The organism is Tumebacillus permanentifrigoris, from assembly GCF_003148565.1.
Taxonomy (GTDB): domain Bacteria; phylum Bacillota; class Bacilli; order Tumebacillales; family Tumebacillaceae; genus Tumebacillus; species Tumebacillus permanentifrigoris.
The window spans coordinates 1-57,671 of sequence record NZ_QGGL01000015.1; the positions used below are offsets into that span (position 1 = coordinate 1).

Here is a 57,671-nt window from a genome sequence, read left to right on the forward strand (position 1 = left end):
CGCGAAGCCCCCCTCAAGATAAGACTTCCCACACGGTCAACGTGGTAAGACCCCCAGTAGAAGACTGGGTTGATAGGCTGGGTGTGTACGTGCCGCGAGGCATTGAGCTGACCAGTACTAATAGGTCGAGGGCTTATCCTACGCAATACAACGTTTTGAACTCACAAAGTTGCTTTCCAGTACATAAAAAAGCCCCTCATTCTTAAGAATGAGGGGCTTTTTTTATCCGATGCTGTCGACCATGTTCTGGAAGTGCTGCCGGCTGAGCACGACGGAGTTCTGGATGACGTTCTCCGGGTCGTGGCGGAAGACCACCAATTCGACAACGCTGAAAAATTCTTGGTTGAGTTTCTTGATTCCTTGCCAAGAGTTCTGGCTGTCGTTGATTTCCTTTTCCATTTCCAAGTACCCCATGGTGAGGAACAGGTCGGTCACTTGGTTGAAGTTTTTGCTCTGCATCGAGCTCTCCACCTTTTTGACTGCCTTATGCGTTGAGGGATTGCGACTGCGTTTTGGACTGCAGCGCCCGGAAGCGGTAGTACAGCCACAGACGCCAGACAAAGGTGTAGACGATCAGCACTGCGATGTAGTACGAGAGCATGAGTTCGATGTCCGGGAAGTGGTTCGGGAACAAGATCGGATGGTGTTGGAACACATAGGTCCGAACTTCATACCGAATATACGGGAAGCCAAGCAAGAAGATGTAGAACAGAATGTTCGGTTTGAATTGAATCTTGCCTTCACTGTTGAGCATATAGTTGGAGGTCAAAATGTACGGTATCGCAAGCAAGGCACCGTACAAGAATACGTAGCCGATCTGGTCCATTTCGCCACGGCGAATCCACAGCGAGATGATCCACGGCAGCGGCAAAGCCATCAGGATATCCCCGAACAGCAGGCGCAGGCCGTTGCCTTTTACCGGGCGTCTGGTTTCCAAGAATTGCTTTAATGTCATCCAGATGATGATGGCCCAAACACCATAACCAATCAGATCCCAATCATGTTGTGTCATATCGACATCATTCTCCATCCGTAATTTTGTGTTTACGGTTTCATTGTATCGAGCGGTGTTGGATTGTTCATCTGTCTTCTCTCATGTTTTTACATCTCCGCTCGGGTGTAAAAAGTCATGGCTGTGCCTCGTTTTTGTTTGTTACAATAGAAAGAAAAAGCGAAAAAGGAGGTGTCGGTATGCGTATATTGATCGTAGAAGATGATCGACCACTGCTCGGGGCGATCGAGCAAGTGTTCGCAGAGGAGTCCTATGCGGTGGATACGGCGGAGCACGGGGATGATGGTCTGTTGCTGGCCGAACAGGGCATTCATGACTTGATCGTGCTCGACATCATGTTGCCGGGCACTTCCGGGCTCACCATCGTCCAACATCTTCGCAAACGCGGAATCGTCATCCCAATCCTGCTGCTGACCGCCCGTGACAGCGTGGAGGATCGTGTGCGCGGACTCGATGCCGGAGCGGACGATTATCTGGTCAAGCCGTTTGCCGTCGCTGAATTGCTCGCCCGCGCCCGGGCGCTGTTGCGACGCAAGGGTGCGGTCAACCCGGATGGCGAGATCTCCTACGGAACGCTCTCGATCCGCCCGAAACTCCGCGATGGCTTTGTGGACAATCAAGCGTTGAAACTGACGGCCAAGGAATACAAGTTGCTCGAATATCTGCTCGTGAACCGGGAACAGATCCTGACGCGCGAGCAGATTTTCGACCGCGTATGGGGATTTGACGTGGAGACGAACACCTCTGTCGTCGACGTCTACCTGCATTACCTGCGCAAAAAACTCGCCGCCCACGGCTGCGACCATTTGATTCAAACGGTGCGCGGTGTCGGCTGCATGCTAAAGGGGCCGAGCTGATGTTTCAAAAAATTCGTGTGCAACTGGTGACGTTGAACGCAGCTGTGTTGCTCATCCTGCTCCTCGTCAGCGGCATGGCGCTGTACCTGTTCCTCGAACACCGCTTGCTGGAGCGGGTCGACGACGGGCTTCGTGACATGCAACTCGTGGCGGTGCAACAGATGCCCGACCGGCTGGTGGTCCGTCCAAACGGCCGCACCCTCGACATGCCGATGGTGACGATCGTCTATGACAACCAAGGCGGTGTGGTCCAGCAAGCCCCCGACTCCCAATTCGTGAACGGAGATCTAGAGGCCTTGCGCGATCTGAAAATTTCTGATGTGCCGCAATCGATCAAGCTCGACGGGCACAGCTACCGCGTGCTGACCGCGCTGGCACCGTCAGTACAAGTGACGCAGGCGAATCCGTTTTTTCCAGCGGGATTGGATGTGACAAATGTACAGCGGACTCTGCAGGTGGTCCGCAACATCGATGCGGAGGAGGATGTGCTCAGCACGTTGCTCGTCGTGATCGTGACTGGAACGCTGCTCGGGGCGGCGCTGACTGTCGGGGCTGGATTTTTTCTCGCAGGGCGGGCATTGGTGCCGATCCGCCAGGCGTGGGAGCGCCAGCAGCAGTTCGTGGCAGATGCCTCCCATGAGTTGCGCACCCCGCTCGCCGTGGTGCAGTCGCACTCCGAATTGATGCTGCGCCACCCGACAGAGACGGTACAAGAGCAGAGCCGCAATGTCGCGGTGGTGTTAAAGGAAACCAAGCGGATGACCAAGTTGGTCTCCGATCTGTTGACGTTGGCCCGCACCGATTCGAACCAACTGTTGATCGAGGGCAGAGCCCTGCGCTTGGACGAGGTGGTGCGCGACGTGACGGAGGATTACCGGCTGATGGCTGAATTGCAGGAGATGGAGTTGCACACGCAGATTCACGGCCACTTGGAGCTGATCGGCGACGAGAACCGGATTCGGCAGTTGCTGGTGATTCTGCTCGACAACGCACTGAAGTACACGATGGAGGGCGGTTCGATCGAGGTCATCTGCCGCCAGATCGGTCCTGCTCTCGAACTGAAAGTCAGCGACACAGGCATCGGCATCGCGCCTGATGACCTCCCGCGGATTTTTGACCGTTTTTACCGCGGGGACAAAGCCCGCACGCGTGCAGAGGGCGGCTCTGGATTGGGCCTCTCGATTGCGCAATGGATCGTGGAAGCCCACCACGGCAAGATCCGCGCCGAGAGCACGTTACACCGTGGCACAACCGTCACCGTCAGTCTGCCTACCAAGTCGTGACCTTGAAAAAAGGAGCCGACCCACGTGGAGTCGACTCCTCTTTTCCTATAAAATAGTACCTACTGGTAGAATAGTACCTACTGGACTTTCGCTCCGAAGGACTTCGCAAACTGGACGGCTTGCTCCAGATCGATCTTGGTCCCGCGCAAATCAAGTGTGCGCATGTCCACACCGTCCAAGGTAGCACCGCGCAGGTCGGCCCCAGCCAGTTTGACGTTGGTCAGTGTGGCGCGGCTCAGATCGGCCCCGCGCAGATCGGTTTTTTCCAGATTGCATTGAAAAAGGTCTGCTTCCGTCAGTCGCAGCCCGTTTAACTTCTGGCCGCGCAAGTCTTGCAGGCGCAGATTGGTGAACGACCAATCGCCGCCGTTGATCGACAGCCCGCCGATGTTGCTTTTGATAAAGGTTGAACCGGTCATCTTGCACGCGGTAAACCTCGTGACAAATAAATTGGCTTCATCAAACTTGCAGTTCAAAAACGCGCTGTTCGTATGTTCCGACGCGTTCAGTTGCGCATCCACGAAGTCACACTCGGAAAAGACACAGCCCTGTGTGACGAGTTCCTTCAGGTCTGCACCACGAAACGAACATGCGACAAAGCGACAGTCCCGCCACTCTTGGTGTGCGAAACCCTCATGGTTGAAACTCTCTCCTGTAAATTCCTGTCCACTCCACATCAGAAACGAACGCTCCTCTCCACATCCTTATCCAGTGTAACCGACTTCATATGTACAAGGCTACTTCCCTGACAAGTTGAAGGCATGGAAGTAACCATGTTATGATCAGGGTAAATCGTCATAAATTAGACTTATGAAACGGAGGATTCCCGTTGACTTTTATACCGGAAATGTCACAGATGCCGGAGCTGATCTCGCAAGCCGCGACAATTTTATTGGTGCGCCAACATACCTCGCGCGATCGGCTCGAAGTATATATGACAAAACGTCCGACGACGATGCGTTTTTTGGCGCGCCATTATGTGTTTCCCGGCGGGAAGATGGATGCGGAGGATGAAGATCCCCGCTATTTGACACGCTCGATGCCGTTGACCACCGCATGCAACCCGGACAGCCTACCGCTCTCCTACTGGGTGTGCGCCTTGCGCGAAGCCTTTGAAGAAGTGGGGATCTTGCTCGCTCGCAATGCAGCAGGCGAATTGATCGACTCGCAGCACTACCGTTCGCAGCGCGCCGAATTGCTCGCCGGTCGACTTCGCCTGATCGACCTCTTGGAAGCGGAACAACTGGTGCTCGCCACCGACTTGATGCGCTACTTCGGGCATCGCCTGACCCCGCGCCACGTCTCGAAAAAGCGCTTTGATACGCGCTATTTCCTGACGATCCTGCCCGCAGGCCAGACGCCAGAGCCGCATCCTGGCGAAGTGGAGGAGGATGGTTGGTACGATGTGACGACCGCTCTAGAAGGTGTCGCTCGTGGTGATATGGAGATGGTGCCGCCTACGCTCGATTCCTTGCGCGTGATCGGCCGCTTCCAGAGCGCGGAGGAATTGTGGCATTCGGTGGAAGGCGTGGGGACGCCGACACCGGAGGAACTAGCTTAAACAAAGGGGGGAAGAGGGATGGATCTGATTGACGGCACCTACCAGTCACCGCTCGTCGTCCTGTCGATCCTCATCGCGATCATCGCCTCCTACACCGCGTTGGATCTCGGCAGCCGAGTGGCTGCCACCACTGGCAGGACAAGGCGGATCTGGCTGACGGGCGGTGCGATTGCGATGGGCACGGGCGTTTGGTCGATGCACTTCGTCGCGATGCTCGCGTTTGAGATGCCGATGACGGTGCGCTATAGCTTGTGGTATGTTCTGCTCTCCATACTTCCGGCGATCCTTGCGTTTGGGATCGCGCTGTATCTGATCGGCCGCGATACGTTGAGCCCCGGTTCGCTGATTACAGGGGGCTTGTTCATGGGAGCGGGCATCGTCGCCATGCACTACACGGGCATGGATGCGATGCAGATGCAGGCGATGATCTCCTATGATCCGCTGCGGGTTACGCTCTCGGTCATGATCGCTGTGGGGGCGTCATGGGCCGCGTTATTGCTGCTGTTTCGTCTGCGTCGTGACACGACAGATGGGCGGCTGTGGAGTCGCAAGATCGGCAGCGCCGTGGTGATGGGTTTTGCGATCTCTGGCATGCACTTTACCGGCATGTCTGCTGCGAACTTTACGCCGATGGAGATGCACCAGACCTATGGACAGACTTCGCTGAATACGAGTTTTCTCGCCTACGGAATCGGTCTGGGAACGCTGATCATCCTCGGCTGTGTCATCGTCAGCGCCATCGTCGACAGGAGGCTAACGTTCCAATCCTCCAAGTTGGAACTCAGCGAATCGCGCTACAAGTCGTTATTTGAGCACAACCCGGACGCGATTTTCACCATCGATTTGCAAGGCTACTTCGTCGAGGTCAATCCGGCGGCGGAGAAACTGCTCGGGTATCGCGCCGAAGAGCTGATGCAGATGATGTACTTCCCTTTTCTCGACGATGGAGAGCGGGAGAGCACGAAGTTGCATGCTCAGCAAGTGCGCTTGGGCAAGTCGTTGATGTTTGAAATCACGCTGCTCTGTCGCACGCGGCGCGTGTTAGCTGAGGTCACGTCGGTGCCGATCTACGTCGATTCCAAAGTCTCTGGCGTCTACATCATCGCTCAGGATATCACGGAACGCCGTGAACATGAACAGGCGATCAACTACATGGCCTACCACGATGACTTGACCGGACTGCCGAACCGCCGTCTCTATATGAAGACTTTGCAAGACGCAGTCGAGGCCGCCCGCCTGCAGAATCGAAGGATCGCGACGATGCTGTTGGACATGGATCGTTTCAAAAACTACAACGATTCGCTCGGCCACTCATTTGGAGACAACTTGCTGCGCGCCGTCGGGGATCGTCTGCTGGAAGCAGTGCCAGAGGGGGCGCTGGTGTCGCGCATGAGCGGGGATGAGTTCACGGTGCTGTACCCGGACATCGAAGGGGTGAAACAGGCGGAGGCAGCCGCACAGACCCTGTTGCAGGCGGTCGCCACACCGATCCACATCGATGGGTATGACATTCGGATGGCAACCTCGATCGGGATCGCGATCTACCCGGACAACGGGCGGAGCGTCACCGATCTGATGCGCAATGCTGACATTGCCATGTATCGGGCGAAGGAGAGCGGCAACAGCTACCGACTGTTCGATCCGCAGATGGACAGCGAGGCCTTTGACAAGATGGCGATGGAACACGACCTGCGCAAAGCGTTGGAGCGCGGTGAATTCATCGTCTACTACCAGCCCTACGTCGACTTCCGCACGCGCCGAATCGTCGGGGCAGAGGCGTTGATTCGCTGGCAACATCCAGAGCGCGGCTTGGTGCCGCCGTTGCAGTTCATCCCCTTTGCCGAAGAGACGGGCTTGATCGTGCCGATCGGGGATTGGGTGTTGCGGACGGCGTGCGCGCAAGGCAAGCAGTGGCAGGAGCAAGGCTTTCCCCTGCGCATCGGCGTCAACCTCTCCAGCCGCCAATTCCAGCAGGAGGATCTCGTCGAGATGGTGCAAGCAGCGTTGCAAGAGACGGGCTTGGAGCCTGAACATCTGGAATTGGAGATCACAGAGAGCATGACGATGGACGTCGAACGTTCCAACGAGATGCTGACCAAGCTGAAGCAACTCGGCGTGCGGATCGGGATGGATGACTTCGGCACGGGGTACAGTTCGCTGAGCTATCTGCAGAAGTTCCCGCTCGATCGGCTGAAAATCGACCAATCCTTCGTCCGTGACACGCATATGTTGACACACGAATCGGCGATCGTCCCGACGATCATCTCGATGGCGCACAACCTCAAGCTACACGTCACCGCAGAGGGCGTCGAGACCCCGGAGCAGTTCGCGTTCCTCGACGCGCAACTGTGCGACGAAGCCCAAGGCTACCTGTTTAGCCAACCGGTCCCCGCCGAGCAATTTTCGAAATTGCTGGAGGAACGGATGACGCATGGAGAGCCACAGCGGTAAGCCAACGAGAGAAGCCCGACATGCGCAGGAGCATGTCGGGCTTTTTTGACCGGAAAAAAGGACGGTTCCGCGCAAGTGCGGAACCGTCCTCTTTTCGCTAGACGGCGCGGTAGGTGCCCTGTTCGTCGCGGACCCGTCGATCCTCGATCAGCTTGATCACGATGCCTTGGATCGTGCGCTCCGCCACCCACATCACGCTCGGGTGGACGCTGCCTCGGTAGACGGCTTCGACCAGCTCCGCTTCTGTGCGCGGGCGATCCTGCAGGAGCGCGTAGACTTGCTCCTCGCGCTCCAGACGGCGAGAGATGAAAAAGTCGATTTTCGCCTCGACATCGGCGATCATCTCCCCATGTCCAGGTGCGATCCATTGCGCTCGGAAGGTCTTCAGGCGGCGCAGGGTGTCGAGGTAGACGCGCAGGTCGCCATCGGGTGGGCCGATCCAAGTTGTGCCCACACCGACCACGTTGTCGGCGGTGAACAGCACGCTGTCCTCAGGCAACCAGAAATTCAAGCATCCATGCGTGTGACCTGGCGCGTGCAACACGTGCAACGCCAAGTTCCCGACGTGTACGATATCTCCCTCGGACAGCGTCCCCGTCACTTTGACTGGGGCGATTTCCTGCTCCACGAGCTGAACTTCCAGCGGGTGCGCATAGACCGGGCAGTCGAAGTGCTTGGCGAAAAACGTCGCGCCCGGCGAGTGGTCATGGTGGTAGTGCGTCATCAAAATCGCTTCCACTTGCGGCGACCCAATGCTTTCGAGATACTCGACCACCAGCAGGTGGGTTTGTTCGTGTTGAAAACCTGCGTCGATCAAAACGGCCTTGCCCGCGTGGACAACCAGATACACGTTGGTGGTCGTAGCGGGGAATAGCGTCGGCGTGGTGACCGGGAGCTGATGAACGTGCGGGGTGACCTGCATGAGTCGTGTCCTCCATTCTAACTTTTGTACATTTTTAGTATAACCGTTGTTTACAAAGCTGGAAAAATATCTTATAATTCTGACATAGGCATTCGTGGGGAATGCAGATAAGGGAAAAAGCTGTGAGCTGTGCGGTTTGGGGAAATCGTACAGGCACCAAATTTCAAACGCAAACGTCAGGGGGCCTCTCGAAGAGTGAGCCTCTTTCGTTTATGATAAGATCAGACTGGAAAGGAGATGGTAAGCGTGAAAATCTACACCAAATCGGGCGACAAGGGTGAAACTTCCCTGATCTACGGCCATCGCATCCCGAAGGACGCGGTGCGCGTGGAGACATATGGTACGATCGACGAAGCGAACTCGATGATCGGGCTCGGCGTTGCCTATCTGCGTGATGTGCCTTTCCGCACGGAGGATCTGCAAAAGCAACTGCTGGTCATCCAGCGCGACCTGTTCGACCTCGGGCGCGACCTCGCGACTCCGGTGGAGAAAGTGCAGGAGAAGGGCTACTATGTCGGAGCCAAGCATGTCGAGCAAGTGGAGCAATTCATCGACGGATTCGACGCGGAAGTGCCGCAGTTGACCCGCTTCATCCTGCCCGGCGGGCACAAAGCTGCCGCAGCCTTGCAGACGGCCCGCACGATCACGCGTCGAGCTGAGCGCATCGCGGTCTCGCTGTCAAAGGCCGAACCGGTCAACCCGGAGGTCCAACGCTACCTGAACCGCCTCTCCGACTATCTGTTCGTCGTCGCCCGTGCGATCAACCACCGTGCTGGGACGCATGAACCGGAAGTCGATTTCACCTTCTAGGAGTGATCGTCTGTTGAACAACGCTTGGTTACGAGAGATCGATGCCTACCTGATCGACCTCGATGGCACGCTGTACCGAGGCAATGAAGTGATCGAGGACGCTCCGGCGTTTGTCGAATGGTTACAGGCGTCGGGCAAATCCTACTTATACGTCACCAACAACTCCTCGCGCACCCCGGAGCAAGTGGCGGAACATCTGCAGCACTTGGGCATCAAGGCAGAGGCGGAACATGTCTTCACGTCGAGCCAAGTGGCGGCGGAATACATCAAGACGGACGGTCGCACAGGCAAGCGCGTGTTTCCTGTCGGTGAGATCGGTCTGTATACGGCCTTGCGCGATGCAGGCTGTCAAGTGGTCGAGGAAGGCCCTGCTGATTATGTCGTGCAGGGCATCGACCGGGAGTTTTCGTATGAGAAGTTGAAAAAAGCTTCGTTGTTGATACAAGGCGGCGCCGTGTTTATCTCGACCAACGTGGACAAAGCCCTGCCGACCGAAGAGGGCTTGCTGCCCGGCTCTGGCTCGCTTGCAGCGGCGATTCGCACCGCTTCGGGCACGGAACCGCTGGTGATGGGCAAGCCGGCGGCTCGGATGATCGATTTTGCTGTCGAGCGGCTCGGCGTTAGCAAGGAGCGCTCCGTGGTCGTCGGTGACAATTTGGAAACCGACATCCTCGCTGGCGTACAGGCGGACGTGCGCACCGTTCTGGTGCTGACCGGCTTTAGCAAGCGCGAACACATCGAGGGCGCGGAGGGTCAACCGACCATCGTGTTGGAGTCCTTGACCGACCTCATGAAATACGCGAAGTAGAACAAGATCCGTTGCGCCTGTGGGCGTGGACGGATCTTTTTTTATAGGACTTCTGAACCAACTTGTGGGCATCCGCCACGGTCGAATCGAGGCTCGCACCCGTCAAATGAGTTCAAGACCGTTTCTTGCCCGCTATTACGATTCTAGGCGAATCTCGTAGAACTAGCTCGGGTCTAGCGTTGTGCTGGTACATATTTCATAGACATCTAGAGTCTTGACCCTATCCAAATCTAGTGGTTATAATACGTCGGTAGCACAAGCCAACACTACATATGGTGTTTGGGACGGGAAGTAGAAAGGGGAGACCCCAGAGTATGAAATGTCCGTATTGTTCACATATGAGTTCTCGCGTGATCGAGTCGCGTTCGACCGATGAAGCGGTGCGCCGTCGTCGGGAGTGTGAGAACCCAGAATGCCAGCGTCGATTTACGACCTATGAAAAAGTCGAGATGGCCCCACTGATGGTGATCAAAAAAGACAAGAAACGCGAGGAGTTCTCCCGTGAGAAACTGCTCCGGGGTCTCCTGCGCGCCTGTGAAAAACGCCCGATCACCGTCGATGAGATCGAGACGTTGGTCGATCTCGTCGAGAAAAAGTTGCGCAGTGATTATGACAAGGAAGTACCGGTCGAGGCGATCGGCGAGCAAGTGATGGACAAGCTGCGCGATCTCGACGGTGTGGCTTATGTGCGATTCGCCAGCGTCTACCGTCAATTCAAAGACGTGGAGACGTTCGCGAAGGAAGTATTGGGATTGCTTACAATCAAGGGGGAACAGTGATGACTCAAGAACTGCAAGCTGGCATACTGCCATTCACATCAGAGGATTATCTCGCGCCGACAGGGGAGCGGATCGTCTCAGACCGCTACCTGCTCAAGGACACCAAAAAGGAAACGCTCGGGGTCGGCAGTATCGTGGTCGCCGTGATTGACAAAAAGCGCGCGTTCCATGAACTGGCGCGCGTCATCGCGCTCGACGATGCGAAACAGCAGGTGCAAGTGGAATTGCGGGATGGGTATCGACTGGATCTCCCTTATGATCAAATAGATGTACTGCAAGAAACCTCGCCGCGTGAGATGTGGGCACGCATCGCTCGTGGAGCGGCAGCGGCGACCCGCGACCCGCAAGTCTGGGAACAGCGTTTCTACGATCTGCAAGCGGGTTGGAAGTACGTGCCGGGCGGTCGAATCAACGCGTCGATGGGCACGGGCATTCAGACGACGTCCTACAATTGCTTCGTGATCCCGAACGTCGGGTCAATGCCGCGCGACTACGCGTTTTCATTTGGCCAGACGCTGGAGATCCAAGCCCGTTCGGGCGGCGTCGGCATGAACCTCTCGCAGGTGCCGCCGCAGGGCAGCCTGACCCCCGTGAAGGACTTGAAACGCTCCGACGTACAGCTCGTCCTCGACGTCTGGCATGGCGACCTCGTGGACTTCCTCCAATCGGACTACAGCCATTCCACCAAAGTGATCCGGGTCACCCGCGAGTTTTTGCGCGCCGTGGAAGAGGATAGCGAATGGACGTTCCAATTCCCGGATACCTCCGCAGAGGGCTACGATGAACTGTGGAACGGCAACCTCACCGAGTGGCGGGAGAGCGGTCGTCCGGTGCGTGAAGGCGAGACCGTGCGAGCGGCAGACTTGTACGAGCAGATCGTCGAGAGTGGCGCGATGGTCGTGCAGGATGTGATCGGTTTGACACTCGTACCGGGAGATAGCCGTGGAACGATCGCCGGAACGCTTGGCGACATGTGGGAAGCGCTGCTCCAAGGCAAGCGCGTTTCCGTGGTGATGTCTTCGTTGCGCCCGCGTTACAGCTACGTGCGCGGCGTCAACGGACGGAGCTCCGGGGCGTACTCATGGGGGAGTCTGTATGACAAAGGCAACGCTGTATTTGCCAATGGTTTCGGGCCGGTAGGTGTCGGTGAGATCATGAGCGTGGGGTGCCAACTCACCCTGCAAGGCGGTTCCCGCCGTGGGGCGCTGATGCTGATCCTCAACGACAAGCATGCCGACATCCGCTCCTTCATCACCTGCAAGCAAGTCGATGGCGTGATCACGGGCGCCAATCTCTCGGTTGGCGTGTCCGAAGAGTTCATGGCGGCACGTGCGGCCGGCGCGAAATGGTCGATCGGCTACCCGGCGTTGGAGCAGATGAGCGAGTTTGATGGAGACTTCCACAAGTGGGAAGCACAAGGCCGTGAACTGGTCGTCGCGGCGACATTCGACGCGGAATCGCTGTGGGATGAGATGATGCAATCCGCGTGGAAATCTGCGGAGCCGGGCGTCGTCTTCCTCGGTCGCTACAACCAGATGTCGAACTCCAACTACTTTAACCCGATCATCGCGACCAATCCGTGTGGGGAGCAAGGTCTGCCGGCGTATGGTATCTGCAACCTCGGAGCTGTCGTCCTGAGCCGTTTTGCCGTTGGGTTCGTCGGGACGGAGGAAAAAGCGACGTTTACCAATCCGGCCCTCCAGCAGCAAATTCGCACGGAACTTGGCAAGCGCTTTGCGGATGCGAGTGCCGAATTCCTGCTCCACCACATCAAGTGGGAAGAACTTGAGACGGCGATTCGCACCGGGCTGCGTTTCCAAGACGCGGTGATCGACGCGACCTACTACCCATTTGAAGAAAACCGCAAGAACCAGCTCGCGGAGCGCCGTGTCGGTCTGGGGATCATGGGCTTGCACGACCTGATGCTGTTCTGTGGCATTCGCTATGGATCGGAAGCGGCGACCTCGCTCAACGATGTCCTGCTCGGGATGATCGCTGAGTGGTGTTACTTGGAGTCTGTGGAACTGGCGAAGGAAAATGGTCCGTTCCCGATGTTCGACGCGGATCTCTACTTGCAGTCTGGTTACATGCAGATCATGGCGCAGGAAAAGCCGCATGTCGTAGCAGCGATCCGTCAGCATGGCGTGCGCAATGTCACGACGATGACGATCGCACCGACAGGCACCACGGGCACGATGGTAGGTTGTTCGACAGGCTGTGAGCCGTATTATGCGTGGAGCTACTACCGCAACTCGCGTCTCGGGATGTTTGAGGAGAACGCGAAGATCGTGGACGACTTTTACCAAGCGCATCCGGGCGTGACCGAATTGCCGGAGTACTTCGTGACGGCGATGGATCTGACCCCGGAGGAGCACGTGATCGTGCAAGCCTCGTTGCAAAAGTGGATCGATTCCTCGATCTCGAAGACCTGCAACGCACCGAATTCCTACACCGTCGAGGACACCAAGCGCCTGTACGACTTGGCGTATGAGTTGGGTTGCAAGGGTGTGACGATCTACCGCGATGGTTCGCGTTCGGAGCAAGTCCTGACGTTGAAGGAAGAGGAGACGCAGGAGGAAGCGGTCCTGTCTGCTGCTGTGGAGCAGGAAGTGGCGGTTGCGTTGAACGTCCTGAACAACAAACCGAATTACAAAAAAGCGCGCCCGGACGTTCTCTACGGCGCGACCTACAAAAAAGACACCCCGCTCGGCTCGGCGTACATCACGATCAACGACGACCCGGATGTTGGCTTGGCAAGAGAAGTGTTCGTCAACATCGGCAAGGCAGGTTCGGATGTCTACGCCTCGAATGTCGCGTTGGGCCGTGCGATCTCGCTGTACCTGTCCGACTCGACCAACCCGGACAAGGAAGCGGTGCTGGTGAAAAACCTCTCCGGCATCGGGGGTTCCAGTTCGGTCGGCTTCGGTGAGCGCCGGATCACGTCTGTGCCAGATGCGATCGCCAAGTCGCTGATCGAGCACAGCGAGAGTTTCCCGCTGCGCCACCTCGACTTCCTGCGGGACAAGGAAACCGCATGTGCGCACGAAGACGGGGAGCAACAAAAGTCCCTGCGCGACTACAACACCGGCAAAGACTTCTGCCCGCAATGTCACCAGCACAGTCTGGTGAGGCAGGGTGGGTGCAATGAGTGTGAGGCTTGTGGGTTTAGTAAGTGTTAGGGCGGGTACTCATGAACTAAGCAAGTTCTTGGAAAAAAGACTGTAGGAGTAAGCTTTAGGGCATATGCACATGCATGTGCCCTTTTTATGTTGTAGGTTACGAGGGTGTAGTTCTGTCGCTGGTAAATCTATTAATCTATGACAGAAATAAGCCATCATAACGTCCTATAGACAGAAGTATTCCCACATAGCGGGCGATTTGTGTTATATAAATGGATGTCGGTTCTGAATAGTGAAGTTACTCGCACGTCTCAGGTTCGACTCTTTTCCTCGAAGCATGATTCAAATCTATTGGATACGATTGCTCGCTTCCTCCCTATGTAGGGCAGCCACTCGTATCTTTCGAAAAACCTTGCACAAGGAGCGTAAAACAAAGTGGAACGATCTGAACATATTTATGTGCGGTCCAATCGCCTGATTTTGAGACAATTTTCACAACAAGATGTTGATTCCTTTTATTTGTACCGTTCGAGTCCTGAAGTGGCTACATTTCAGTCTTGGGAGAATTATCAATATCACGATGCTGAGTTATTTGTTAGAAAGCAATCGAAGTGTGTGCCAGATCAACCTGGTACTTGGTTTCAGTTTGCGATTGCTTTAGTTGAGACGAATCAATTAATTGGAGATTGTGCTCTTCACACACTCTTGGGTGAGCCTCGAATTGTCGAAATTGGCTTCACTCTCGCCGAAGAGCACCAGGGAAATGGATACGCAAGTGAAGCGGTGAGAGCGTTATTGAGTTATGTATTTACTGGTCTTAGAAAACACAAGGTGATAGCTTTTGCGGATGTTCGAAACGAAAAGTCCATCCGCCTACTTGAACGTGTAGGCATGCGGAGAGAAGGACAATTGTTGGAAAACTATATGTCAAAAGGCCAGTGGGTTGACGAGTATCAATATTCATTACTCCAGTCGGAATGGGAGCACAGTGTAAAGAGGGGCTTGTAAACGATATCCTCGATTGTGGGGACATTCATTTATGCTAGAGTAGAAATATACATAACAAACAGCACGACAAGAGCAGATCATGGAGGGAATGCACTTGGCAGAAACACTCTCACTCACAGTAGAAGACATGCACCGGAAGATGGCGGTGGATCTGTATAATCTCACGTGGACCTTCCTGTCCAAGGAAGACCGAAGCGAAGCGGAAAATGAAACCATGCTGCAAGCCGCCTACGCCTCCCGTTACCATTGGGGCGTGGTGGGGACGGAGATCAACTTTGAGCGTGGCGATTGGCAGATTTCTCGCGTCTTCGCATTTTTGGGGAACGGGCCAGCGGCGATTCGCTATGCGCAGCGTTGCCTAGACCTTTGCTTGGAGTTCGGGATCGGCGACTTTGATCTGGCCTATGCTTACGAAGCCTTGATGCGGGGGCATCTCGTCATCGGGGATGAGCCCAAGGCGCGAGAGTATGAACAACTGGCTCGAAACGCAGCGGATCATATCGCCAAGGAAGAAGACAAGAACTGGTTCCTCAAGGAACTGGAGTTCGCAATCAAAAACCCCGTGATCTGTTTGCAAAACTGATTGCAAAACTGATTGGGTAAAAAAAGGGCGTATGCACAGACATGCAGACGCCCTTTTTTTCTATACCTCGGCAAGACTCCGGTAAGCTCACAGGCCCTAATCAACCAGCCAAATCATAAAGTATAGACAAGTTAGAAAAGTGAGATAAATTAACAATCGAAACAAAAGCAACTCTTCGCCCAAACATGTAGCTCTTATAAAGTAGAGAACCTTCCCGAAAACACTCCTCAAAAACAATCTCCAAAAAACCCCCTTCAAGCCTTACCGTACAAGCCTTTTCCTCTCCACAGAACACTTATCCAAGAAAACAAATTTCAAAAATAATATATTTATTTGTCAAATCATGTTGAAAAGTATGAATTGACGCTACCCTAGAAGCATTGTAAAGTAGGAATTGTAGAAGGGACGTTGAGTTTCTTACTACATACTAAAAATTGAAAGGGAGGAATTACATTGAAAAAAATCATGGTGAAGAAAACCGAGGCAGTAAAATTGACCACCGCTTCCGCTGCTCTGTACGACTGCACCTGTCAGGTTGCTTAAGGAATAACGCATCATCGGAAAAAGTGGGGCCTCAAGCCCCACTTTTTTCATACTTCCAGACAGGGAGGGGTCGTAGGTGGAGGAGCAACGCAAAGTGTATTTGCACGACCTGACATACCTTCCTGAAGAAGAAGGGGTGTCGATCGGGCGGTACGGAACAGATACGTTTGCCGTGTTCCCAGAGGACGGCGCGGAATTGCTGAAACGCCTTGCAGAAGGAATGACGATCGGCGACGCGACCCGCTGGTACCGAGAGACGTATCATGAAGATCTGGATATGGACGATTTCCTTGACACGTTGCGCGAGTTGGAATATCTGCGCGAGGACGAAGCGGGGGCCGAGACGACTGACGCTTCGAGCGCAAAGCTGCGCGGACAAACTTTGGGCCGCTGGATGTTTTCGCCGCCGGCGTTTGTGCTGTACGCGGGGTTGTTTGCGGCAAGCCTTGTGCTGATGTATACCTATCCGGAGCTGCGACCGCACCGCAATCATATCTTTTTTACCGAATACGCCACAGTGGTGATCCTCGGGCTGTTCTTGGGTCAGTTTCCAGGCATTCTGTTCCATGAGTCGATGCACATACTCGCAGGACGCAGGCTTGGGTTGCCGACCAAGATGAGTGTCGGGCGGCGGATGTACATCCTGGTCTTCCAGGCGTCGATGCCGGGCATTCATGGACTCCCGCGCCGCCAGAGGTACTTGCCGTTTCTCGCCGGCATGATGGGAGATGTCATCTGGTTCTCCCTGCTCGTGCTGACCGCGGGGCTGACGATTGTGTTCACCGGAGAGTTGAACCTCTTCGCGAAGTTCTGCGTGGCGCTCTCCTTCACGACGATCCTTCGGTTCGTCTGGCAGTTTTACTTTCATCTCCAGACGGACATCTACTACGTGATCGTGACGGTGCTCGGTTGCGTCAACCTCCAACAGACCACCCGCGAATACTTGAAAAACTTCTGGTGGCGGCTCATCGGAGCCTCGCACAAAGCGGTCGATCCGTCGAACTGGGCGGAACGCGACGCGCAGGTGGCGAGATGGTACGGGCCTCTGTACGCGATCGGGTACAGCTTGATGATCTTGCTGCTGATCTTCGTGATGCTCCCGGTCGCGTATCGTTTCTTGTCAGGCGTGTTCTGGAATCTGCTGTACGGCACGTCTGTGCATATGTGGGACTCGCTGGTCTTCGTGCTCGTCAACGGCATCAATTACGGCGTCGTCATCTGGGTGTATCTGCGCGAGCGCCGCGCGCGTCGCCGTCAGAAAAACCAATCAACCATTGTCCAAGGAGGATGACTAGAGATGAAAGCAGAATTGACTCATCGATGGATTGCGGGGGCCACCCGCTGCGAACGCGTTGTCTTGCACCCGGCTGCATCCGAGCGCACGTTCCTCGTCTCCGCTGACTCCCGGCTGCGCGGTCCGTGCACAGGAACTGGCGACCTTCTCCGCCAACTGATTCCGCACGTGCTGGACAGATGGCCGGAGTTGGTCCAACGTCACGTCGTGGAGATCCTCAGCATCGCCCCGGAGTTGAAGGCGGTGATCCCGACCTCCCGCGAGACGCTGACCTCCTTGGCGGTCCCCAGCGAACGGACACGCTATTACTCGCGTCTGCGGACGTTGCGCATCGCTCACGGCTTGGTGGACTTTTTCAAAAAGTTGGCGGAACCGGAGCGATTGGGGCGCATCGAAGTGGTGTATGAAGACGCGCATGCCTGCGAGACGCTTGACGCCGAATTCCTCTCCGTGCTGTTGCGCCGCATGGAGCCGAGTCGGATGGGCGTGACGGTCTGTTCGAAGCGGGAGATCGCGCAGGAGGCGTTGCGTTCGGCGTTGGAGCAGTTCGCTACGTGTGAAGCCGCGCCGGCAGCTTCTGGGGATGCGGAAAAGGCGGTTTCTACTGCGGAACTCCCGGAGGCAGAACGCTTGGCGCTCGCTCAACGGTTTGTCGACGCGGACGGAACCTCCGAGTGCTCTGCGGAACAGGCTGCCTACCATTCGATTGCGAAGGAAGCGCGGCAGGCGATGCATGACCGCCGGGCGGACGAATTGACCGCGCGAAACGAATGGACGTGGCATCTCGGCGCGATCCCGTGGCACCGCGAGCACGGCAGTTCGCGCGACGCCGCCCTGCGCTCCTTGATGGATGCGTTGGAGTACTGCATCCAGATGGGCTTCTACGATGCGACTGTTGATTTCGGTCAACGCGGCCGCGAGTGGGTGACGTGGTCGGAGGACGACTTTAAGCAACGCTGGATCTTCACGACCAAGATGACCACCTCGCTGGCGGCGCTGGGACGTCCGGAAGAGGCGGAAGCGCTTTTCGATGAGGTGCGCGCCAACACCGAGCACCCGTCCATCCATATGCCGATCGCCTACTCGATGGCGATGCTCTACACGCGCCACCACAGCGAACGCGATCACGACATCGCCCGCACTTGGATTGAACGGGCGATTCAGCTCGCCTCCGAGATCGAAACGGAGAAGGAGAGAGTTTTCCACACGGTGTTCTACCAAAACGGCCAAGCGCTGATCGAACTGCATGTTGGCCGGATCGAGGAAGCGCTGGATCTCGTCAGCGCCGGGCTGGAACGGTTGAACCATCACCTTGAACCGAACGAGCACTTGTTGCACCGCTCCGTGCTGATCTTCAACAAAGCGCAAATTCTCGCTGCCGTCCACCGCTACGACGAAGCGGTCGAGGCGTATACGACCGTCATCCAGCACGATCCGAACTATCCGGAGTACTACTTCGACCGCGGCAATCTGTTCAGCAAGATGGGGCGGCTTGACGACGCGATTGCCGACTACACGCATGCCATCGAAATCTCCCCGCCGTTCCCGGAGGTCTACTACAACCGAGCGGGTGTGTACAACCGCCAAGGCGAGGTCGAGTTGGCGCTCGCCGACTACAGCTACCTGCTCGAACTGGAGCCGACGCACATCGACGGGCGGCTGAACCGCGCCACACTGCTTCTGGAAGCGGGAGACCCGGCAGCTGCGCGGCAGGACGTGGAAGCAGCGTTGAATTTGGAACCTAAGCATGCGCAACTGCTCTGCATCTTGGGCTTGATCGAGATGGCGGAGGAGCGCAACGTGGAAGCCAAGCGTGCCTTCACTGCCGCGCTTGCCGCCGATGCCAGCCTGTTGGAAGCCTACGTCAACCTCTCCGTGTTGTTGTTCGAGCTGGAGGATGCAGAGGGCGCCGTTGAGGTGTTGAGCCGAGCGCTGGAAGACCATCCGCAATCGGATGTGCTCTACTTCAACCGGGCTTGGGCGTTACAGGCGCTTGGGCGATGGGAAGCGGCCTTCACGGATTACTCGATGGCGCTCGACTTACAGTCGGACGAGTCGCACGAGATCCTCTTCCAACGTGGTAGTTGCCTGCTCGAACTCGGGCGCATGGAGGAAGCCTACGCGGATTGGAAACAGCATCTGGAAGCGGGGGAGTCACCTTACTTGGAGACGATCCAGCAGTTGGCACCGACGCTGGGGTGAGAATTGGACCAGCAAAAAAGTAATAGGATAAATTTGGAAGTCCAAAGTGGGAAAGTAACCGCAGCAAACGGTAGTCAAAAAAGAGGTGTGCGCCTGCGAGCGCACACCTCTTTTTTCACATGCATTGGTAGTTGGCGATCTGGTTGAGGTTGTAGCTGAACGGTTCCCACTGTCCAGTGCGTCCGCGCCACCGATACCCGGATAGGTTGTTCCAGCCCACCTGTGTCGGATATGCCCAGAACGGTCTGCCGTAACGCGGCCAGATGTATACATACCGGTGGAGACAGAAGCGGATGCCATGCGGATCGTGATAGATCCCGCCAACTCCTCCACCCGGCCCATGATGATAGCCTTGTGCGTGCTGAGGTTGCGGGATATAGCTCGGCGGTGGACCTGGTGGATGCCCCATTCCCGGCGGATGATACCCCGGACCTGGCGGGTGTCCCGGACCCGGCGGATGATACCCCGGACCTGGTGGGTGTCCTGGTCCTGGAGGATGATACCCCGGACCAGGTGGTCGCGGCGGGGGGGGTTGGCGATACAGAGGTACCAGCGGAACGGGCACGTACTGCCCTTGTGAGCTAGAACTTGAACTTGATCCTTTTTTGCGAGTCACGGAAGAATCGCTCCTTTGCCTGAACGGTACGTGATCCTGAACGATGTCAAGATATGTTCCCAGCCTCGGATGTGCGTATGTCCACCTAAAGTTTTGTGTCGAATCGGGGACGGTCCAAGAATTACCACACCTTAAATTTACCTAAAATTGTTGAGACAATTCCGTTTTTCTGTTACGATTCGACACGTACAAGCAAGCCGAATCCCTAGCGAACTAGGGTACGGGGGACGCAACATCTTGGGGTGAATGTGCAAAAAACCGTTGTTTCAACCCGGTCTACCACTAGGGAAACCTCTTCCCGAACCCGTCAACTAACCTCGGAGGCATCTAGGAGGTCACATACGAAGTGAATAAGTTGTGGAGACACATGATCGCAGCCACCGCCGTACTCGCAGGGGTTACAACTCTAGGGTCCGCAGCACAAGCGGCACCGGAGTATGGGGTACATGTACAGGTGAACGAAGCACTGGTTTCGTTCCCGGATGCACAGCCGTTTATCGATGACAGCGAACGCTTGCAGGTTCCGCTGCGCTTCGTATCCGAATCGCTTGGATACGACGTGTTGTGGTCACCGGTGGGCGACGATGTGAAGGTCACCCTCGCCATGGGCGATCGCAACGTGACGGTGCAAACAGGCACGGATACTGGATTGGTCAATGGCACCCCGCATGACATGGACACAGAAGCGCTCTTGATCAGCGGGCGCACCTATGTCCCGCTTCGCTTTATCACGGAGTCGCTGGGCGGCACGGTGAAATGGGATGGAACCACGAGTTCCGCCCTCTTGGCCACAGATGGCAAGACGTATGCACCGGTGGCCCAACCACTTCAAGTCAAGGCAGCACCTGCGCTTGGCACGCAGATTGTTGAAGGAGCCAAGCAATACCTCGGCGTCCCGTATGTTTGGGGCGGCACGACGCCGAACGGATTTGATTGCTCTGGATTGGTCGGCTATGTCTTCACGCAGAATCATGTGAATCTGCCGCGCACTTCGCGCCAGATGTACGCAACGGGACAAGCTGTCTCCACGGCAGCGCTGCAACCGGGCGACCTCGTGTTCTTTAACACGTCGGGGTCTGGCGTTTCGCACGTCGGCATCTCGATGGGCGGCACGCAGTTCATCTCGGCGACCAGTTCGTCGGGCGTCAAGATCGACAACCTGAGCACCGGTTACTGGGGTGCTCGCTATCTCGGCGCAAAACGCGTGCTGTAACGGCACGTCTGTAAAAAAAGAGCCACCGTCTACGAGACGGTGGCTCTTTTTTTCGATCGCGCCGTTAGCGAAGCAGTTCGATCTCACCGGTGTCCAGATCATAGCGAGCACCGACGACGTGGACTTTGCCCGCGTGGATTTTCTGGGCGAGGAGCGGCTTGGAGGTTTCAATCTGGTGTACGACCATTCGAACGTTGGTGCGAACGGAAGCCTCCACCAGATCGGGAGGGTGGCTCTGCTTGGCTTTTTGTACGGCGGGTTGGATGTGTTTAAAAAGGGACTTGATCGAACCAGACGCGTGTTCGCCCTGCACAACGGCTGTCACAGCGCCACAGCGTTCGTGACCGAGCACGACGATCAGCGGAATTTCGAGATGTTCTGCGCCGTACTCGATGCTCCCGAGCACCTCATCGCTGAGCACATTTCCCGCGACCCGGGTCACGAACAGATCGCCAAGCCCTTGGTCAAACACCACCTCTGGCGGGACGCGCGAGTCCGAACAACTGAGGATCGTGGCGATCGGATGTTGACCCTTGGCCAACCCCGTGCGATGGGCGGGTGTCTGATGCGGATGCAGCAGGTTGCCTACCACGAAGCGCTTGTTTCCTTCGAGCAGCGTTTGCAGGGACGAGTCCGCCGAGGGTGGCGGGTTGTGACCGTTCGCGAGAGCTTGCGGCGTGCAGACAGCGAGCAACAGGGGCAGGACCAGCGTGGACAGCAAGGCTTTTTTCACCGAAAGGAGCACCTCCAATGCGGAACAGGTGAACGTAGTGTGCCCGAGTTTTGTGTGTCTCTAGCTTGCCAGATTGTTCATCGTCTGCTACGACAAGTTGAACTAAAAAAAGCCTCCGCGCCAATCAAATGGCGCGGCGGCTTTTTTCATACATCTTACGTCTGGTTTTTCTGCAGCGTCTGGTACAACTGATACAAGGCGGCCACCAACTCCGCACGGGTGGCGGTGTCGTTGGGGTGGAAGCGATTGTCTTCCTCGCCGCGCATGATGCCGAGGTCGACGATGCGCTGGACATACGGGGTATACCACGCGTTGGCATCGATGTCGGCGAACCGCTGGTTGACGGGTACTGGGGCCACGGGCGGTGTTGGAGTCGCAGGTGTCGTGCCTGTGCCGCTGGTCGGCTGTCCGGTCCCCGTGCTCGGAGCCGTCGTGCCACCGCCTGTTGTCGGTGGGTTTAGCGCACCTTGCGTTGCGATCAAGTCCTTGTAGATCCCGATGATCTTCGCCCCGTAGTTAGCATCAGACGCCCAACGACCCGATAGGTTCTCAAAGGCCGGCGCGATCCCACGTGTCACGAGGCCAAAGCGCGGATCGATCTGCACGGTGTTCGCAGGCAACGGCAGCGAGCTCGAGTACGCATAGAGATGCTGAATCTGCGCTTCAATCCCTGCTTGCGGCGTGGGAAACACGTTGCCGCGCTCTGCTCCGCCGACTGCTCCGATGCCGGCAAAGTTGTTTTGCTCAGGGAGCACGAGGTTGCCGAACCGCCAGTAATTCGTCTCCAGCAGTGATTGGCAAAAGGCGATATCCCCGCGCACGCCGTACTTGCGCCCGATGGTGAGATACCATGTGGAGTAATCGGGCGCACTCGGATTGACTTGGTGCAGGTAGTTCCGCAATTGGAAGGCTGTCGCTTCCGGTTGGCCCAAAATGGGGGTAGGCATGGTGTTCACCTCTCTAGGGTACAGGATTGCCTCATTGTATGACCGATGGACAGGAGGACAGCCCAATTATTTCCTCCCCAAGACAAGAGCCTTTCCCAAAACACCCTCTACGGCATTGTATATGAGTGTCGACAAGACCACCACATTTCATAAGGAGAGTGTTACTTGATGGAAGGCGTATTCGGTCATTACACCCGCTGGGCAGTTGTATTCTTGATCATCTTCGTGTTGTTCTTCCTGCTCGTCCCGCAGTGCTACCCGGTTCAAACCACCACGATGCAATGCCACTAATCCAGTAGGCAGAGAAAAGGCTCCCAGCGATGGGAGCCTTTTTTTATGGGAAATCCCGAAAATGACGATGACACTCATTCTCAGTGAGATTTCGTGGTTTTTCTCCGTTTTTTATAGCCATACGCGAGTTCTCATGATACTATAATCACAACAGAACGTGGGAAAAGGGAGGGACTACATCGAGATGCATACACACAATCATCAGGGTCATCACCACCACCATCATCACGGCCATTCGCAAGCGTCCGTGAACTCGGAGCGGTTGATCCGATATGGGATGGTACTGACCTTCGTGGTCTTTCTGATCAAAATCATCGGGGGGTATTGGACCGGTTCCCTCGCCCTCCTGTCGGATGGCTGGCATCTCGCGGGCGACTTGTTGACGCTCGCTCTGTCGTGGTGGGGCGTGAAGCAATCGTTGAAACCGGCGAATCGCAAGCAATCCTTTGGCATGTTCCGCGCAGAGATTCTCAGCGCGTTTACCGCGAACTTGATCCTCGTCGCCGTGGGCGGCTACATCCTGATCGAAGCGATGCGGGGTTTCGCACATCCGGCTGTCGTGTCGAGCACGTGGATTTTTTGGCTGACGCTGGCGGGTCTGGTGATCTACACGGCCCTGACGTATATGTTGAGCAAGGAGAAAGACAACATGAACGCGCGGTCCGCATGGATGCACTTCCTCGGCGACGCGCTGTCCTCGTTGGCGATCCTCGTCGGTGCGGTGATCATCCACTTCACGAGTTGGTACTGGGTGGACGCTGTGCTAGGCGGTCTGGTCGGCGTCGTCATCATCGTTGGAGCGGGCAAGATGGCCTGGGAGGGCGCACACATCCTCTTGGAATTTGCACCGTCACACGTGGAGCCAGATCAGGTGGAGCAAGTGCTGTTAAAGCTGCAGCACGTATCGGCTGTCACCGACCTGCACATCTGGAGTTTGACGCCGACGCAGCACTTCATGAGTTGCCATCTCGCAGTTGACGTCACGACGATCGGTGATGGGGAGACGATCATCCGTCTCGTGCAACAGACGTTGCTCGATCAGTTCAACGTACACCATGTGACGATCCAATTGGAGACCTCGTCATGCAGCACCTGCTTCCACAATGAGGTCGATCTGGAGAGCCACTGTGTCGAATGTCCGCAGACCGACAACACCTGTCAGATCATCAACATCCAACCGAACTAAGCACGCGGCAAAAAAAACGCAACCGTCAGCGACGGTTGCGTTTTTATTTATACAGGAAGCTGCCGCCGTCGATCGGTTTCATACCTTCGACTTTCGCAAGGTCTTTGGCGAGGCGCATGGCGGCATCGTCTTTTTGCTTGGCTTCTACCATGATGTCGAGGTCAGAACCTCCCAGTTCATGTACAAGGTCGAGGAACGGGAGCAGGTCGGAGAGCTCGATGTAATCTGCATGGCTGCGCAGGTCGGTCTCGCTCTTCGGACTTGAGACATGGATCTTCGGAACCAGCCCGGTGTCGTCCCACGTTGCAAAAATCCGCGGCAGGAGATCGCGCAAGTCTTCGTTCCCTGGGTTGCAACGGTGGTGGTGGATGTCCAGCACCATCGGAATGCCTTGGCGCTCACAGAGCTCCAGCGTTTCCAGCACAGTGTAGGTCTTGTCGTCATTTTCCAACGTGACGCGACGCTTCACTTCGTCCGGGATCAGCGCGTAGTTGTCTTCGAAGCGCTGGATCGATTCGGCCTTGTCTTTGAACGTGCCTCCAATGTGCATGACGAGCTTCGCACGTTGGTCGAGTTCCATCAGGTTGAACATCTTCACGTGGCGCTCCAGATCAGCGATGGAATTCTCGATCACCGTCTCGCTTTTCGAGTTCAGCAACGTGAAATGATCCGGGTGGAACGAGACGCGCATCCCAGAGTCGCGCACGAACTTGCCGACTTCCTCAAACTCTGGCTTCAGCTTGGTCCAGAAGTCCCAGTCCTCGGTCAACTCATGACCGATCATCGGAACGATCTTGGAGGTAAAGCGGTAGACATGGATGCCTTGCGCATGTGCGTGACGCATGACGCGCAACGAGTTTTGCAAGTTCTTGGCTGCGATGCTCGTCAGCTTGCGCAGGGCGGCTTCGCGGTCGATGATCTTTTGGAAATTGGTGACGGTCATCGTCGAAGAAGGTGAGGCGTTTTTTAGGTGGACTGACATCGCGACGAATCCGACGCGTAGTTTCATGGGCGTTCCTCCAGAACATGTGAATATAGGAACAATCTGTGACGCTGTGCGTATACTGGTACTACGTGCAAGACTTCACAAGCATTTTTTCCAACGCGTTTGAGAAACTAGACGCTAAGGGAAATCGAGTCACACAAAGGAGTGAGACCGATATGGCCAACCTTTTGATACTTGGTGCTGGATACGGTGGCATCGCGGCTGCCAAAGCCTTGGAAAAAGCCGGTCAGCCCTTTACGTTGATCAATAAACATGAATACCATTATTTTACCACACTTTTGCATGAACCAGCGGGTGGACGCAACAAGTTTGAAGAATACTCCGTTCCGTTGCGCGATGTGTTGCGCCAACCGACCTCAGAAATTGTCAAAGCGCGGGTCACGGAGTTGAAGCCACAAGGAAATACAATTGTGACGGACCGCGGTGAACTCGCCTATGACTATCTCGTGATCGCACTGGGCAACGCACCTGAATACTTTGGGATACCCGGCATGCAGGAGCATGCACTTGTGTTGCGGTCGCTCGATACGGCCCGCCAGTTGCACGAACACATTGAGAAAACGTTCGCGGCGTGGCAGGAGGACCATGACGACACGAGGCTATGCATCGTCGTCGGCGGTGCCGGGCTGACAGGCATCGAGCTCTGTGGCGAGTTGGCCGATTGGATGCCGGAGTTGGCAGCCCAATACGCTCTGCCGTTGGAAAAAATCCAGTTGATCAACCTCGAAGCGGCCCCGACGATCCTGCCGATGCTGGAGGAAGACTTGCGTGCCGAAGCCTTGCGCGTCCTAGAAAGCAAGGGCGTCCAACTGCGAACGGGCACTGCGATCGTCAAGGTCAACCGAAACCAAGTCGAGTTGAAAACTCGTGAAACGATCGACGCGCAGACGATCATCTGGACAGGCGGTGTGCGGGCGAACCCGTTGATCGAGCAGGCGGGGTTTGAAGTCGATCCAAAGGGCCGTGCCAAAGTCAACGAGTTCTGCCAATCGGTGGATTTTGCAAACGTATTTGTCATCGGGGACTCCGCGTGGTTCACGGGAGCCGATGGCAAACCGTTGCCTCCGACCGGGCAGGCGGCCGAACAGATGGGCGATGCGGTGGCACAGAACATCACCGCACAGCTCCAAAGCTACCCGATGCGACCCTTCCGCTACAACAACCTCGGCACCCTCGCCTCGTTAGGCGCGGAAGTCGGAGTCGGCAGTGTGAAGGGCGTTCGCACCAAAGGTGTGTCCGCCGCACTGATGAAGGAAGGTTCCAAGGCAAAGTATCTCTGGCACTTGGGTGGCTTGCGAATGATCTCACAAAAACGCGGACAATTCAAGCGTAAGGGCTAAGAAACATCGTAGCTCTCCACGACAAGGCCCGACATCCTGCTGGGGATGGAGGGCTTTTTTCGTTTGAACTTCACCCTCTTAGTGTTTCAAAATGAGTCTGGAATATGTTGTGCGGCTACAAATTCCAAGGAGTAGAGAAACAGATCGCGTCGAGGAGGCAGTTGATCTCCTATCAAGAAGACGGATGGTACGGGAACGTTACCCAGAACTTGACGTTCGTGCAGGCGGCCGGTGCTCGCCCCAGCGATCGCATCTTATAGGAAAGCAAGCGGTGCTGCGCGAAACGGAATGATCGTAGGCTTTGTCGGCAGCACGAGCGGGTGCGTTACTCTTGTGCGCGTTTCAAATCTAACGTACAATGCAGGGTGACGAAACCTGAGAGGGGGCACCCGGCATGGCCCGTAGCATGCGTGACATCCTGCAAGAACTGAGAAAAGGCATCGTCCAGCCGGTCTACCTGCTCTACGGAACGGAAGCTCTGCTGATCGATGATGTGGTGCAAGCCATCCAAGCCGCCGCCCTGCCACAAGGGATCGACGACTTTAACTACATGCGCTACCACTTTGATGAATCCCCGATTCAACATGCTGTGCATGAAGCGGAGACGATCCCGTTCATGTCGGAGCGCAAATTGATTCTCGTCCAGAACTGCGCGGTGTTCTCCACGGCCAAGTCGCCACGCGTCGATCACGACCCCGATGCGTTGCAAGCCTACATTGAGAACCCGGCTCCCTACTCGACGATGATCCTCACCGTGAACGCAGAAAAACTCGACGAGCGCAAGAAACTGACCAAGTCCGCCCAGCAAAAAGCGACGGTCGTGCAGTTCGTCTCCCTAAAGGAAAACGAGTGCCGCGACTGGATCGCCAGCGAAGTCAAACGCCAAGGCAGTTCGATCACATCGGATGGCATCGCCCGGATGATTCTCTCCGTCGGCACCAATCTCCGCCTGTTGCGCAGTGAACTGGAGAAACTGGCGCTCTATGCCGGCCCTGGCGGAACGATTGACGAGGCGGCCGTGGACACGCTGGCCATGCGGACGATGGAGCAAAATATCTTCGTGTTCATCGACGAAGTGGTGCGCCTGCGCGTCGACCGTGCGATGCGCATGATGTATGACCTGCTGAAAAACAAGGAAGAGCCGATCAAGCTGCTGTTCATGATTGCCCGCCAAGTGCGGATCATGCTCCAGCTCAAAGTACAGAGCGGACGCGGGTACAACTTAAACCAAGTCGCACAACAGCTCGGCGTCCATCCCTACGCGGCAAAGATCGCCAACGAACAAGGCAACCTCTATTCACCCAAAGAGTTGGAGCGACTGCTGTTCGACCTCGCGGAGCTCGATTACAAGATCAAGACCGGGCAGATCGGCGACCGCACCGCACTGGAGATGTTCCTGCTGACCCTGCCGCACAAAGTCCGGGCCGCGACTAGGACGCACGCCTGACGGGGAGCCTACCTCCTAGATGGCACAACTCTTGGGAGGTGACTCCAGATGGCGCGCAAGAGACGCAGACGCCTGCTGGTCCCCGAAGCACGGGACGCGCTGGAGCGGTTAAAAATGGATGTGATGGGCGTAGCCAAGCCAGAGGACGCCGCGATCACATCCGCTCAGCAACAGAACATCCCGCTTCAACCGGGCGACAATGGTCAACTGACCGCACGAGAAGCTGGCAAGATCGGCGGACCGATCGGCGGTCAGATGGTCAAGAAACTGATCGCCCTCGCCCAGATGCAGATGATCAACGAACAACATCGAGAGCAGAACCGCCCGCATCCCTAAGCGTGGCGGTTCTTTTTTCGCTTCAGAATAGTCAGAAAATACCTATACAAAGGGACGGGGTGTCGCTTATAATAAGACTATCAAGTTTTTAATAGAGACTTGATAAAGATTCGACAAAATTTATCAAGGCGGTGGTCTCCATGAGTCAAGTGATGAACAACGTAAACCGTAAGTACAATGTACGCCCGGATGCCGTAGACATGCGTGACAAAATGTTCCGAACCGCCGTTTTCAACACGCCGGAAGTACTGCCTAGCGCCGTCGACCTGCGCGACAAGTGCTCCCCTGTCGTTGACCAAGGCCAGCTCGGCTCCTGCACGGCGAACGCGATGGCGTCCGGCTTGCGCGAGTATCTGCTGCTGCGCTCCGGTCAGCCGTTTACCCGACTCTCGCGCCTGTACCTGTATTGGCATGAGCGCCTGATCGAAGGAACGTTGAACGAGGATGCAGGTGCCCAGATTCGCGACGGCATGAAAGTGATGCAAAAACTCGGGGTCTGCCCGGAAGCAGATTACCCCTACGCAATTGAACACTTCACGGACAAGCCGACCGACGCTGCTGAAAAATCGGCTGCGCTGTACCGCATCGGCGAATACCACCGCGTCGCGAGCCTCTCGCTCTTGAAGGCCGCGCTTGCCCAAGGCTTGCCGGTTGTGATCGGGTTTGCGGTCTATGATTCCTTTGAGACCCGCGAAGTGGCAGACAATGGTATCGTGCCGATCCCGAATGCGGAGACGGAGAACATGCTGGGCGGTCACGCCGTGCTCGCCGTCGGCTATGACGATGAGAAGGGTCATGTGATCATCCGTAACTCATGGGGCGAGGGCTGGGGCGATGCCGGCCACTGCTACTTCCCGTATGAGATGTGGAACTACAACGCGATCTTGCAAGCGCCGTTCGTGTTCGACATGTGGGCAGGTCACTAGGCATGGCGATCTGTGTACACAAAAAAACGACCCAGGGGTGTACCCCACGGGTCGTTTTTTGTATCCATCTGAGAATAACTCCATCGCTTTGGCGCCAAAGTCATGAAGCTCCTATGGAAAACACGTCTTACGCGGAGAGGTTCGCTTGGTTGAACTTCTTGGTCAGACGGGATTTTTTACGAGCAGCGGTGTTCTTGTGAACCAGGCCCTTGGTGACAGCCTTGTCCAAAGCACGGTTCGCTTGCTTGAGGAGAGCTGCAGAGTTCGCGTCGTTCGCAGCGATTGCTACTTCGAACTTCTTAACAGCGGTGCGCAGCGCGGATTTCGCAGCAGCGTTACGCAGGGTGCGAGTGCTGATGGTCTTCACGCGTTTGATAGCGGATTTAATGTTCGGCATCTATATTCACCTCCAATCAAGGATCAAGTCCAGAAAAAAAGGACATTAGAAATTTTATCATGTCTAGCGAAAACATGCAAGGTATGATCTGCTTCGCATATTTTTACAGCCCTGTGACATCCTAACTGCATCTCGTACTTTGGAAAAAGAGGTGGAGTAGGTGGGCAAAGAGCCGCGTTACAAGTATAGCCAAGAATCGTTACATACGCAATCAGAAGAAGAGATGTGGAACTCCTATAGCGTCTCCACAGACCTCGCGTTGGAGGCGCACCAGATTTTTTCGCCCCAACACGGCGGTTCGATTCCCGGTGTGGACCTGTCCGAGGAGGACGCGGATGGCATCCACATCACGCGCATGTCGATCCTCGACGAGGTCGGTGGCAAAATCATGGGCAAAATCCCTGGCAACTACCTGACGTTGGAAGTGCCCGGATTGCGGTACAAGGACCCGGATCTCCAACGCCGCGTCTCGGAGACGCTGGCTCGCGAGTTCAAGAAGTTCGCCAACCTGACGCCAGAATCCACGGTGCTCGTGATCGGGCTTGGCAACCGCAAAGTCACGCCCGACTCGCTCGGGCCGCAGGTGTGTGACAATCTATTTGTCACCCGCCATCTCTATGACCACATGCCAGAACTTGTGCAGGGCGGTGGCTACCGTCCTGTCGCTGCGGTCGCGCCCGGGGTGCTCGGCATCACGGGGATTGAGACCAGCGAGATCGTACACGGGATCGTCAAAAAAGTCAAGCCGGATCTCGTGATCGCCGTCGATGCGCTGGCGGCGCGGTCGCTGGAGCGCGTCAACACCACGATTCAGATTGCAGATGTCGGCATCTCACCTGGAGCGGGTGTAGGCAACAAGCGCAAAGGGCTGAACAAAAAATCGCTCGGCGTACCCGTCATCGCCGTGGGCGTGCCGACCGTCGTCGACGCGGTGACGATCACCAGCGATGCGATGGATCTGGTCGTCAAGCGATTGGAGCAGGATGTTCCGAACAACGGCATGAGCAAGTTGTTCGCTAACTTTGACGAGCGGGAGAAAAAGCAACTGATCTTCGAGTTGCTTCAACCGATCGGGCAGAACCTGATGGTCACGCCCAAGGAGATCGATACCTTCGTCGAGGATGTGGCGAACGTGCTGGCCAATGGTTTAAATGTCGCCTTGCACGACGCGATCACGATGGACGATTCCTCGCTGTACACGCACTGACGATCAGTGGTTGTGGAAAAGAGAGCCTGTGCGGGAGCGCACCCGACAGGCTCTCTTTTTTGTTAAAATTTACAGATCCTACATTAGGCATGTGAAAATTCTATCTCTTGCGTATTGTTGATGCCTTGTAAGTTTGATATACTAATGTCAAGGTAAATTAATGTAAAAGTGAAGCTCAGTAATATCATACAGTAGAGCAACTTTTGAGGGGGAAGTTGGATGGACAATATTTCGGTGACATCTATTGAAGGAACAGTGACGCTGGTCGATCTGTTGCGCCGTCGCGCGAAGGATCGTCCGCAGGATCGCGTGATGATTGGGCACCACAGCGCGGAGGAAGTGTTGGGGTCTGCGACCTATGCGCAACTCGATGAGCGGGCACGCGCAGTGGGGGCGCTGCTCCAAGGTTTCAAAGCCAAGGGGGAGCGGGCTGTCCTCCTCTACGCCCAAGGTCCGGCCTATCTCGCCGCCTTGTTCGGATGCTTCTACTCCGGAACTGTCGCCGTCCCGGTGCAACCGCCACGCGATGTGCGCCATCTCGAAACGGTACAAGCCAGCGTCGAAGGATCGCGCCCGACGGTGATCCTGACCACGTCGTTGCTGTTGAACTCCATCCGGGATGTGCTCCGGGAGCAGTCCGACTCCGAACTGCACCATGTTCGCTGGATCGCCACCGATGCGATTCCGATCGAATTGGCGAGCAAGTGGCAGGATGCTGGCGTGCGCAGTGACATGATGGCCTATGTGTACCATCCAACCGGTCTCGTGGACGATCCGTCTGCCCACTGTGTGCGTCATGCCGACCTTGTGAAGAACGACTACATCGTTCGCGGCGCATTTGGCGACCCAGAAGCGCAAACCGGCGGTGCCGTGCTGCTCGCAGGACAATTGGGATTTGCCCCAGCCACCGAATAGCCCATCCTCAAAAAAGAACGTGCCCCTTCGCGGGCGCGTTCTTTTTTTATTAAGCATCTGTCAAAAAGTAAGCAATACTGATATAATAGATTCATAATTTATATACACAAAGAGAGGTCGTTTAAAATGAAAACAAACAAGCGTAGCAAAAGCATGGGTCTGGTCGCAGCAGCCGTTCTCGCAGCAGGATTTGCAGGGACGGGCGTGGCTTCGGCTGATGTTCCGGCCAACCAGATGATGAAGCTCCCGCACCACTATGTGGTGTTCGGCGATGGGGTGACGCAAAGCAACGAGCCCGGCCAAGAAGAGATGATGGGCAAGCCATACGGGTACGTGGAGCGCGTCTATGAAGCCTCGCTGTACACGGGACGCACCTTGCTGAAAAACTACGGGTTGGACGGTTTGACCTCTACCGGCTTCAAAAACTACCTCACCGCGATCGAGAGCGGCGAGAACACGATCACGGATCGCATTCAACCGGACCTGCGCGACTTGCGCGCCGCGGGCTTTTTTGCAGACATTCCAGATACCAAAGCCGAACTGCGGGAAGCTGACCTGATCACGATCAACCTCGGCACCCATGACTACGGTGAAAACTTGCCGGAAACCCTCAAGAACATGACCGACGAAGAAGTGACCAAAATGCACAGCCAAACGCTCGCTACATTCGCCGACAACATGCGATCCTCGCTCACCCTCCTCCACGAACTCGCACCAGATGCCAAAATCGTCGTCGCGGACACCTACGCTTCCTACCCAGCCAATGCAGACAAACGCACATACGACCGCCTGATGGAGATCAACGGTGACATCACCGAAACGCTCGATACGATTGCCGCGAGCATGAAAGCACCGACCTTCCATATTGACGTCGCACATGTAGCCGAGCAATTCGTCGGTCATGAGCAGGAATACACCCACATCCTCGAAAGTGACAACCGCCCGAACCAACAAGGCTACGAAGTGATCGCAGAAGCGTTGTCGCAAGCGATCTGGGGTGGCCAATACCGTCATGATATGAATGAGGAACCGATCAACCTCGTGGTGAAAGGAACCGATTTCATTCCGCAATTCAAGCCGGAACTGGTCGACGATCGCACCTATGTCGGGCTGCGCGAACTGGCGACCGCACTGGGGGCGGAAGTTGGCTGGGACGAGGACGCACAAGCGGCGATCCTTTCCTATAAGGATAACAACATCAAGTTCTCGATCGGCTCCAACATGCTGGAAGTCAATGGCGAACTGGTGCAAATCGATGGCACGATCCACCTGCTCCACGGCGGCAGCAAAACCTACGTGCCGCTCCGTGCGATCTCCGAAGGACTCGGCCTCGACGTGCAATACATCCCGCAAAGCAACACCGCCTATATCAACGAATAAGTGTGCAACCTGCTAGAAAAAGAGACCGTGTCCCCTGTGGGGCACGGTCTTTTTTTGTTGGCATATCTAGCAACTGTGTCTCATAGAGTAGAGGCAGGAGAGACAAAGGAGGTCGGTCACGATGAAAAAATTCGATCACGAGCGCAAACGTCGGTTTCGCTCGCTAACCTTAAATTTAAGCAGCCAGCGGGCGCGCACCGCGATCATTACGATGGGGCTTGCCACAGCCGTTTTTTCCATCATCGTCTGTGTGGTGGCGGTGCAATTGATCACAGGGGGACAGAGCAAGGGGCTGGCGGGTCGCATCCTGCACAGCATCTCCGTGCATTCGCTCAACGGGGTGATGTCACAGGAACTCCCGATGTACGCCTCGATTGGCCCGACGCCGACCCTCGCGGAATCGAACGCTTCGCCACGGGGGTTGAGCAACATGTTGCTCTACTTGTTCACCGATATCGACGCGGGCAATCCGCTGACGATGCTCGGGTTCCAAGTGCCGGGGATGGCGGTCAGCGATTTCAAGCTGCTGACCCCCGACCCGACCTACACCGTTCCGCCCTCTGATGACCATGCGGACAAAAACGCACCGCCGCCGAATCTAGAGGCCAAGCCGCGTGAGAAAGTGGAGGACGTCATCCCGGCGAACAACAACGAACCGCTGGTCTACATCTACCACTCGCACAACCGGGAGTCGTTCCTGCCCGATCTGCCGCAGATCCAAAACGCCGACCGTGCCTACGATGCCAAGAAAAACATCGAGCAAGCCGGTTCCGCGATGCTGGAAGAGTTAAAGAAAAATGGCGTGCCGACGCTGCAAACGCTAGAGGACTATTGGACGCAGGGCAGCTTCGACGACGCCTACGACTACTCGCGCGTGACGGTGCAGAAAGTGCTGAAGGAGCACAAAGACTTGAAATTGATTTTTGACATCCACCGCGATTCGCTGCCACGGGACAAGACGACGTTCAACATCGACGGGGTCGATTACGCGATGGTCTACTTCATCGTCGGGGGTGGCAACAATCCGCACTCCGATCAAAACCAAGCGACGGCCACGAAACTGCAAGAATACATGAACAAAATGTACCCAGGACTGACACGCGGCGTCTGGAAAAAAGGCCCTGCGAGCTACGACACCCGCTACAACCAAGACTTAAACCGGAACATGGTGTTGATCGAGATCGGCGGACCGGGCAATTCCTTAGAAGAGGAAAAGCGCACCGCTGCACTGCTGGGCAAAGCCGCTGCTCAATATTTGAAGGACATCAAAGCGCTCTCCCCGGAAGTCCAAGTCCCAGTGGAGAAACCGCTGACCAAGCAACAACAGGATTCGCAACAACGCCAAGAACAAAAGCAGCAAGGCAGTAACTAGGAGCAACTAGGTGACCGTGGACGCGGGTATCACCCGCTGTCGAGCAGGCGATACTGGGTAGCAAACTCAACGGGGAGGAGTTACGACGATGCGAATCAAGTCGATGTTGGAGCACACGGCGGTATACGGAGTGCTGCTGATCATGTTGGCGTTGCTGGTGATTTTCGGGATCTCCACGGCGGAAAAGGGCGTGAACTCGCTGGTCGGCACCAACGACCCCCAAGCGCTGGTGATCAAAAGCGGCCCCCGCGGGGACGTTGACCTGAAAATTCTCGGCAAGGACGTCAAGACGGGCACCAGCACCAAACCGTCGTGGTCGCAAGAACTCAGCCAAGACCTCGAAGGCCAACAAAGCACCGTCGCCGATGGCTTGGATAGCGCGTCTGTCAACATGGGGACATGGATGCAAACCGGAGCCAAGAAACTTCTCGACTCGCTGAGCGGAGTATTTACCTCGAATTAAAGCCCTGCGATGGCGCAGGGCTTTTTTTAATGCTATAATTACGGGCAGTATTGTCTCAGAAGGGGGACGGCATGCACATGGATGCCAGAAAACGTCAAGAGAAGATCCGCAACTTCTCGATCATCGCACATATTGACCACGGGAAGTCCACGCTGGCTGACCGCATTCTTGAATATACAGGCACGATCGCCTCACGCGATATGCAAGCCCAGTTGCTCGACAACATGGACATCGAGCGTGAGCGCGGGATCACGATCAAGTTGCAATCGGTACGCCTGAACTACACGGCGAAGGACGGCATCGAGTACATCCTGCATCTGATCGACACGCCAGGACATGTCGACTTCACCTATGAAGTTTCGCGTTCGCTCGCCGCTTGTGAAGGCGCGCTGCTCGTCGTGGACGCGGCCCAAGGCATTGAGGCGCAAACACTGGCGAACGTATACCTCGCGCTGGAGAACAACCTGGAAATCGTCCCAGTCATCAACAAAATCGACCTTCCGTCTGCGGAGCCGGAGCGCGTTAAGCAAGAAATCGAGGAAGTGATTGGCCTTGATGCGTCTGACGCGGTTCTCGCGTCGGCAAAGTCTGGGATCGGGATTCAAGAGATCCTCGAACAGATCGTAGCAAAAGTCCCGGCGCCGACTGGCGACCCGGACGCACCGCTGCAAGCGCTGATCTATGATTCCTACTTCGACCCGTACAAAGGCGTAATCGTCCAGATGCGGATCGTCAACGGTTCCCTGAAAGCCGGCCAAAAAGTGCGGATGATGGCGACCGAAGCCGAGTACGAAGTTATCGAAGTCGGCAAACTCACCCCGCGCATGGTAGCGGTGGACGAGTTGATGGTCGGCGATGTCGGCTATTTCCACGCTTCGATCAAAAACGTCCGCGACACCCGTGTTGGTGATACGGTAACGCTCGTGAACAACCCGGCCGCAGAGCAGCTCCCAGGCTACCGCGGCATCAACCCGATGGTCTTCTGCGGACTGTACCCGGTCGATACCGCCGAATACAACGACTTGCGCGATGCGCTGGAGAAAATGGAACTCAACGACGCGGCGCTCAAGTATGAGCCGGAAACCTCCACCGCGCTCGGTTTCGGTTTCCGTTGTGGTTTCCTCGGCCTGTTGCACATGGAAGTTATCCAAGAGCGTCTGGAGCGCGAGTTCGATCTGACGCTGATCACCACCGCACCGTCGGTCGTCTACCACGTGTACGCGACCGATGGCAGCATGATCGAGATCGACAACCCGTCGAAACTGCCGGACCCGCAGCGCATCGAGCGCATCGAGGAGCCGTATGTGAAGGCGTCGATCATTGTGCCGAAGGACTATGTCGGCGTGATCATGGAGCTCTGCCAAGAAAAGCGCGGCATGTTCCAGAACATGAACTATCTGGACCAAAACCGCGTCACCCTCGTGTACGAGATTCCGCTGACCGAAGTGGTCTATGATTTCTTTGACCGTCTGAAGTCAGGGACGAAGGGCTACGCGTCGTTCGATTATGAACTGATCGGGTACCGCCCGTCGCAACTGGTCAAGATGGACGTCCTGCTGAACAACGAGATCATCGACGCCCTGTCGATCATCGTACACAAGGACAAAGCCTTCCCGCGCGGCCGTTCGCTGTGTGAGAAGCTCAAGGAACTGATCCCGCGCCAGCAGTTCGAAGTCCCGATCCAAGCGGCGATCGGCAACAAAGTCATCTCCCGCGAAACAATCAAAGCGATCCGCAAAAACGTCCTCGCCAAGTGTTACGGCGGTGACATCTCCCGGAAGCGCAAATTGCTCGACAAGCAAAAAGAAGGCAAGAAGCGCATGAAGCAAGTCGGTTCCGTCGAAGTTCCACAGGAAGCGTTCATGGCTGTTTTGAAAATCGACTAATGCAAAAACGCCCGTTGCGCTCGCGCGCATCGGGCGTTTTTTTATGGTACAATGGAGGTTATCTGGACGTAGATAGAGGGGGATTTTCCATTGGTGTCCAATGAAGATAAGCAAGTAGAGCAACTCGAACAGATGTTGCAACATATAGAGGACTGCATGGCCGACGAACTGTACGACCGTGCCCAAGATGTGCTGAATACCTGCCTGAAACTCGAAGTGTACGACCTGCGCGTGTACCAACGCTATGCGTTTGTCCTGCGCATGCTCGACCGCAAACAGGCGGCGGAGTTGTTTGAAAACGTTGCCATGAACCCGGATGACCCGGATGCTTACTACAAAGTTGCCCAAGCCTTGATGCATGACAACCTGTTTGGCTCGGCGATCAACCCGCTGCGCAAAGTCGTGGAACTGGTGCCGATGGCGGCCAATGCAGTGTTCGAACTGGGCTATTCGTTCCTGAAGGAATTCCGCATGGATGACGCGCTGGTGCAATTCCACAATGCCTACGAATACAACCCGAGCCCGAATACCGCGTTCTACGTGGCGTACACCTCGCTGTTGAACCACAATGTCGCAGCAGCGAAGGAACTGTTCCCGTACATCGAAGGCGAGTATGCGAAAAATGGCGAACAACCGGTGATGCTGAACATTTTGAAGAGCATGGTCGAGCGTTACGAGGCGTTCCCGCCGAAGGACTTGCGCGATTGGCACTTCGTTCAATACGGCACGCCGCTCCTGCGCACGTCGGAGGAAGACATGGGCGAGCCCAATGAAAACCTGAACGGTCGCTACGTGTTCATCAACTACGGCTGGCTGAATGTGGCCCAGACGATCGTCACCTTCAAGCGCATGATCGAAGAAGTGCCGGGCTTCCCGCAGTACGACTACATCATCCCGGCGAGCCTCGATGTGGCACCGATCGCGTTTGCCTTCTCCGAACTGACCGGCATCCCGATGGGGCCGCGCGAGTTCTTGGACACCACGCAAAAAGGCATCCTGTTCACCGCCTGGTCGGATGAAGTGCGCGTGGTGGCCGAACACATCTCGCACAACCCGAATGTCACCCTGTTCGCGTTCTCGATGGGCTGGACGCTACAAGCGCCGGTCTGCCCGGATGTGATCGGCTACCTCGACCAAGCGAACCGCCTGCCGTGGCAGGACACGATGGTGCTCGACGAGAACGGTGAACGCACGCCGCGCCCGGCGATGACGGCACCGCCGGAAGTGATCATGCATTACATCTTGGAGCGCGTAGAAGCGGTAGATCAGGCGGAAGTCGACAAATTGATCGCTTACTACACGGAACGTGCACACCTCTTGAAGGTGGGCGAGAACAGCAACAACCCGCGCCTTGGATTCCAAGTCGAGTCACCGATTGAATCCATCCGCATGGTGGTGTGATTGTGAAGGTCGAAACCTCCTCACTGTACGTCCACATCCCTTTTTGTGCGTCAAAGTGTTACTACTGCGACTTTAACTCCTATGTTTCAACATCCGATGTGATGGATCGGTACTTGGACGGTTTGGATCGCGAATTGGAGGCCGTGTCGGCGGCGTATCTACACAAGCCTTTGCAGACGGTGTTTTTCGGCGGGGGCACTCCGACGATTTTTGATGCCCGCCAGAGTGAGCGGATGATGGAGATGCTGCATCGCCACTTCAAGATGGCGGACGGTGTGGAGATCTCCGTCGAGTCCAATCCGGGCACGGTCGATCTGGAGAAACTGCGCGTGTTGAAGGACGGCGGGGTCAACCGCTTGAGCTTTGGCGTGCAGAGTTTTGACAACGATCTCTTGGTCAAGCTCGGTCGGTTGCACGACCGGGACGCGGTGTATCGCTCGTGGGAACTGGCGCGTCAGGCGGGGTTCCAGTCGATCAACCTCGATCTGATGTTCGGCTTGCCTGGGCAGACCGTTGAGACGCTGGAGGGCACTTTGAAGGCGTTGATCGAGTTGGGGCCAGAGCATGTCTCGGCGTACTCGTTAAAAGTCGAGGAAGGCACACCGTTTTACACGTGGTACGAGCGGGGCAAGTTGATTCTGCCGCATGAGGACGAGGAAGTGCAGATGTACCATCTCGTCATGGACACGTTCCGGGCGAATGGATATGACATGTACGAGATCTCCAACTATGCGAAGCCGGGTCACCGCTCGCGACACAACCAAGTCTACTGGCGCAACGAGCCGTACATGGCGACGGGCTCTGGGGCCCATGGGTATGTCGACGGTGTGCGCTACGTAAACCAAAAGGACGTTCCGCAATACATCTCCACCACCGTCAGTGGCGAACGCCCGGTGACGGAGACGGAAGCGATCGACGAAGCCATTCAGCGCGAGGATACGATGATCCTCGGACTGCGCTTGATCGAAGGGGTGACCTTTGAGCGGTTCCGTGCGCGCCACGGTACTGAGATGCTCGATGTGTTCGCCGCCCCGATCCGCAAGTATGAAGCGCGTGGATTGCTCACCGTGGACGAGACCGGAGTGCGCCTGACGGAGCAGGGGATCTTCCTTGCCAATGAGGTGTTTGCAGAGTTTTTGGGAGCGGGCGAGTAGGGATTGGAAAAATGACCAGACCAACCTGTGCGCATGTGCAGGTTGGTCTTTTTTCGTGGAAAAACGGCTCGTGCGGCCGTTCTATAGTAAACTGGAGACAGTCTAGCTTTCCAGCAAAGGAGTTTGTCCATGTTCCAGATCACCCCGTACCCTGAATGGTCTTGGTCGCACTCGCGCGATCATCTCTTCCAAGAGTGCCCACGACGGTACTTTTATCATTATTACGGCTCCCACAACGGCTGGCTCCGCGATGCGACAGAGGAGCAGCGCACGACGTACCGCTTGAAACAGATGGCCAACCTCTACCTGATCTTTGGGGATGCGCTGCACCAACTGGCGGATATGTACATCCGGCAGTGGCAGGCAAAGGGCCACCTGTTCTCCTTCACGGAGCTGTATGACAAGCTCCGCAACCTGATGAACCAAGCGGTGCTCGAATCGAAAAACGTCCCGCAATGGGCCGAGGCACCGAAAAAGCGCAAGATGCTGGTGGAGATGTACTACTACCAACAACTGCCCAAGAAAATTGTCGAGTCGATCAAGGAGCGGATGGACACCTGTCTGCAAAACTTGCTCGACAGCGAATCCCTACGAGAGATCACCACCGATCCACGCGTGGAGATTCTGGAGATGGAGAAGCTGAACACGATCTACGTGCGCGGGGAAAAAGTCTACGTGAAACTTGACATCCTCTATCGGATCGGGGAGCGCTACATCATCGCAGACTGGAAGACCGGGCAGGAGGATGACAGCATTGAGGAGCAGTTGTACCTCTACGCCTACTACCTGACGCGTGAACTCGGCGTGCCGCTGGAGCAGATTGAGATCCGCACCGAGTACCTGCTGCCTGGCACCTGCAAGAAAACCACCGTCACCGCAGCCAACATTGAGCAGATCGAGGAAAAAATCGTCGCCAGCACCACGGAGATGAAGTCCTACCTGCAAAATCCTGTGCAAAACCAACCGCTCTCGATCCTCGACTTCCAAGGAGCGGCCCACCCGCGCTCCTGCCGCTTCTGCAACTACCGCCAACTCTGCGAATTGAAAGACCGCGAACTGACGGATGCGACAGATGTCGAACTGGACGAGAACGCAGGATAAGGAGCGCCTTGAATCCATCCTCTAAGTAGATGCAGTATCCAAGAAGATGCAGGACAGACCTGTCACGAAAAAATTCGCGGCAACATAATGGCCAGCATCAAGTACGAAATCGACGGGCTGGCCACCTTCTTATATTCAAAAAAAGTCGCTCTGTGAACAACACGCGACTTTTTTTCATTTTTGGTGGGATTCCGTTGACAACGGCACGCCGATTTTGCTACATTTTATCTAGACTTAGCACTCGTAGTGATCGAGTGCTAACAAAGCGACAAAATGGGAGGCGTGCTCGCTATGTTGACCGATCGTCAGAAAGTCATTCTGCAAGTCTTGGTGGATGATTACATTCGCTCGGCGGAACCGGTTGGCTCGCGCACGATCTCCAAGCGACCGGACATGTCGATTTCACCGGCGACCATCCGCAACGAGATGGCCGATCTGGAGGAACTGGGCTACCTCGAACAGCCGCATACCTCCGCCGGGCGCATCCCGTCGCAAAAGGGCTACCGTTTTTACGTAGACCACCTCATGAACCCTGACAACGACGAGGAGAGCAGCGATGTCAGCACGATTCGTTCGAGCTTCCTGACTCGCCTCGATGAGATGGAACAAGTGGTGCAACAGACCGCGACGATCCTGTCCAGTCTGACCAACTACACCGCCATCGTCCTCGGTCCGCAGGTGTTCACCACCAAGTTGCACAGCATTCAACTGCAACTGCTCTCGCTGGAAACGCGCATGGCGGTGGCGATCATCGTCACCGACAACGGTCACGTCGAATCGCGCAAGGTGATGATCCCGGAGGGGCTCCCCCCGGAAGCGCTACAGCACTATGTGGAACTGCTCAACCGCAAACTGGTCGGCGTCCCGCTGCATAAGCTGAAAATGGCTCTGCACACCGAAGTCGCCGACGAACTCCGCCGCTACTCCGAACAGTTTGAGGGTGCGATGATGTTGTTCGATCAGATGGTCGAACCGACCGATGAAGCAGCCGGTGCGCAGAAAATCTACCTTGGCGGTGCCACCCGGATCATGAACCAACCGGAGTTCCGCGATGTAGAAAAGCTCAAACCGCTGCTCGACATGTTCGAACAGACGCAAAAACTGCTTCGGATGCTCGAAGGCACCTCCACAGGCGGCGTCCAAGTGCGGATCGGACAGGAGAACGCGATCGAGACGATCCATGAATGCTCGTTGGTCACCGCTTCCTACACCATCGACGGCATCCCCGTCGGAGCGATCGGGGTGCTCGGCCCCACGCGCATGGAGTACGGACGCGTGATCCACACGCTGCACCAGTTCTCGTCGTCACTTTCGCACATGTTGACGCAATTGTATAAATAATCGCCTGCTGTTTCATACTTGATGAGGTAGTTTCGTAGAGCCAACCAACCAAGAGGAGGGACAACCTCCTCTTACATAAGACGGATAGGAGTTATGCCGGATGAGTCAGTCCCCTAGTCCAAAGCCGCAAGAAGGCGACGAACGGCTGGCCGCGCTGTACTCGAACGCGACCGCCGTGCGCGCCATCGCCTCCGCCGTAGAAGGAACGATCGGTCCGAAGGGGCTCGATACGATGCTTGTCGACACCCAAGGCCACGTGGTCATCACCAACGATGGCGTGACGATTCTCAATCGCATGGAAGTTACACACCCGGCCGCCAAGATGCTGATCAACGTCGCCTCCGCACAACAAGAGGAGATTGGGGACGGCACCACGACGGCGACGTTGCTGGCAGCGGCGCTTTTGAATGAGGGAGTGGCACAAGTCGAGCGCGGAGTTCCGGTCACGCGCGTGATCGAAGGCATCACGTCAGGGGTTTCCTACGCGGTCGAACGTCTGCAAAGTCGGGCACGGTCGCTGGAGGGTCTTGGCGAGGATGTGCTCTACCAAGTGGCGATGGTCGCGGGTCGCGAACACGAAGACATCGCGCAACTCGTCACAGAGGCGGCCCAGTTGATCGGCTATGACAAACTGCGCGATCCACAATACCGCCTCTCCGATCACGTCATGTCCAGCGTCGGCGCGGGCTCAGAAGTGTTCCAAGGTCTGATCCTCAACAAACAGCGCATGTCGCCGCAGATGCCCGACCGCGTCGAGGAAGCCAAGATTCTACTGATCGACGATGCGCTGGAGCCGGAGGAGATCGATTCCGAAGCGCTCGGCACGGAAGCAGGCTTCCAACTCTACCGCCAGTACAAGGAAGATTTCCGCAAAAACGTTGATGCCCTCGTCACGCTCGGAATCAACGTGGTCTGCACAGACCGCGGCGTCTCGCCCGTTGCAGAGGAAGTGCTCGGCGAAGCGGGCGTGATGATCGTCCAACGCGTTGCTTCCAAAGACCTGCGCAAGATCGCGGAGCACACGGGTGCCCGCCCGATCAAGCGCACCGGCATCGCCAAGTCAGCGGAGGAATTGCACCGCTTCCTCGGCTGGGCCGAAGCGGTTTTTGAAGACGAGCGGATGGAGACGATTCGCATCGTGGGTGGTTACGGCAAATCGCTGGCCACGATCCTCGTCGGAGCCTCGACGGAGGAAGTGGTGGGCGAACGTTCGCGCATCGCCCGCGACGCAGCATCGTCTGTGCAGGCAGCCGTTCGCGGCGGCGTCGTGCCGGGCGGCGGTTCTGTGGAACTCTGGACGGCACGCGAAGTGGAAAAAATGCGCGAAACCGTGCGCGGCATGACCGGATTCGGCGTCGAAGCGGTCGCCCGCGCCTTGCGCAAACCGATGACGCAGATCGTGCAGAACGCGGGGTTCAACCCGTTGGAGAAGGTCGAGGAAGCCAATGTCGCCCAAATTGAGCAGGCCTCCGATACCCTCGCGATCAACTGCGAGGATGGGAGCGTCTGTGACATGGCGGAATACGGCATCTACGACCCGACCCCTGTCAAACTGCACGCCCTGCGCGCCGCTGGAGAAGTCACCGTCGCCATCATGCGCATCCATACCATCATTCGGATGAAGGACCGCACGGATGAGGAAGAATAAAGGCTTTTTTAGGAGGTTCAACAAAATGGAAGACAACCGTATGGAAGAGACTGTTGACACCCTGGAAACCGAAGCTGTCGAAACGGAAGCTCCGGGAGTTGAGGACACCCGCACCCGTGAGGAATTGCTCGCGGAAGTGGCACGTCTGGGCGCCGAAGCGGACGATTACAAGACTCGCTACCTGCGCGCACAGGCAGACTTTGATAACTTCCGCCGTCGCAGTCGTCAGGAGAAGGAAGAGTTCGCAGCCTATGCGAACACCAAGATCATCGAGGAACTGCTCCCGGTGCTCGACACCTTCGAGATGGCGATGAAGTCGGCCGACAACAGCGATGCCAAAACGCTGCTCACCGGCATCGACATGGTCTACCGTCAGCTGCAAACCGCACTCAGCAACTATGGTCTGAGCGCGATTGAGTCGGTCGGCCAGCCGTTTGACCCCAATGTCCATGAAGGTGTGATGCAAGTGGAGTCTGCGGATCACCCGGCAGGCACTGTCGTCATGGAGATGCGCAAGGGCTACAAGCTCAAGGAAAAAACCATTCGCCCTGCGATGGTTCAAGTCAGCCAATAACTTTTTTCCTAGAATAGAAAACTAGATACTTCCAGGAGGGAACCATTCATGTCTAAAGTAATCGGTATTGACCTCGGCACCACCAACTCTTGTGTAGCAGTAATGGAAGGCGGCGAACCGGTCGTCATCCCCAACGCAGAAGGCAACCGCACCACCCCGTCCGTTCTCGGGATGAAAAACGGCGAGCGCCTCGTCGGTGACGTTGCGAAACGCCAAGCGGTCACCAACCCGGACAACACCGTCATGTCGATCAAGCGTTACATGGGCACCAACCACAAGGAATCGGTAGAAGGCAAAGACTACTCCCCGCAAGAAATCTCGGCGATGATCCTGCAAAAGCTCAAGTCTGATGCAGAAGCATACCTCGGCGAAACGGTCACCCAAGCGGTCATCACCGTTCCGGCCTATTTCAACGACTCCCAACGCCAAGCGACCAAGGACGCAGGCAAGATCGCGGGCCTCGAAGTTCTGCGGATCGTCAACGAGCCGACTGCAGCAGCACTGGCGTATGGCCTTGACAAGGAAGAAGACCAAACCATCCTGATCTATGACCTGGGCGGTGGTACCTTCGACGTCTCGATCCTCGAACTGGGCGACGGTGTATTTGAAGTAAAAGCAACTTCCGGTAACAACAAACTGGGCGGCGACGATTTCGATGACAAGATCATCGCATACCTCGTCGACACCTTCAAAAAAGAAAACGGCATCGATCTCTCCAAAGACAAGATGGCGTTGCAACGTCTCAAAGACGCAGCGGAAAAAGCGAAAAAAGAACTCTCCGGCGTCACCGCCACCACGATCTCGCTGCCGTTCATCTCGATGACCGCAGAAGGTCCGAAGCACTTGGAAGTCAACCTGACCCGTGCGAAGTTCGATGAGATGACCGCTGACCTCGTGGAAGCAACGATGGTTCCGACCCGTCAAGCGTTGAAAGACTCCGGCCTCTCGCTCAACCAAATCGACAAGATCGTCCTCGTCGGCGGTTCCACCCGGATCCCGGCTGTCGTCGAAGCTGTCAAAAAGCTGACCGGCAAAGAACCGTCCAAAGGCGTAAACCCGGACGAAGTCGTTGCAATCGGCGCAGCAGTTCAAGGTGGCGTCCTGACTGGTGAAGTCAAAGACGTGGTCCTGCTCGACGTGACCCCGCTCTCCCTGGGCATCGAAACCCTCGGCGGCGTCATGACTCGCATGATCGAGCGCAACACTACGATCCCGACCTCCAAGTCGCAAGTGTACTCCACCGCGGCTGACAACCAAACGGGCGTCGACATCCACGTTCTGCAAGGGGAGCGCGAATTCGCTCGCGACAACAAAACCCTCGGTCGCTTCCAGATGTCCGATATCCCGCCGGCACCGCGTGGCGTGCCGCAAATCGAAGTCACCTTCGACATCGACGCGAACGGGATCGTCAACGTATCTGCAAAAGACCTGGGCACCGGCAAGCAACAAAAAATCACCATCACCTCGAACACCGGTCTGTCCGATGAAGAGATCGATCGCATGGTGAAGGAAGCAGAAGCGAACGCAGATGCAGACAAAGCACGCCGTGAGGAAGTCGACATCCGCAACTCCGCAGACTCGCTCGTCTACCAAACCGAAAAGACCCTCAAGGACCTCGAAGGCAAAGTAGACCAAGGCGAAGTCGACAAAGCGAACGCTGTCAAAGAAGACCTCAAAAAAGCGCTGGAAGGCGAAGACATCGAGGCGATCAAAAAGTCGTCCGACGAGCTGTCCGAGATCGTGCAAGCCTTGTCTGTGAAACTGTACGAGCAAGCAGCTCAAGCGGCACAAGCAGCAGAAGGTGCTGAGGGCGCAGCGGGTGGCAAGGACGATGTCGTCGATGCGGACTACACCGTTGTGGAAGAAGAGAAGAAATAAGAAATGAGTGAGCGGTCGTGAGCAAACGAGATTATTATGAAGTCCTCGGCGTCGGCAAGGATGCGACGCCAGAGGAAGTCAAAAAGGCCTACCGCAAACTCGCACGCCAATACCACCCGGACGTCAACAAAGACGATCCGTCTGCCGGAGATAAGTTCAAGGAAGTCTCAGAGGCATATGAGACGCTCTCCGATTCGAACAAACGCGCGAGCTATGACCGCTTTGGTCACCAAGACCCGAACCAGTTCGGGGGCGGTGGCGGCGGTTTTGGCGGAGGCGGTCAAGGATTTGGCGACTTCGGCGACATTTTTGACATGTTCTTTGGTGGCGGTGGTGGTGGCGGTCGTGGGCAGCGCAACGGCCCGCAACGCGGCCAAGACTTGCAGTACCAGATGCAAGTTGAATTCAAGGAAGCGGCATTCGGCGTGGAGAAAACCATTGAGATCCCACGCTGGGAGGAGTGCGACACCTGTGACGGCTCCGGTGCGAAGCCAGGCACCAACGTGTCCTCCTGCTCGACTTGTAACGGCAGTGGACAGCAGGAGCAGGTCGTCAACACACCGCTTGGCCGCATGGTCAACCGCACGACATGCCGCACCTGTGCAGGCACTGGCAAAAAAATCGAGCAGAAGTGCGGAACCTGTCACGGCGAGGGCAAAGTGCGCAAGCGCCGTCAGATGAAAATCAACGTCCCGCCGGGCGTCGACACCGGCAACCGCATCCGCGTGAGTGGCGCGGGTGAGATGGGCGCCAAAGGTGGCCCGCCGGGTGACTTGTTCGTCGTGCTCGTCGTGCGCGACCATGATTTCTTTGAGCGCGAGGGCGAGGATGTGTACTGCGAAGTGCCGCTGACGTTTGTGCAAGCAGCGCTTGGCGATGAGATCGAAGTCCCGACCATCGATGGCAAAGTCATGCTCCGCATCCCAGAAGGCACCCAGACGGGCAAAGTTTTCCGTCTGCGCGGGCAGGGCATTCCGGTGCTCAACCGTTCCAACGTGCGTGGTGACCAGCACGTGCGCATCACCGTCGTCACTCCGAACAACTTGAACGACAGACAAAAAGAGCTGTTGCGCGAGTTGGCCTCGACGATGGGCGAGGATACGCACGAGCAGGAACGCTCGATGTTCGAACGCTTGAAGGACGCTTTATTCCGCAGCAATTGACCCAAAATCCACAGGTGGTAGATCCCGTGTCTAGCGGGCATCCTATCACCTGTGGATTTATTTTTGCAGGTATGGTATTTTTTATTTTGCATGTCAAAAAAGTCTACGATCACCCAAGGGGGTACATATATGCAGTGGGCGGAAGTGCAAGTGCTGACCACAGAGGAAGCGGTGGAAGCCGTCTCAGCGATTTTTGAGCGCTTCGGAGCGAATGGAGTTGTGCTGGAGGACAGCAACGACTTGACCCGCACGTGGGAGGACCGCTACGGCGAAATCTACGGGCTGAACCCGGCCGATTTTCCGGAATCGGGCGTGCGCGTGAAGGCGTATGTCGCAGTGGAGATCTGGCAGGAAGCGATGAAGGAACAGATCGCTGCTGAAATTCGTGGTTTGCAGGAACTCGGCATCGACCCAGGTCACGTCAACGTCGAAGTGCGGATCGCCGATGAGGAAGAATGGGCGAACGAGTGGAAAAAGTACTACCACCCGGTGCAAGTGACCGACCGCCTGACGATCAAGCCAACGTGGGAGGAATACACCCCGCGTGAGGGCGAAGTGCTGATTGAACTCGATCCGGGCATGGCGTTTGGCACGGGCACACACCCGACGACCAACCTGTGCATCCGCGTGTTGGACAAGATCATCCAGCCGGGCGATACACTGGTCGACGTTGGGTGTGGGACGGGTATCCTCTCCATCGCCTGTGCAAAATTGGGCGCCGGACAGGTGTTGGCACTCGACCTTGACCCTGTCGCCGTGCAAGTGGCGCAGGAGAACGTGGAATTGAACCAAGTATCAGAGCAGATCACCGTCCGTGCGAACGACCTGCTCAAGGGCGTAGACGAGAAGTTCGACATCGTAGTCGCCAACATTCTCGCCGAGATCATCCTGCTGATGGTTGCATCGGCTCGTGACGTGCTGAAGCCGCAGGGCACGTTCATCACCTCTGGGATCATCAAGGAAAAAGCGGATCTCGTCCGCACCGAACTGGAGGCCCAAGGCTTCCGCATCGTCGACAAACACACCGAGGATGACTGGGTCGCCTTTGTCGCGAAACTGGCGTAACTTTCAGAAAAAGGAGGGGTCCTGCGTGCAGCGTTATTTTGTAGAACCCAGCGCGATCACCGATTCGCGAGTCTCGATCACGGGCGATGATGTCAAGCACATCGTCCGCGTCATGCGCATGGAAGCCGGGGAGGAGGTCATCGTCTGTGACGGCCTCGGGCATGCCTACCGCGTGCAACTCACCGACCTTGGCGATACCTCCGTGCAAGGCAAGATCGTGGAGATTCTCACCCAGTCGCCGGAATCGAACGTAAAAATTACCTTGGCGCAGGGCCTGCCCAAAGGTGATAAAATGGAGTTGATTGTCCAAAAAGGAACTGAAGTCGGCATCAACCGCTTCATCCCGCTGGACATGGCGCGCTGTGTTGTTCAATATGATGCCAAAAAAGAACAGAAACGCCGTGAACGCTGGCAGAAAATCGCCAAGGAAGCGGCAGAACAAGCGCACCGCAACCTGATCCCGTCGATTGGGGAACCGATGAGTTTCAAACAATTGATGAGCGCTCTTGACGGATTCGACCTCGTAGTCGTACCTTACGAAGGAGAAAAGGCCCGAGGCTTGCGCGAAGTTTTGGCGGAGCATCCTGATGCCAAGCACATCGGGGTGCTGATCGGACCTGAGGGCGGCATCGCCGATTCAGAAATTGAAATGGCCTTGGCACAGGGGGCACTCCCTGTCACGCTGGGGCCTCGTATATTGCGCACCGAAACGGCCGGACTTGTGGCCGCGACATGCATCTACTATCACTATGGTGAGTTAGGGGGTTGAACGACAGATGAGCACCGTTGCTTTTCACACATTGGGTTGCAAAGTCAACTCGTATGATACCGAAGCGATCTGGCACCAATTCCGCAGCACAGGCTGGACGCAAGTGGAGTTTGAGGACATCGCGGACTGCTATGTCATCAACACCTGCACCGTCACAAACACCGGGGACAAAAAATCGCGCCAGATGATTCGCCGCGCGATTCGCCGCAACCCGGACGCGACGATCGTCGTCACCGGTTGCTATGCACAGGTGGCACCCGATGAGATTCTGGAGATTCCGGGTGTTGACCTCGTCATCGGGACGCAAGGTCGCGAACAGATCTTGCAGTATGTGGAGCGCGCACAAGAGGAGAAAAGCCCGTTCAAGGTCGTCTCCTCCGTCCGCAAGCAGCGTGAGTTCGAGGAACTGGATGTGCCATACTTCAACGACCGCACACGCGCGTCGCTGAAGATTCAGGAAGGATGTAACAACTTCTGCACGTTCTGTATTATCCCGTACTCCCGTGGCTTCATTCGCAGCCGCGACCCGCAGAACGTCATCCGCCAAGCCAAAAAACTAGTAGAGGCGGGCTACTACGAGATCGTCCTGACCGGCATTCACACCGGTGGGTATGGTGACGATCTGGAGGACTACAACTTGGCAGACCTCCTGCGCGATCTGGAGGAAAAAGTGCCAGACTTGCGCCGCATCCGCATCTCGTCGATTGAAGCGTCGGAGCTCGATGACAAGATGATCGACGTGCTGTCGAAGTCGAAAAAAATCGTCCGTCACCTGCATATCCCGTTGCAGGCTGGCTCGAACCGCGTGCTTGACCGCATGAACCGCAAGTACACGATCGAACAATTTGCGGAGGCGGTGCGCAGAGTTCGTGGGGCGCTGGGGGATGTGGCGATCACATCGGACGTGATCGTCGGCTTCCCAGGCGAGACGGTGGAAGACTTTGAAGGCACGTATGACTTCATCCGCGATCAGGATTTTGCCGATCTGCATGTCTTCCCGTACTCTCGTCGCAACTTCACGCCGGCGGCGAAGTACAAGGATCAACTGACCGAGCGGGAGAAGGAAGCGCGTGTGACGCGTCTGATCAACTTGGCGAATACGTTGCAAGTGAAGTACTCGACTCGCTTCTTGGGCGAAGTTCTGGAAGTGATTCCGGAGGAGCGCGAGGAGAACGGGCAATTGATCGGATATACCGACAACTACATCAAAGTCGTGTTTGACGGTGGCGATGAGTTGTTGGGTGAGGTGGTCGCTGTGCGCCTCGACGCAGCGGGCCCGCAAGTTTCGCAAGGGACCTTTGTGGAGCGACTGACCTTCACGGAGAAGGAAGCAGCTCCGATCGAGGAAGGGCAATTTGCAGGGGCGATGGAATTGGAAATGCTGTAACGAGTAAATCCCCCAGACAGGAGACTGTGTGGGGGATTTTTTCATGGAGTTTCATCTCAGGTGGGGACAGGAGGGACGGGGCGACGAGGGCATTATTTTTGCAGATGGTGGATGATGCGGCTGTGTTGCTTGGAGCGCTTCCAGAGTTGATTGTTGTGGAGGCGGAGCTTGTGGATGGCCTCCTCGTGTTGGTAGATCTTGTGTGTGATGAAGTCCTCCGTCTGACGAAGTTCATGGACCTCCACATCATGTTCCAACACCACGCCCACCAAAACCTCGAGATCGTTCAAAACCGTCTCGCGAATCCCACGCTGCACGGCTACGAAGAACTCTTGCAGGTCGTCCTTGGTCGCGACATTTTTGAGATCATCCTTGGTGGCGAAGTGCAGCAGGTCGTCCTTGGTCGCGACATTTTTGAGATCATCCTTGGTGGCGAAGTGCAGCAGGTCGTCCTTGGTCGCGAAGTTTTTGAGATCATCCTTGGTAACGAAGTGCAGCAGGTCGTCCTTGGTCGCGACATTTTGCATATCATCCTTGGTAACGAAGTTCTTCATCTCACCGCGGATTGCCGACACCTCCTGCTGAATAGACTGGACTTGCCCTTGCATGCGTTGCTCAAAAGCGATCTGGCGTTGCTCGATCGCATCGATCTTTGCCCCTTGGACTTCGGTGCGTTCGAGGAGTGCGCGGAGCATGTGGTGCATTTCTTCTTGGAGTTGTGCCATGACTGAATACCTCCCAATTTTTCAAATGGAGAACGAATGTTCCACACTTGAAACATTACCACGACCTCAAAACCGTTGCCTAGTCCTTAAATGAGAAAAAAAGTTTCCTAAGCTCTGCTGTTGGGCAAAATATGCTATAGTGGAGTACGATTCTGGAAATCGACAAGTTTTGACAGGCTAGGAGGAATTACATATGCAAGAGATCATCCAATCCGCCCGCACGGCCGTTCAAGCTGCCATCGGCTTCACCCATGAACCCTCTGGCACCTATACCTCGATTGCGCTTGAACAGGTTGCATCGATCATCGATCACACCCTGCTCAAGCCAGAAGCGACCCCCGACCAAATCGACAAACTCTGCGCCGAAGCGAAGCAATACCAGTTCGCCTCCGTCTGCATCAATCCGATTTATGTAGCACGATCAGCGAAAAACCTCGCCGGCACAGATGTCAAAGTCTGCACCGTCATCGGGTTTCCGCTCGGAGCGAACACCGCGGAAGTCAAAGCGTTTGAAGCCAAAAACGCCGTCGCCAACGGTGCACACGAAGTCGACATGGTCATCTCCAACGGACTGCTGCGAGCGGGTGACCTCAAAGCGGTCTACGAAGAGATCAAAGCGGTCGTCGATGCTGTCAAAGGCCACGCCCTGACCAAAGTGATCATCGAAACCTCCCTGCTCACCGACGAGCAAAAAGCGATCGCTTCCCTGCTCACCGTCGCCGCAGGAGCGGATTTTGTGAAAACGTCCACCGGCTTCTCCACGGGCGGTGCCACAGCGGCAGATGTCGCACTGATGCGCGCAATCGTCGGTCCGAACACGGGTGTCAAGGCATCCGGTGGTATCCGCTCCATCGCCGATGCCCAAGCTGTGATGGAAGCAGGAGCTGACCGCCTCGGCTGCTCCGCGGGTGTCTCGATCGTTCAAGGCCAAACCTCTACCGATTCGTACTAAGCCACGCCCTACAAACAGCGCGTGAAAAAGCGCAGGAACCTTTTCAGGTCCTGCGCTTGCTCACGCGGCTTTTTTGTCAGGCATCAGCCAGCACACCAGCTGTGCAAACCATTTGGTGAACGGCCAGACCGCAAGCGAGGAGATCACATTGAACAGCAGATGTGACGTCGCCACTTGTACCGCGATGTCCTGACTCACCCATGTACACATCGCGGCCAGTCCATGTACAAACGGCAGAAACGCCGCCACGCCCAGCACGTTCAGAATCACGTGTGCCAACGCCACTCGTTTGGCGTTGAGCGGCGTGCCGACAGCTGCGATGATCGAGGTGATGCAGGTGCCGATGTTGTTCCCGAGAATGATCGCTATCGCGCCTGGCAAGTCCACCAGCCCTTGCGAGGCCAGTACAATCGTCAGCATCGTCGTCGCCGTGCTCGACGTGATCAACGCGGTCAGCACAGCTCCAGCCAGCACACCGAGCAACGGATTCTGCGAGGAGAATGCCAACACATCACGGAACCACGGCATCGTTGACAACGGCGTTAACGCGCGCTCAATCAATTCCAGCGCGAGGAAGATCGCCGCAAACCCGAGCACTGCGAGGCCGATGTATTTGTAGGTGCCACGCAAAAACACCGACAGCAACACCCCGACCACCAGACACGGGATGATCAGTGACTCCAAGCCAAAAGACAAGACTTGGGTTGTCACGGTTGTCCCAATGTTGGTGCCGAGTATGACCCCGAGCGAGTCGGCAAACGTCATCGCCCCTGCGCTGACCAACCCGATCGCGATGATGCTGACACCTGCGCTCGAATGGATCAACGCCGTCAAGACCGTCCCGGTGAGCAAGCCTCGCGTGGACGTTTTGACGAAGCGTTTGATGATATCTGGCAATCGATCGACCGCCATGCGCTCCATACCTGTGCGCATGATCCACATCCCGGCGAGAAACCCGCCCAGACCTAAGCACAGCAGCAGCAGAGATTTCCACAGCATACGTTCCACCTCCAGGGACAAACTCACATATTAACGTGTATGCGAAGGAGAATGCATCTATGGCTCTCATCAAATTGAAAAAAACGCGCAACATGCGCCTCGAAGCAGGCAACCCGTGGGTGTTCAACAACGAGATCGAACGTCTCGAAGGCAAGGCAAACCCCGGCGACATCGTCGAGATCCAAGACTATCGCGGCCTGTTCCTCGCGCGCGGTTACTACAACCCAAAATCCCAGATCTCCGTCCGCGTGATGACCTATACGCAGGGCGAGGAGATCGACCAAGCGTTTTTCACCCGCAAAGTGCGCGAGTGTTATCACTACCGCAGCCGCTTTGTCGACTCCGATTCGTTCCGTCTGATCTATGGAGAAGCTGACTTCCTGCCAGGACTCGTCGTGGACAAGTTTGGCGACGTGCTGGTCGTCCAGATCCTCTCGTTGGGCATGGAAGTGCGCAAAGACCTGATCCTGAACGCGCTGAAGGAAGTGCTCAACCCAAAAGCGATCTACGAGCGCAGCGATGTCAGCGTCCGCAAACTAGAAGGCTTGGAGCAGCGCACTGGCCTCCTGTACGGCGAACTCGATGGCGATGTCGTGATCGAAGAGAACGGTCTGAAAATGCTCGTCGACGTCGTCGGCGGACAAAAGACCGGCTATTTCTTTGACCAACGCGAAAACCGTGCGGCGATCCGCGATCTCGTCAAGCAGAACGTCGAGGGCGAACCGGGTTCTTCGGTGCTGGAGTGCTTCTCGCACACCGGCTCCTTCACCGTCCACGCGGCGGCATTTGGCGCGCGCAACATCACCACGCTCGACATCTCCGAGCATGCGATCGACACTGCGATCAAAAACGTCGAACTCAACGGATTTGAAGACAAGGCGGACTTCGAGTTTGTCGTCGCCGATGCTTTTGAACAATTGCGCGAGTGGGAGCGGGAGAAGCGTCAGTGGGATGTGGTCATCCTCGATCCGCCCGCGTTTGCCAAAAACAAAAACGCCGTGACCGGCGCCTTGCGCGGGTACAAGGAAATCAACCTGCGCGGGATGAAATTGGTCAAGGAACGGGGCTTCCTCGTCACCGCTTCCTGCTCCTATCACATCGATCCAGACCTGTTCCTCGAGACGATTTCGGAAGCGGCCTTTGACGCGAAAAAAGTCTTGCGGTTGGTGGAATATCGAAGCGCTGGGAAGGATCATCCTAAATTACATGGGATGGACGAGAATAACTATCTCAAATTTGCGATCTTTGAAGTTCGAAGCCGTCGCTAATTTCTGGAAAGTGGCGAGTAAGGGAGGAGAAAGTTCCGCACTCGTCGAAGTAAACGGGTGTCATAGGAGAACAAGAGAGAAAGGGATTTTACTTTTCTCTGCCAATGGCTTATAATAACCGGGTACTTCAATGATCCCTCAGTTGACATAGTTTTACTTGGTATATTATAATGTTCTCTGACGGATTCTCGTTATTTGCCGCGTGTACTTCTCGGCTGATGTTGCTTGGCGGAGGGAGGGAAATTAGATGTCTGAAGTCAAGGTTCGTAAAAATGAATCTTTAGATAGCGCACTTCGTCGTTTCAAGCGTGCTACCGCTAAGGATGGCATCCTCGCGGAAGTTAAAAAACGCAAACATTACGACAAGCCCAGCGTAGCCCGCAAGAAAAAGTCGGAGGCTGCCCGCAAGAACAAGAAGAAATTCTAAGGAGGACGTTTTGAATCATGAGTTTAACCGAACGTCTTACCATTGACATGAAACAGGCGATGAAGGACAAGGATAAAGTCCGCTTGTCGGTTATTCGCATGGTTCGAACGGCGATGAAAAATCTCGAGATTGACGCCAAGCGTGAACTCTCCGATGAGGACGTCATCACCATCATGAATCGCGAACTGAAACAACGTCGCGATTCCCTCCAAGCTTTTATATCTGGTGGCCGCCAAGACCTGGTGGAGGATGCGAACGCAGAGATTCAAGTGCTGATCAGCTACCTCCCGGAGCAACTGTCTGAGGATGAAGTCCGTGCGATCGTCAAGGACTGCATCGCGGAAACAGGAGCAACTGGTAAGTCTGACATGGGAAAAGTCATGTCAGCACTGATGCCTAAGGTAAAAGGCCGTGCGGATGGCAAGCTCGTGAACCAAGTGGTTTCACAAGAGCTCCAATAGAAAAAGCGAAAAGACCATGTACTCATCTGAGTGCATGGTCTTTTTTTTGTCCTCAAGCCATACAACTGGAAAGACCCGCATATGTTCTAAGCAAAGGAGGGTGACATCAGTGCGCGCTTCTTGGCGGCAACGCGTGAAGAAAATGGCAGCCGAAATGCTGGATGTACCAAAGGATTCGGTGTTGGATGTGCCGCGTATCACCCTCATCGGTGGCTTGCAGCTGTACGTGGAGAACTACCGGGGCATCGTGGAGTTTCGCGATGACCTCTTACGCCTCGCCCTGTCGGAAGGCCACTTGCACGTCAACGGCAAGGAACTCGTAATCAAGCAGATCTTCCCGACCGAGGTGGTCATCGAGGGGAGCATCAGCGGCATTAAATACCTAGACTAAACTTACGACGAATCGCAACAGGAGGATCGGATCATGCTCGGAAGATGGCTTTTGGATTTTTGGCGAGGCTATGTAGTGCTGAGCGTGAACGGTGCGCGGGTCCCGGAGTTGATAAACCGGGCGACCGCCTCTGGGATCATGTTCTGGGAGATCCGCCAGACGCAGGAGGACACCTTTCGCCTGCGGATGCATCGCGATGATGTGAAGCGCTTGCGTCACATCCTGCGGGAAACCGGCACGCGGATTCACTTTGAACGCAAACTGGGACTTCCGTTTCTGGCGTGGCGCGCGTGGAGGAGGAAGTTCTTCCTCGCGGGCGCCCTCACGTTTCTCATCTCGTTCTATGTGTTGACTTCGATGGTCTGGAACGTCGAAGTGGTCGGTGACCTCAAACGGGTGTCACCGGAAACCGTACAGGAAGTCGCCAAGGAGGTCGGTCTCCACCGCTGGGCTTGGAAAGACAAACTGCCAGATACGGACATTCTACAGGGACAACTGCTCGACAAAATGCCCGAGTTGGCGTTTGTCGGGGTGAAAGTGCAAGGCACGAAAGTCACGATCCAAGCGGTGGACAAAATCCCTGGCACCACCCCGCAGCCGACCGACCCGCAGAACATCGTCTCCACGAAGCACTCCACGATCAAGGAGATTTTTGTACACAAAGGCAAAGCGGCCGTCGTGCGCGGTCAAGTGGTACAAGTCGGGCAAGTCTTGATCAACGGCAGTCTGAACAACGGCACCAAGAACGTTCACGCCACCGGCATGGTCAAGGCGGAAACTTGGTACCGCACCGACCTCGAGGTGCCGCTGGAAGCACAGAGCAAGGTCTACACGGGCAACGCCGTCGAGAAACACTTCCTGACCTTCTGGGGGCACCCCGTGCAGATCTGGGGCTATGGACAGATCCCATTCCAAGAAATGGAGACGCACAACGACGACAAAGCGCTGACGATCGGCAGTTTTACCTTCCCGATCCAGTACCGTCATGCGCTCTACCAAGAATCGCAAACCGAGAAAACAACGTTGACCGAAGCGGAGGCCGTCGAGTTGGCGCAAGCGTTCGCCAAGGCGGATGTGCTCACTCAATTGGGAAAAAACGGTACGGTGGAGAGTCAAAATGTTTTGCGTCGAGAATTGAAAGATGGTAAGTTAGAGATACGCATCCTGAATAAGGCGATTGAGGACATCGGCCGCCCGCAAAGTTTTACACCTCAAGCACCAGCGGAGCCAGACGCTAAGACGAAACAATAACGGGTATTCTATATAGAACGTATTCAGCAGAAGGAGTGGGATCCTCAATTGGACAAACAATGGGTCACCAAAAAACTCGTACTGAAGGATAACCACGAAGCGACGCTTTTGTTCGGGCCGCACGATGCCTACATGAAGCAGATCGAGGCAGAGTTTGCCGCGAAGATTCACGCGCGCGGCGTCGAAGTGACGCTGAGCGGCGACGCGGAGGAGTTGGAAACGCTCGAGTCGCTTTTCGACACGCTGCTGAAGCTGATACGCAAGGGGCAACAAGTCAAGGAACGCGACATCGCCTACGCGATCAAGCTGGCGAAGCAAGGTGCTGCGGAGGAACTGCTTGAGCTGTATTCGGAGGAGATTGCCACCACGTTCAAGGGCAAGTCGATTCGGATCAAGACACTCGGCCAACGCGACTACATACGTGCGATCAAAAAGCGCGACATCGTGTTCGGCGTCGGTCCGGCAGGTACCGGGAAAACCTATCTCGCGGTCGTCATGGCCGTCCAAGCGCTCAAGAAAAACGAAGTGAAACGCATCGTCCTGACCCGCCCCGCCGTCGAAGCGGGGGAGAACCTCGGCTTCCTGCCGGGTGACTTGCAGGAGAAGGTCGATCCGTATCTGCGCCCGCTCTATGATTCGCTGTACGATGTGCTGGGACAAGAGACCACCACGAAGTACATGGAGCGCGGTCTGATCGAAGTCGCACCGCTCGCCTACATGCGGGGTCGGACACTTGAGGATTGCTACGTGATCTTGGACGAAGCGCAGAATACCACCCAGGAACAGATGAAGATGTTCCTGACTCGTCTGGGCTTCGGGTCCA

At 56.0% G+C, this 57,671-nt stretch carries 54 protein-coding genes, 1 rRNA gene and 1 riboswitch (1 of these 56 running past the window's edge); of the genes, 44 read left to right on the plus strand and 11 right to left on the minus strand.

The genetic code is table 11. The annotated features are described in order from the left end of the window. Nucleotides 1-141 (plus strand): 23S ribosomal RNA (locus C7459_RS16090); the annotation flags it as partial. 81 nt (nt 142-222) lie between these two features. On the opposite strand, the gene C7459_RS16095 is transcribed toward C7459_RS16090, so the two are convergent. Next, the gene (locus tag C7459_RS16095; protein ID WP_109690321.1) at nt 223-459 is read right to left on the minus strand and encodes a hypothetical protein; all 237 of its coding nucleotides are present in this window, start codon (nt 457-459) and stop codon (nt 223-225) included. Between the two features lie 25 nt (nt 460-484). After that, nucleotides 485-1,012, minus strand: coding sequence for a CcdC protein domain-containing protein (locus C7459_RS16100; RefSeq protein ID WP_170119505.1), 528 nt, complete (start codon nt 1,010-1,012; stop codon nt 485-487). Between the two features lie 179 nt (nt 1,013-1,191). Between C7459_RS16100 and C7459_RS16105 the strand changes: the two genes are divergently transcribed. Further along, nucleotides 1,192-1,869, plus strand: coding sequence for a response regulator transcription factor (locus tag C7459_RS16105; RefSeq protein ID WP_109690323.1), 678 nt, complete (start codon nt 1,192-1,194; stop codon nt 1,867-1,869). Further along, complete coding sequence (locus C7459_RS16110; protein WP_109690324.1) at nt 1,869-3,152, plus strand: sensor histidine kinase; 1,284 nt, start codon at nt 1,869-1,871, stop codon at nt 3,150-3,152. Before C7459_RS16105 ends, C7459_RS16110 begins: the two co-directional genes overlap by 1 nt. A 77-nt stretch (nt 3,153-3,229) precedes the next feature. Here C7459_RS16110 and C7459_RS16115 read toward each other — a convergent pair whose 3' ends face one another. Further along, entirely contained in the window at nt 3,230-3,829 is a 600-nt protein-coding gene (locus C7459_RS16115; RefSeq protein ID WP_109690325.1) for a pentapeptide repeat-containing protein, read from the minus strand. Nucleotides 3,830-3,981: 152 nt separating this feature from the next. Here C7459_RS16115 and C7459_RS16120 point away from each other — a divergent pair, with 152 nt between their 5' ends. After that, nucleotides 3,982-4,713 (plus strand): NUDIX hydrolase, encoded by a 732-nt coding sequence (locus C7459_RS16120; RefSeq protein WP_146201024.1) that lies wholly within the window; start codon nt 3,982-3,984, stop codon nt 4,711-4,713. Between the two features lie 18 nt (nt 4,714-4,731). Then, on the plus strand, nt 4,732-7,164 hold the full coding sequence (locus tag C7459_RS16125) for an EAL domain-containing protein (protein ID WP_109690327.1): 2,433 nt from the start codon (nt 4,732-4,734) through the stop codon (nt 7,162-7,164). A 97-nt stretch (nt 7,165-7,261) separates the two neighbouring features. Here C7459_RS16125 and C7459_RS16130 read toward each other — a convergent pair whose 3' ends face one another. Next, the gene (locus tag C7459_RS16130) at nt 7,262-8,086 is read right to left on the minus strand and encodes an MBL fold metallo-hydrolase (RefSeq protein ID WP_109690328.1); all 825 of its coding nucleotides are present in this window, start codon (nt 8,084-8,086) and stop codon (nt 7,262-7,264) included. 246 nt (nt 8,087-8,332) lie between these two features. Between C7459_RS16130 and C7459_RS16135 the strand changes: the two genes are divergently transcribed. From C7459_RS16135 to C7459_RS16170, 8 genes are all read left to right on the plus strand, one after another. Continuing rightward, on the plus strand, nt 8,333-8,896 hold the full coding sequence (locus tag C7459_RS16135) for a cob(I)yrinic acid a,c-diamide adenosyltransferase (RefSeq protein WP_109690329.1): 564 nt from the start codon (nt 8,333-8,335) through the stop codon (nt 8,894-8,896). A gap of 13 nt (nt 8,897-8,909) precedes the next feature. Continuing rightward, the gene (locus C7459_RS16140; protein ID WP_245884585.1) at nt 8,910-9,704 is read left to right on the plus strand and encodes a TIGR01457 family HAD-type hydrolase; all 795 of its coding nucleotides are present in this window, start codon (nt 8,910-8,912) and stop codon (nt 9,702-9,704) included. A 314-nt stretch (nt 9,705-10,018) separates the two neighbouring features. Continuing rightward, the gene (nrdR, locus tag C7459_RS16145; RefSeq protein WP_109690331.1) at nt 10,019-10,483 is read left to right on the plus strand and encodes a transcriptional regulator NrdR; all 465 of its coding nucleotides are present in this window, start codon (nt 10,019-10,021) and stop codon (nt 10,481-10,483) included. Beyond that, nucleotides 10,483-13,662 carry an adenosylcobalamin-dependent ribonucleoside-diphosphate reductase gene (locus tag C7459_RS16150; RefSeq protein WP_109690332.1) on the plus strand — a complete coding sequence of 1,060 codons (3,180 nt, stop codon included), beginning with the start codon at nt 10,483-10,485 and terminating at the stop codon, nt 13,660-13,662. Before nrdR ends, C7459_RS16150 begins: the two co-directional genes overlap by 1 nt. Before the next feature lie 375 nt (nt 13,663-14,037). Next, nucleotides 14,038-14,610, plus strand: coding sequence for a GNAT family N-acetyltransferase (locus C7459_RS16155; RefSeq protein ID WP_109690333.1), 573 nt, complete (start codon nt 14,038-14,040; stop codon nt 14,608-14,610). Between the two features lie 94 nt (nt 14,611-14,704). Then, nucleotides 14,705-15,193: a hypothetical protein gene (locus tag C7459_RS16160; RefSeq protein WP_109690334.1), complete on the plus strand. Its 489-nt coding sequence runs from the start codon at nt 14,705-14,707 to the stop codon at nt 15,191-15,193. A gap of 619 nt (nt 15,194-15,812) precedes the next feature. After that, on the plus strand, nt 15,813-17,027 hold the full coding sequence (locus C7459_RS16165; protein ID WP_109690335.1) for a hypothetical protein: 1,215 nt from the start codon (nt 15,813-15,815) through the stop codon (nt 17,025-17,027). Nucleotides 17,028-17,033: 6 nt separating this feature from the next. After that, nucleotides 17,034-19,232 (plus strand): tetratricopeptide repeat protein, encoded by a 2,199-nt coding sequence (locus tag C7459_RS16170; protein WP_109690336.1) that lies wholly within the window; start codon nt 17,034-17,036, stop codon nt 19,230-19,232. 115 nt (nt 19,233-19,347) lie between these two features. Here C7459_RS16170 and C7459_RS23705 read toward each other — a convergent pair whose 3' ends face one another. Beyond that, nucleotides 19,348-19,641 carry a transporter gene (locus tag C7459_RS23705; RefSeq protein WP_146201025.1) on the minus strand — a complete coding sequence of 98 codons (294 nt, stop codon included), beginning with the start codon at nt 19,639-19,641 and terminating at the stop codon, nt 19,348-19,350. Between the two features lie 392 nt (nt 19,642-20,033). Next, a riboswitch (cyclic di-AMP (ydaO/yuaA leader) is annotated at nt 20,034-20,189 on the plus strand. Nucleotides 20,190-20,194: 5 nt separating this feature from the next. On the opposite strand from C7459_RS23705, the gene C7459_RS16180 reads away from it, so the two are divergent. Then, the gene (locus C7459_RS16180) at nt 20,195-21,061 is read left to right on the plus strand and encodes a C40 family peptidase (RefSeq protein ID WP_245884587.1); all 867 of its coding nucleotides are present in this window, start codon (nt 20,195-20,197) and stop codon (nt 21,059-21,061) included. A gap of 64 nt (nt 21,062-21,125) precedes the next feature. Here C7459_RS16180 and C7459_RS16185 read toward each other — a convergent pair whose 3' ends face one another. Together C7459_RS16185 and C7459_RS16190 are read right to left on the minus strand one after the other, a co-directional pair. Next, a complete protein-coding gene (locus C7459_RS16185) occupies nt 21,126-21,794 on the minus strand; it encodes a carbonic anhydrase (protein WP_211320413.1) in 669 nt (222 codons plus the stop codon). 155 nt (nt 21,795-21,949) lie between these two features. Beyond that, a complete protein-coding gene (locus tag C7459_RS16190) occupies nt 21,950-22,741 on the minus strand; it encodes an S-layer homology domain-containing protein (protein WP_109690339.1) in 792 nt (263 codons plus the stop codon). 165 nt (nt 22,742-22,906) lie between these two features. Between C7459_RS16190 and C7459_RS24035 the strand changes: the two genes are divergently transcribed. Both C7459_RS24035 and C7459_RS16195 read left to right on the plus strand, forming a co-directional pair. Next, on the plus strand, nt 22,907-23,032 hold the full coding sequence (locus C7459_RS24035; protein WP_281272785.1) for a hypothetical protein: 126 nt from the start codon (nt 22,907-22,909) through the stop codon (nt 23,030-23,032). 184 nt (nt 23,033-23,216) lie between these two features. Then, nucleotides 23,217-24,218 carry a cation diffusion facilitator family transporter gene (locus tag C7459_RS16195; RefSeq protein WP_109690340.1) on the plus strand — a complete coding sequence of 334 codons (1,002 nt, stop codon included), beginning with the start codon at nt 23,217-23,219 and terminating at the stop codon, nt 24,216-24,218. A gap of 43 nt (nt 24,219-24,261) precedes the next feature. Here C7459_RS16195 and uvsE read toward each other — a convergent pair whose 3' ends face one another. After that, nucleotides 24,262-25,227 carry a UV DNA damage repair endonuclease UvsE gene (gene uvsE, locus C7459_RS16200; RefSeq protein ID WP_109690341.1) on the minus strand — a complete coding sequence of 322 codons (966 nt, stop codon included), beginning with the start codon at nt 25,225-25,227 and terminating at the stop codon, nt 24,262-24,264. Between the two features lie 152 nt (nt 25,228-25,379). Here uvsE and C7459_RS16205 point away from each other — a divergent pair, with 152 nt between their 5' ends. The 4 genes from C7459_RS16205 (at nt 25,380) to C7459_RS16220 (ending at nt 29,273) form a co-directional block, all read left to right on the plus strand. Beyond that, nucleotides 25,380-26,564 (plus strand): NAD(P)/FAD-dependent oxidoreductase, encoded by a 1,185-nt coding sequence (locus C7459_RS16205; protein ID WP_109690342.1) that lies wholly within the window; start codon nt 25,380-25,382, stop codon nt 26,562-26,564. Between the two features lie 394 nt (nt 26,565-26,958). Then, nucleotides 26,959-28,011 (plus strand): DNA polymerase III subunit delta, encoded by a 1,053-nt coding sequence (holA, locus tag C7459_RS16210; protein ID WP_109690343.1) that lies wholly within the window; start codon nt 26,959-26,961, stop codon nt 28,009-28,011. Nucleotides 28,012-28,059: 48 nt separating this feature from the next. Then, entirely contained in the window at nt 28,060-28,347 is a 288-nt protein-coding gene (locus tag C7459_RS16215; RefSeq protein WP_109690344.1) for an alpha/beta-type small acid-soluble spore protein, read from the plus strand. 140 nt (nt 28,348-28,487) lie between these two features. After that, a complete protein-coding gene (locus C7459_RS16220; RefSeq protein ID WP_245884588.1) occupies nt 28,488-29,273 on the plus strand; it encodes a C1 family peptidase in 786 nt (261 codons plus the stop codon). A gap of 127 nt (nt 29,274-29,400) precedes the next feature. Here the strand turns inward: C7459_RS16220 and rpsT are convergent, their stop codons facing one another. Continuing rightward, entirely contained in the window at nt 29,401-29,670 is a 270-nt protein-coding gene (rpsT, locus tag C7459_RS16225) for a 30S ribosomal protein S20 (RefSeq protein ID WP_109690345.1), read from the minus strand. Between the two features lie 223 nt (nt 29,671-29,893). Here rpsT and gpr point away from each other — a divergent pair, with 223 nt between their 5' ends. The 17 genes from gpr to mtaB all read left to right on the plus strand — a co-directional run bounded on the left by gpr (nt 29,894) and on the right by mtaB (nt 50,374). After that, entirely contained in the window at nt 29,894-30,877 is a 984-nt protein-coding gene (gpr, locus tag C7459_RS16230) for a GPR endopeptidase (RefSeq protein ID WP_109690444.1), read from the plus strand. A 219-nt stretch (nt 30,878-31,096) separates the two neighbouring features. Beyond that, nucleotides 31,097-31,792, plus strand: a complete 696-nt coding sequence (locus C7459_RS16235) for an AMP-binding protein (protein ID WP_109690346.1) — start codon at nt 31,097-31,099, stop codon at nt 31,790-31,792. Between the two features lie 126 nt (nt 31,793-31,918). Beyond that, nucleotides 31,919-33,172, plus strand: coding sequence for an SGNH/GDSL hydrolase family protein (locus C7459_RS16240; RefSeq protein WP_109690347.1), 1,254 nt, complete (start codon nt 31,919-31,921; stop codon nt 33,170-33,172). 121 nt (nt 33,173-33,293) lie between these two features. Next, nucleotides 33,294-34,544 carry a stage II sporulation protein P gene (gene spoIIP, locus C7459_RS16245; RefSeq protein WP_109690348.1) on the plus strand — a complete coding sequence of 417 codons (1,251 nt, stop codon included), beginning with the start codon at nt 33,294-33,296 and terminating at the stop codon, nt 34,542-34,544. Between the two features lie 88 nt (nt 34,545-34,632). Continuing rightward, nucleotides 34,633-35,007, plus strand: coding sequence for a DUF3679 domain-containing protein (locus C7459_RS16250; protein ID WP_109690349.1), 375 nt, complete (start codon nt 34,633-34,635; stop codon nt 35,005-35,007). A gap of 71 nt (nt 35,008-35,078) precedes the next feature. Continuing rightward, the gene (gene lepA / locus C7459_RS16255) at nt 35,079-36,893 is read left to right on the plus strand and encodes a translation elongation factor 4 (protein ID WP_109690350.1); all 1,815 of its coding nucleotides are present in this window, start codon (nt 35,079-35,081) and stop codon (nt 36,891-36,893) included. 93 nt (nt 36,894-36,986) lie between these two features. Beyond that, on the plus strand, nt 36,987-38,294 hold the full coding sequence (locus tag C7459_RS16260; RefSeq protein WP_146201026.1) for a tetratricopeptide repeat protein: 1,308 nt from the start codon (nt 36,987-36,989) through the stop codon (nt 38,292-38,294). Between the two features lie 2 nt (nt 38,295-38,296). Further along, the gene (gene hemW / locus C7459_RS16265) at nt 38,297-39,448 is read left to right on the plus strand and encodes a radical SAM family heme chaperone HemW (protein ID WP_245884590.1); all 1,152 of its coding nucleotides are present in this window, start codon (nt 38,297-38,299) and stop codon (nt 39,446-39,448) included. Between the two features lie 129 nt (nt 39,449-39,577). Beyond that, nucleotides 39,578-40,549, plus strand: coding sequence for a PD-(D/E)XK nuclease family protein (locus C7459_RS16270; RefSeq protein WP_109690353.1), 972 nt, complete (start codon nt 39,578-39,580; stop codon nt 40,547-40,549). A 291-nt stretch (nt 40,550-40,840) separates the two neighbouring features. Then, entirely contained in the window at nt 40,841-41,890 is a 1,050-nt protein-coding gene (hrcA, locus tag C7459_RS16275) for a heat-inducible transcriptional repressor HrcA (protein WP_109690354.1), read from the plus strand. A gap of 100 nt (nt 41,891-41,990) precedes the next feature. Further along, nucleotides 41,991-43,538, plus strand: a complete 1,548-nt coding sequence (locus C7459_RS16280) for a TCP-1/cpn60 chaperonin family protein (RefSeq protein WP_109690355.1) — start codon at nt 41,991-41,993, stop codon at nt 43,536-43,538. A 25-nt stretch (nt 43,539-43,563) separates the two neighbouring features. Then, the gene (grpE, locus tag C7459_RS16285) at nt 43,564-44,112 is read left to right on the plus strand and encodes a nucleotide exchange factor GrpE (RefSeq protein WP_245884591.1); all 549 of its coding nucleotides are present in this window, start codon (nt 43,564-43,566) and stop codon (nt 44,110-44,112) included. A gap of 48 nt (nt 44,113-44,160) precedes the next feature. After that, nucleotides 44,161-45,990 (plus strand): molecular chaperone DnaK, encoded by a 1,830-nt coding sequence (gene dnaK, locus C7459_RS16290; RefSeq protein ID WP_109690357.1) that lies wholly within the window; start codon nt 44,161-44,163, stop codon nt 45,988-45,990. Between the two features lie 17 nt (nt 45,991-46,007). Further along, nucleotides 46,008-47,153: a molecular chaperone DnaJ gene (dnaJ, locus tag C7459_RS16295; protein WP_109690358.1), complete on the plus strand. Its 1,146-nt coding sequence runs from the start codon at nt 46,008-46,010 to the stop codon at nt 47,151-47,153. Nucleotides 47,154-47,282: 129 nt separating this feature from the next. Continuing rightward, entirely contained in the window at nt 47,283-48,218 is a 936-nt protein-coding gene (gene prmA / locus C7459_RS16300; RefSeq protein WP_109690359.1) for a 50S ribosomal protein L11 methyltransferase, read from the plus strand. 25 nt (nt 48,219-48,243) lie between these two features. Continuing rightward, nucleotides 48,244-48,987: a 16S rRNA (uracil(1498)-N(3))-methyltransferase gene (locus tag C7459_RS16305; protein WP_109690360.1), complete on the plus strand. Its 744-nt coding sequence runs from the start codon at nt 48,244-48,246 to the stop codon at nt 48,985-48,987. Between the two features lie 7 nt (nt 48,988-48,994). Continuing rightward, nucleotides 48,995-50,374, plus strand: a complete 1,380-nt coding sequence (gene mtaB / locus C7459_RS16310; RefSeq protein ID WP_109690361.1) for a tRNA (N(6)-L-threonylcarbamoyladenosine(37)-C(2))-methylthiotransferase MtaB — start codon at nt 48,995-48,997, stop codon at nt 50,372-50,374. A gap of 92 nt (nt 50,375-50,466) precedes the next feature. Here mtaB and C7459_RS16315 read toward each other — a convergent pair whose 3' ends face one another. Further along, entirely contained in the window at nt 50,467-51,099 is a 633-nt protein-coding gene (locus C7459_RS16315) for a hypothetical protein (protein WP_109690362.1), read from the minus strand. Nucleotides 51,100-51,292: 193 nt separating this feature from the next. Here C7459_RS16315 and deoC point away from each other — a divergent pair, with 193 nt between their 5' ends. Next, entirely contained in the window at nt 51,293-52,051 is a 759-nt protein-coding gene (deoC, locus tag C7459_RS16320) for a deoxyribose-phosphate aldolase (protein ID WP_109690363.1), read from the plus strand. A gap of 60 nt (nt 52,052-52,111) precedes the next feature. On the opposite strand, the gene C7459_RS16325 is transcribed toward deoC, so the two are convergent. Then, nucleotides 52,112-53,050, minus strand: coding sequence for a Na/Pi cotransporter family protein (locus C7459_RS16325; RefSeq protein WP_109690364.1), 939 nt, complete (start codon nt 53,048-53,050; stop codon nt 52,112-52,114). Between the two features lie 59 nt (nt 53,051-53,109). Here C7459_RS16325 and C7459_RS16330 point away from each other — a divergent pair, with 59 nt between their 5' ends. The 6 genes from C7459_RS16330 to C7459_RS16355 form a co-directional block, all read left to right on the plus strand. Next, nucleotides 53,110-54,318: a class I SAM-dependent rRNA methyltransferase gene (locus C7459_RS16330; protein ID WP_109690365.1), complete on the plus strand. Its 1,209-nt coding sequence runs from the start codon at nt 53,110-53,112 to the stop codon at nt 54,316-54,318. Between the two features lie 247 nt (nt 54,319-54,565). Continuing rightward, on the plus strand, nt 54,566-54,745 hold the full coding sequence (gene rpsU / locus C7459_RS16335; RefSeq protein ID WP_109690366.1) for a 30S ribosomal protein S21: 180 nt from the start codon (nt 54,566-54,568) through the stop codon (nt 54,743-54,745). A gap of 17 nt (nt 54,746-54,762) precedes the next feature. Continuing rightward, nucleotides 54,763-55,206 (plus strand): GatB/YqeY domain-containing protein, encoded by a 444-nt coding sequence (locus C7459_RS16340; RefSeq protein WP_109690367.1) that lies wholly within the window; start codon nt 54,763-54,765, stop codon nt 55,204-55,206. Between the two features lie 109 nt (nt 55,207-55,315). Continuing rightward, nucleotides 55,316-55,597, plus strand: coding sequence for a sporulation protein YqfC (yqfC, locus tag C7459_RS16345; protein ID WP_245884593.1), 282 nt, complete (start codon nt 55,316-55,318; stop codon nt 55,595-55,597). A 33-nt stretch (nt 55,598-55,630) separates the two neighbouring features. Next, nucleotides 55,631-56,848 (plus strand): sporulation protein YqfD, encoded by a 1,218-nt coding sequence (gene yqfD, locus C7459_RS16350; RefSeq protein WP_109690368.1) that lies wholly within the window; start codon nt 55,631-55,633, stop codon nt 56,846-56,848. Between the two features lie 48 nt (nt 56,849-56,896). Beyond that, a protein-coding gene (locus C7459_RS16355) for a PhoH family protein (RefSeq protein ID WP_245884594.1) crosses the window boundary here: on the plus strand, nt 56,897-57,671 show its 5' portion. It continues 191 nt past the right edge of the window; the window shows 775 of its 966 coding nt (coding positions 1-775); the start codon lies at nt 56,897-56,899; the stop codon falls past the right edge of the window.

Coding starts and splice junctions, on each gene's coding strand:
- C7459_RS16195 (WP_109690340.1), top strand. CDS start 23,217: ATGCATACACACAATCATCAGGGTCATCACCACCACCATCATCACGGC.
- C7459_RS16215 (WP_109690344.1), top strand. CDS start 28,060: ATGGCGCGCAAGAGACGCAGACGCCTGCTGGTCCCCGAAGCACGGGAC.
- rpsT (WP_109690345.1), bottom strand. CDS start 29,670: ATGCCGAACATTAAATCCGCTATCAAACGCGTGAAGACCATCAGCACT.
- C7459_RS16340 (WP_109690367.1), top strand. CDS start 54,763: ATGAGTTTAACCGAACGTCTTACCATTGACATGAAACAGGCGATGAAG.
- C7459_RS16115 (WP_109690325.1), bottom strand. CDS start 3,829: ATGTGGAGTGGACAGGAATTTACAGGAGAGAGTTTCAACCATGAGGGT.
- C7459_RS16095 (WP_109690321.1), bottom strand. CDS start 459: ATGCAGAGCAAAAACTTCAACCAAGTGACCGACCTGTTCCTCACCATG.
- C7459_RS16105 (WP_109690323.1), top strand. CDS start 1,192: ATGCGTATATTGATCGTAGAAGATGATCGACCACTGCTCGGGGCGATC.
- C7459_RS16100 (WP_170119505.1), bottom strand. CDS start 1,012: ATGACACAACATGATTGGGATCTGATTGGTTATGGTGTTTGGGCCATC.
- C7459_RS16110 (WP_109690324.1), top strand. CDS start 1,869: ATGTTTCAAAAAATTCGTGTGCAACTGGTGACGTTGAACGCAGCTGTG.
- lepA (WP_109690350.1), top strand. CDS start 35,079: ATGCACATGGATGCCAGAAAACGTCAAGAGAAGATCCGCAACTTCTCG.
- prmA (WP_109690359.1), top strand. CDS start 47,283: ATGCAGTGGGCGGAAGTGCAAGTGCTGACCACAGAGGAAGCGGTGGAA.
- C7459_RS16170 (WP_109690336.1), top strand. CDS start 17,034: ATGAAAGCAGAATTGACTCATCGATGGATTGCGGGGGCCACCCGCTGC.
- C7459_RS16240 (WP_109690347.1), top strand. CDS start 31,919: ATGAAAACAAACAAGCGTAGCAAAAGCATGGGTCTGGTCGCAGCAGCC.
- C7459_RS16250 (WP_109690349.1), top strand. CDS start 34,633: ATGCGAATCAAGTCGATGTTGGAGCACACGGCGGTATACGGAGTGCTG.
- C7459_RS16125 (WP_109690327.1), top strand. CDS start 4,732: ATGGATCTGATTGACGGCACCTACCAGTCACCGCTCGTCGTCCTGTCG.
- C7459_RS16150 (WP_109690332.1), top strand. CDS start 10,483: ATGACTCAAGAACTGCAAGCTGGCATACTGCCATTCACATCAGAGGAT.
- gpr (WP_109690444.1), top strand. CDS start 29,894: ATGTGGAACTCCTATAGCGTCTCCACAGACCTCGCGTTGGAGGCGCAC.
- spoIIP (WP_109690348.1), top strand. CDS start 33,294: ATGAAAAAATTCGATCACGAGCGCAAACGTCGGTTTCGCTCGCTAACC.
- C7459_RS16190 (WP_109690339.1), bottom strand. CDS start 22,741: ATGCCTACCCCCATTTTGGGCCAACCGGAAGCGACAGCCTTCCAATTG.
- uvsE (WP_109690341.1), bottom strand. CDS start 25,227: ATGAAACTACGCGTCGGATTCGTCGCGATGTCAGTCCACCTAAAAAAC.
- C7459_RS16280 (WP_109690355.1), top strand. CDS start 41,991: ATGAGTCAGTCCCCTAGTCCAAAGCCGCAAGAAGGCGACGAACGGCTG.
- C7459_RS16270 (WP_109690353.1), top strand. CDS start 39,578: ATGTTCCAGATCACCCCGTACCCTGAATGGTCTTGGTCGCACTCGCGC.
- rpsU (WP_109690366.1), top strand. CDS start 54,566: ATGTCTGAAGTCAAGGTTCGTAAAAATGAATCTTTAGATAGCGCACTT.
- holA (WP_109690343.1), top strand. CDS start 26,959: ATGGCCCGTAGCATGCGTGACATCCTGCAAGAACTGAGAAAAGGCATC.
- C7459_RS16325 (WP_109690364.1), bottom strand. CDS start 53,050: ATGCTGTGGAAATCTCTGCTGCTGCTGTGCTTAGGTCTGGGCGGGTTT.
- mtaB (WP_109690361.1), top strand. CDS start 48,995: ATGAGCACCGTTGCTTTTCACACATTGGGTTGCAAAGTCAACTCGTAT.
- nrdR (WP_109690331.1), top strand. CDS start 10,019: ATGAAATGTCCGTATTGTTCACATATGAGTTCTCGCGTGATCGAGTCG.
- C7459_RS16130 (WP_109690328.1), bottom strand. CDS start 8,086: ATGCAGGTCACCCCGCACGTTCATCAGCTCCCGGTCACCACGCCGACG.
- dnaK (WP_109690357.1), top strand. CDS start 44,161: ATGTCTAAAGTAATCGGTATTGACCTCGGCACCACCAACTCTTGTGTA.
- deoC (WP_109690363.1), top strand. CDS start 51,293: ATGCAAGAGATCATCCAATCCGCCCGCACGGCCGTTCAAGCTGCCATC.
- C7459_RS23705 (WP_146201025.1), bottom strand. CDS start 19,641: ATGGGGCATCCACCAGGTCCACCGCCGAGCTATATCCCGCAACCTCAG.
- yqfD (WP_109690368.1), top strand. CDS start 55,631: ATGCTCGGAAGATGGCTTTTGGATTTTTGGCGAGGCTATGTAGTGCTG.
- C7459_RS16315 (WP_109690362.1), bottom strand. CDS start 51,099: ATGGCACAACTCCAAGAAGAAATGCACCACATGCTCCGCGCACTCCTC.
- C7459_RS16235 (WP_109690346.1), top strand. CDS start 31,097: ATGGACAATATTTCGGTGACATCTATTGAAGGAACAGTGACGCTGGTC.
- hrcA (WP_109690354.1), top strand. CDS start 40,841: ATGTTGACCGATCGTCAGAAAGTCATTCTGCAAGTCTTGGTGGATGAT.
- grpE (WP_245884591.1), top strand. CDS start 43,564: ATGGAAGACAACCGTATGGAAGAGACTGTTGACACCCTGGAAACCGAA.
- C7459_RS16330 (WP_109690365.1), top strand. CDS start 53,110: ATGGCTCTCATCAAATTGAAAAAAACGCGCAACATGCGCCTCGAAGCA.
- C7459_RS16205 (WP_109690342.1), top strand. CDS start 25,380: ATGGCCAACCTTTTGATACTTGGTGCTGGATACGGTGGCATCGCGGCT.
- C7459_RS16220 (WP_245884588.1), top strand. CDS start 28,488: ATGAGTCAAGTGATGAACAACGTAAACCGTAAGTACAATGTACGCCCG.